Source organism: Novosphingobium sp. BL-A-41-Hi4A-0G, assembly GCF_055521735.1.
In genome coordinates, this window is sequence record NZ_CM145501.1 from 2,072,724 (window position 1) to 2,130,171 (window position 57,448).

General features: G+C 64.9%; 52 protein-coding genes (2 of these 52 only partly in view). 24 read left to right on the forward strand and 28 right to left on the reverse strand.

What is annotated here, in order from left to right; all coding sequences use genetic code 11:
* Positions 1–2,266, forward strand: the 3' portion of a protein-coding gene (locus ACZ1JX_RS10000) for a TonB-dependent receptor domain-containing protein (RefSeq protein WP_465126394.1). It extends 722 nt beyond the left edge of the window; the window shows 2,266 of its 2,988 coding nt (coding positions 723–2,988); its start codon lies beyond the left edge, outside the window; its stop codon occupies positions 2,264–2,266.
* A 227-nt stretch (positions 2,267–2,493) separates the two neighbouring features.
* Here the strand turns inward: ACZ1JX_RS10000 and argC are convergent, their stop codons facing one another.
* The 3 genes from argC to ACZ1JX_RS10015 are packed head-to-tail and all read right to left on the reverse strand — an operon-like array spanning position 2,494 to position 5,227.
* Entirely contained in the window at positions 2,494–3,423 is a 930-nt protein-coding gene (argC, locus tag ACZ1JX_RS10005) for an N-acetyl-gamma-glutamyl-phosphate reductase (RefSeq protein ID WP_465123405.1), read from the reverse strand.
* Entirely contained in the window at positions 3,420–3,848 is a 429-nt protein-coding gene (locus ACZ1JX_RS10010) for an SH3 domain-containing protein (RefSeq protein WP_465123406.1), read from the reverse strand. The genes argC and ACZ1JX_RS10010 overlap by 4 nt, the downstream gene beginning before the upstream one ends.
* Positions 3,845–5,227 (reverse strand): leucyl aminopeptidase family protein, encoded by a 1,383-nt coding sequence (locus ACZ1JX_RS10015; RefSeq protein ID WP_465123407.1) that lies wholly within the window; start codon positions 5,225–5,227, stop codon positions 3,845–3,847. The genes ACZ1JX_RS10010 and ACZ1JX_RS10015 overlap by 4 nt, the downstream gene beginning before the upstream one ends.
* Positions 5,228–5,355: 128 nt before the next feature.
* Between ACZ1JX_RS10015 and map the strand changes: the two genes are divergently transcribed.
* The 4 genes from map to ACZ1JX_RS10035 all read left to right on the forward strand — a co-directional run bounded on the left by map (position 5,356) and on the right by ACZ1JX_RS10035 (position 9,063).
* The gene (map, locus tag ACZ1JX_RS10020; RefSeq protein WP_465126395.1) at positions 5,356–6,186 is read left to right on the forward strand and encodes a type I methionyl aminopeptidase; all 831 of its coding nucleotides are present in this window, start codon (positions 5,356–5,358) and stop codon (positions 6,184–6,186) included.
* 266 nt (positions 6,187–6,452) lie between these two features.
* Positions 6,453–6,791 carry a P-II family nitrogen regulator gene (locus ACZ1JX_RS10025; RefSeq protein WP_465123408.1) on the forward strand — a complete coding sequence of 113 codons (339 nt, stop codon included), beginning with the start codon at positions 6,453–6,455 and terminating at the stop codon, positions 6,789–6,791.
* Between the two features lie 162 nt (positions 6,792–6,953).
* Entirely contained in the window at positions 6,954–8,363 is a 1,410-nt protein-coding gene (gene glnA / locus ACZ1JX_RS10030; protein WP_465123409.1) for a type I glutamate--ammonia ligase, read from the forward strand.
* A gap of 205 nt (positions 8,364–8,568) precedes the next feature.
* A complete protein-coding gene (locus ACZ1JX_RS10035) occupies positions 8,569–9,063 on the forward strand; it encodes a CHAP domain-containing protein (protein ID WP_465123410.1) in 495 nt (164 codons plus the stop codon).
* A 25-nt stretch (positions 9,064–9,088) separates the two neighbouring features.
* Here ACZ1JX_RS10035 and ACZ1JX_RS10040 read toward each other — a convergent pair whose 3' ends face one another.
* Entirely contained in the window at positions 9,089–11,350 is a 2,262-nt protein-coding gene (locus tag ACZ1JX_RS10040) for a putative bifunctional diguanylate cyclase/phosphodiesterase (RefSeq protein ID WP_465123411.1), read from the reverse strand.
* 154 nt (positions 11,351–11,504) lie between these two features.
* Between ACZ1JX_RS10040 and ACZ1JX_RS10045 the strand changes: the two genes are divergently transcribed.
* Positions 11,505–11,651, forward strand: coding sequence for a lmo0937 family membrane protein (locus tag ACZ1JX_RS10045; RefSeq protein WP_465123412.1), 147 nt, complete (start codon positions 11,505–11,507; stop codon positions 11,649–11,651).
* Positions 11,652–11,792: 141 nt separating this feature from the next.
* Positions 11,793–13,217, forward strand: coding sequence for an aldehyde dehydrogenase family protein (locus ACZ1JX_RS10050; protein ID WP_465123413.1), 1,425 nt, complete (start codon positions 11,793–11,795; stop codon positions 13,215–13,217).
* Between the two features lie 133 nt (positions 13,218–13,350).
* On the opposite strand, the gene ACZ1JX_RS10055 is transcribed toward ACZ1JX_RS10050, so the two are convergent.
* From ACZ1JX_RS10055 to ACZ1JX_RS10075, 5 genes are all read right to left on the reverse strand, one after another.
* Positions 13,351–17,544 carry a translocation/assembly module TamB domain-containing protein gene (locus ACZ1JX_RS10055; RefSeq protein ID WP_465123414.1) on the reverse strand — a complete coding sequence of 1,398 codons (4,194 nt, stop codon included), beginning with the start codon at positions 17,542–17,544 and terminating at the stop codon, positions 13,351–13,353.
* The gene (locus ACZ1JX_RS10060; RefSeq protein ID WP_465123415.1) at positions 17,544–19,787 is read right to left on the reverse strand and encodes an autotransporter assembly complex protein TamA; all 2,244 of its coding nucleotides are present in this window, start codon (positions 19,785–19,787) and stop codon (positions 17,544–17,546) included. Before ACZ1JX_RS10060 ends, ACZ1JX_RS10055 begins: the two co-directional genes overlap by 1 nt.
* Positions 19,747–20,613, reverse strand: a complete 867-nt coding sequence (locus ACZ1JX_RS10065) for an arginyltransferase (RefSeq protein ID WP_465123416.1) — start codon at positions 20,611–20,613, stop codon at positions 19,747–19,749. The genes ACZ1JX_RS10060 and ACZ1JX_RS10065 overlap by 41 nt, the downstream gene beginning before the upstream one ends.
* 226 nt (positions 20,614–20,839) lie before the next feature.
* Positions 20,840–22,090 (reverse strand): threonine ammonia-lyase, encoded by a 1,251-nt coding sequence (locus ACZ1JX_RS10070; protein ID WP_465123417.1) that lies wholly within the window; start codon positions 22,088–22,090, stop codon positions 20,840–20,842.
* A gap of 37 nt (positions 22,091–22,127) precedes the next feature.
* The gene (locus tag ACZ1JX_RS10075) at positions 22,128–22,514 is read right to left on the reverse strand and encodes a VanZ family protein (RefSeq protein ID WP_465123418.1); all 387 of its coding nucleotides are present in this window, start codon (positions 22,512–22,514) and stop codon (positions 22,128–22,130) included.
* Between the two features lie 123 nt (positions 22,515–22,637).
* Between ACZ1JX_RS10075 and ACZ1JX_RS10080 the strand changes: the two genes are divergently transcribed.
* A complete protein-coding gene (locus ACZ1JX_RS10080; protein WP_465123419.1) occupies positions 22,638–23,558 on the forward strand; it encodes an NAD(P)-dependent oxidoreductase in 921 nt (306 codons plus the stop codon).
* Positions 23,555–25,243 (forward strand): amidohydrolase, encoded by a 1,689-nt coding sequence (locus tag ACZ1JX_RS10085; RefSeq protein ID WP_465123420.1) that lies wholly within the window; start codon positions 23,555–23,557, stop codon positions 25,241–25,243. The genes ACZ1JX_RS10080 and ACZ1JX_RS10085 overlap by 4 nt, the downstream gene beginning before the upstream one ends.
* 150 nt (positions 25,244–25,393) lie before the next feature.
* Here the strand turns inward: ACZ1JX_RS10085 and tatC are convergent, their stop codons facing one another.
* The 9 genes from tatC to ACZ1JX_RS10130 form a co-directional block, all read right to left on the reverse strand.
* Positions 25,394–26,206 carry a twin-arginine translocase subunit TatC gene (gene tatC, locus ACZ1JX_RS10090; protein ID WP_465123421.1) on the reverse strand — a complete coding sequence of 271 codons (813 nt, stop codon included), beginning with the start codon at positions 26,204–26,206 and terminating at the stop codon, positions 25,394–25,396.
* Entirely contained in the window at positions 26,203–26,601 is a 399-nt protein-coding gene (gene tatB, locus ACZ1JX_RS10095) for a Sec-independent protein translocase protein TatB (RefSeq protein WP_465123422.1), read from the reverse strand. The genes tatC and tatB overlap by 4 nt, the downstream gene beginning before the upstream one ends.
* A gap of 30 nt (positions 26,602–26,631) precedes the next feature.
* Entirely contained in the window at positions 26,632–26,871 is a 240-nt protein-coding gene (locus ACZ1JX_RS10100; RefSeq protein ID WP_465123423.1) for a twin-arginine translocase TatA/TatE family subunit, read from the reverse strand.
* Positions 26,872–26,937: 66 nt separating this feature from the next.
* On the reverse strand, positions 26,938–27,549 hold the full coding sequence (scpB, locus tag ACZ1JX_RS10105) for an SMC-Scp complex subunit ScpB (protein ID WP_465123424.1): 612 nt from the start codon (positions 27,547–27,549) through the stop codon (positions 26,938–26,940).
* Positions 27,546–28,343 carry a segregation and condensation protein A gene (locus ACZ1JX_RS10110; RefSeq protein WP_465123425.1) on the reverse strand — a complete coding sequence of 266 codons (798 nt, stop codon included), beginning with the start codon at positions 28,341–28,343 and terminating at the stop codon, positions 27,546–27,548. Before ACZ1JX_RS10110 ends, scpB begins: the two co-directional genes overlap by 4 nt.
* Positions 28,343–29,359 (reverse strand): beta-N-acetylhexosaminidase, encoded by a 1,017-nt coding sequence (gene nagZ / locus ACZ1JX_RS10115; RefSeq protein WP_465123426.1) that lies wholly within the window; start codon positions 29,357–29,359, stop codon positions 28,343–28,345. Before nagZ ends, ACZ1JX_RS10110 begins: the two co-directional genes overlap by 1 nt.
* Before the next feature lie 229 nt (positions 29,360–29,588).
* Entirely contained in the window at positions 29,589–30,341 is a 753-nt protein-coding gene (locus tag ACZ1JX_RS10120) for an SPOR domain-containing protein (protein ID WP_465123427.1), read from the reverse strand.
* 22 nt (positions 30,342–30,363) lie between these two features.
* Positions 30,364–32,112, reverse strand: a complete 1,749-nt coding sequence (argS, locus tag ACZ1JX_RS10125) for an arginine--tRNA ligase (RefSeq protein WP_465123428.1) — start codon at positions 32,110–32,112, stop codon at positions 30,364–30,366.
* A gap of 131 nt (positions 32,113–32,243) precedes the next feature.
* Positions 32,244–32,906 (reverse strand): hypothetical protein, encoded by a 663-nt coding sequence (locus tag ACZ1JX_RS10130; RefSeq protein WP_465123429.1) that lies wholly within the window; start codon positions 32,904–32,906, stop codon positions 32,244–32,246.
* A gap of 124 nt (positions 32,907–33,030) precedes the next feature.
* Here ACZ1JX_RS10130 and ispH point away from each other — a divergent pair, with 124 nt between their 5' ends.
* The 3 genes from ispH to rnhA are packed head-to-tail and all read left to right on the forward strand — an operon-like array spanning position 33,031 to position 35,411.
* Positions 33,031–33,999: a 4-hydroxy-3-methylbut-2-enyl diphosphate reductase gene (ispH, locus tag ACZ1JX_RS10135; protein ID WP_465123430.1), complete on the forward strand. Its 969-nt coding sequence runs from the start codon at positions 33,031–33,033 to the stop codon at positions 33,997–33,999.
* Positions 34,000–34,011: 12 nt separating this feature from the next.
* The gene (gene thrB, locus ACZ1JX_RS10140; protein WP_465123431.1) at positions 34,012–34,983 is read left to right on the forward strand and encodes a homoserine kinase; all 972 of its coding nucleotides are present in this window, start codon (positions 34,012–34,014) and stop codon (positions 34,981–34,983) included.
* The gene (rnhA, locus tag ACZ1JX_RS10145; protein WP_465123432.1) at positions 34,980–35,411 is read left to right on the forward strand and encodes a ribonuclease HI; all 432 of its coding nucleotides are present in this window, start codon (positions 34,980–34,982) and stop codon (positions 35,409–35,411) included. The genes thrB and rnhA overlap by 4 nt, the downstream gene beginning before the upstream one ends.
* Before the next feature lie 201 nt (positions 35,412–35,612).
* Here rnhA and ACZ1JX_RS10150 read toward each other — a convergent pair whose 3' ends face one another.
* The 4 genes from ACZ1JX_RS10150 to ACZ1JX_RS10165 form a co-directional block, all read right to left on the reverse strand.
* The gene (locus tag ACZ1JX_RS10150; RefSeq protein WP_465123433.1) at positions 35,613–35,999 is read right to left on the reverse strand and encodes a hypothetical protein; all 387 of its coding nucleotides are present in this window, start codon (positions 35,997–35,999) and stop codon (positions 35,613–35,615) included.
* Between the two features lie 315 nt (positions 36,000–36,314).
* On the reverse strand, positions 36,315–36,497 hold the full coding sequence (locus ACZ1JX_RS10155; RefSeq protein WP_465123434.1) for a YegP family protein: 183 nt from the start codon (positions 36,495–36,497) through the stop codon (positions 36,315–36,317).
* Positions 36,498–36,534: 37 nt separating this feature from the next.
* Complete coding sequence (locus ACZ1JX_RS10160; protein ID WP_465123435.1) at positions 36,535–37,638, reverse strand: NAD(P)/FAD-dependent oxidoreductase; 1,104 nt, start codon at positions 37,636–37,638, stop codon at positions 36,535–36,537.
* A complete protein-coding gene (locus tag ACZ1JX_RS10165) occupies positions 37,635–38,624 on the reverse strand; it encodes an alpha/beta hydrolase (protein WP_465123436.1) in 990 nt (329 codons plus the stop codon). The genes ACZ1JX_RS10160 and ACZ1JX_RS10165 overlap by 4 nt, the downstream gene beginning before the upstream one ends.
* 82 nt (positions 38,625–38,706) lie before the next feature.
* Between ACZ1JX_RS10165 and ACZ1JX_RS10170 the strand changes: the two genes are divergently transcribed.
* From ACZ1JX_RS10170 to ACZ1JX_RS10200, 7 genes are all read left to right on the forward strand, one after another.
* Entirely contained in the window at positions 38,707–39,195 is a 489-nt protein-coding gene (locus tag ACZ1JX_RS10170) for an A24 family peptidase (protein WP_465123437.1), read from the forward strand.
* Positions 39,196–39,268: 73 nt separating this feature from the next.
* Positions 39,269–40,291, forward strand: coding sequence for a Flp pilus assembly protein CpaB (gene cpaB, locus ACZ1JX_RS10175; RefSeq protein WP_465123438.1), 1,023 nt, complete (start codon positions 39,269–39,271; stop codon positions 40,289–40,291).
* Entirely contained in the window at positions 40,291–41,943 is a 1,653-nt protein-coding gene (locus ACZ1JX_RS10180; protein WP_465123439.1) for a type II and III secretion system protein family protein, read from the forward strand. Before cpaB ends, ACZ1JX_RS10180 begins: the two co-directional genes overlap by 1 nt.
* A gap of 14 nt (positions 41,944–41,957) precedes the next feature.
* Positions 41,958–42,629 carry a CpaD family pilus assembly protein gene (locus ACZ1JX_RS10185; RefSeq protein ID WP_465123440.1) on the forward strand — a complete coding sequence of 224 codons (672 nt, stop codon included), beginning with the start codon at positions 41,958–41,960 and terminating at the stop codon, positions 42,627–42,629.
* 4 nt (positions 42,630–42,633) lie between these two features.
* Positions 42,634–43,899, forward strand: a complete 1,266-nt coding sequence (locus ACZ1JX_RS10190; protein WP_465123441.1) for an AAA family ATPase — start codon at positions 42,634–42,636, stop codon at positions 43,897–43,899.
* Between the two features lie 42 nt (positions 43,900–43,941).
* Positions 43,942–44,916, forward strand: coding sequence for a type II secretion system F family protein (locus ACZ1JX_RS10195; RefSeq protein ID WP_465123442.1), 975 nt, complete (start codon positions 43,942–43,944; stop codon positions 44,914–44,916).
* A gap of 16 nt (positions 44,917–44,932) precedes the next feature.
* Positions 44,933–45,937: a type II secretion system F family protein gene (locus tag ACZ1JX_RS10200; protein ID WP_465123443.1), complete on the forward strand. Its 1,005-nt coding sequence runs from the start codon at positions 44,933–44,935 to the stop codon at positions 45,935–45,937.
* A 73-nt stretch (positions 45,938–46,010) separates the two neighbouring features.
* On the opposite strand, the gene ACZ1JX_RS10205 is transcribed toward ACZ1JX_RS10200, so the two are convergent.
* The 6 genes from ACZ1JX_RS10205 to ACZ1JX_RS10230 form a co-directional block, all read right to left on the reverse strand.
* Positions 46,011–47,018 carry a fumarylacetoacetate hydrolase family protein gene (locus ACZ1JX_RS10205; RefSeq protein WP_465123444.1) on the reverse strand — a complete coding sequence of 336 codons (1,008 nt, stop codon included), beginning with the start codon at positions 47,016–47,018 and terminating at the stop codon, positions 46,011–46,013.
* Positions 47,015–47,473 carry a MarR family winged helix-turn-helix transcriptional regulator gene (locus ACZ1JX_RS10210; protein ID WP_465123445.1) on the reverse strand — a complete coding sequence of 153 codons (459 nt, stop codon included), beginning with the start codon at positions 47,471–47,473 and terminating at the stop codon, positions 47,015–47,017. Before ACZ1JX_RS10210 ends, ACZ1JX_RS10205 begins: the two co-directional genes overlap by 4 nt.
* Before the next feature lie 179 nt (positions 47,474–47,652).
* On the reverse strand, positions 47,653–48,291 hold the full coding sequence (locus ACZ1JX_RS10215; protein WP_465123446.1) for a TetR family transcriptional regulator: 639 nt from the start codon (positions 48,289–48,291) through the stop codon (positions 47,653–47,655).
* Complete coding sequence (locus ACZ1JX_RS10220; RefSeq protein ID WP_465123447.1) at positions 48,288–49,160, reverse strand: crotonase/enoyl-CoA hydratase family protein; 873 nt, start codon at positions 49,158–49,160, stop codon at positions 48,288–48,290. Before ACZ1JX_RS10220 ends, ACZ1JX_RS10215 begins: the two co-directional genes overlap by 4 nt.
* Positions 49,161–49,277: 117 nt before the next feature.
* Positions 49,278–50,063 (reverse strand): SDR family NAD(P)-dependent oxidoreductase, encoded by a 786-nt coding sequence (locus ACZ1JX_RS10225; RefSeq protein WP_465123448.1) that lies wholly within the window; start codon positions 50,061–50,063, stop codon positions 49,278–49,280.
* A gap of 30 nt (positions 50,064–50,093) precedes the next feature.
* Entirely contained in the window at positions 50,094–51,266 is a 1,173-nt protein-coding gene (locus ACZ1JX_RS10230; protein WP_465123449.1) for an acetyl-CoA C-acetyltransferase, read from the reverse strand.
* A gap of 106 nt (positions 51,267–51,372) precedes the next feature.
* Between ACZ1JX_RS10230 and thiL the strand changes: the two genes are divergently transcribed.
* The 5 genes from thiL to ACZ1JX_RS10255 all read left to right on the forward strand — a co-directional run.
* On the forward strand, positions 51,373–52,248 hold the full coding sequence (gene thiL / locus ACZ1JX_RS10235) for a thiamine-phosphate kinase (RefSeq protein WP_465123451.1): 876 nt from the start codon (positions 51,373–51,375) through the stop codon (positions 52,246–52,248).
* A 122-nt stretch (positions 52,249–52,370) separates the two neighbouring features.
* Positions 52,371–54,494 carry a sodium-translocating pyrophosphatase gene (locus tag ACZ1JX_RS10240; RefSeq protein WP_465123452.1) on the forward strand — a complete coding sequence of 708 codons (2,124 nt, stop codon included), beginning with the start codon at positions 52,371–52,373 and terminating at the stop codon, positions 54,492–54,494.
* 109 nt (positions 54,495–54,603) lie between these two features.
* Positions 54,604–55,776: a GNAT family N-acetyltransferase gene (locus ACZ1JX_RS10245; protein WP_465123454.1), complete on the forward strand. Its 1,173-nt coding sequence runs from the start codon at positions 54,604–54,606 to the stop codon at positions 55,774–55,776.
* Complete coding sequence (locus tag ACZ1JX_RS10250; protein WP_465123455.1) at positions 55,773–56,654, forward strand: transcriptional regulator; 882 nt, start codon at positions 55,773–55,775, stop codon at positions 56,652–56,654. Before ACZ1JX_RS10245 ends, ACZ1JX_RS10250 begins: the two co-directional genes overlap by 4 nt.
* Positions 56,655–56,699: 45 nt before the next feature.
* Positions 56,700–57,448: the 5' portion of an acyl-CoA thioesterase gene (locus ACZ1JX_RS10255; RefSeq protein ID WP_465123456.1), read on the forward strand. 151 nt of this gene lie beyond the right edge of the window; 749 of the gene's 900 nt are visible here — the first part of the coding sequence; the start codon lies at positions 56,700–56,702; the stop codon falls past the right edge of the window.

Below are 57,448 nucleotides of genomic sequence, written 5' to 3' on the forward strand. Positions count from 1 at the left end.
CACCGACAACCAGACCGGCGTGTGCTCGCCCGATGGCGATTGCGGCAGCGATGATCGCCTCAACTCGCCGACGGCCACCAGCTACACCGGCTTCACCGGCCCGCTGATCGTTCGTCCCTATGACGCCACGAACACCACAGCGCTCGGCCGCTTCCAGCTCCTGAACAACGTTGGCTGCGACAGCGCCTACACGCTCACGCCGGCGCAGCTTGCTGCCAGCGCTGCCGCGCCGTTGCAGACCTGCACCGTCGATCTTACGCGCAAGTACGGCGTGATCCAGCCTGACATCGAACGCTGGGGCGTCTCGGCTCGTGTCACGGCCATGCTGAACGACAGCATCGAGGCCTACGCCGAGTTCAACTTCCTGCAGAGCAAGTCCTCGTACACCGGCCTGCCGGAACAGATCGCGCGCAATTCCAACGCTGGCATCCTGTTCCCCGGCTTCTCGACCTCGAACAACTCGGCCACCCGTGCGCCCGGATCGTTCGCACTGACCCTGCCGGTCTATGTCTGCGCAAACGGCGTTGGCGATGCCAGCGGGCTCAACACCGGTTGCAACGCCACCAATGGCACGCTGAACCCGAACAACCCGTTTGCCGCTGCCGGCCAGCTGGCCCGCATCCAGGGTCGCCTGTTCGACCGCCCGACCTTCAACGAAACCCGCAATCGCGCATATCGTGGTGCAATCGGCATCAAGGGCGACCTGACCGACACCATCAACTTCGACTTCGGCGCGACGGCGATGCATGACGACCTGCGTCGCCGTCAGGAAGGCTATGTCTACATCGCCAACCTGCTGACCGCAGTCGCGCGCGGCACCTACAACTTCGTCGATCCGACCCAGAACACGCAGGCCCAGAACGACTTCCTGCGCCCGACGCAGATCCTGAACGCCACTTCCGACCAGGTCCAGTTCCAAGGCACGCTCGGCGCGGACCTGATGGAACTGCCGGGCGGCAAGCTCCAGGTCGCAGTGGGCGCAGGTGCCCGCTACGAAGCGGTCGACGCACCTTCTGGCAACCCGGACACGTTCGGCCCTACGCAGCGCTACTTCACTCTGAATGCTTTCGGCACCAAGGGTAGCCGCTGGGTCTATTCTGGCTTTGCCGAAGTCAACGCGCCGATCCTCGAACAGGTCGAAGTCAACCTCGCCGGTCGTTACGACAAGTATTCGAGCGGCCAGAACGCCTTCAGCCCCAAAGCCGGGATCAAGTTCAAGCCGATCGACCAGCTCCTGATCCGCGGCACCTGGTCCAAGGGCTTCCGCATTCCGTCATTCGGCGAGGCCAACGCCCTGCCGACCACCGGGTTCGTGACCAACACCTCGGCAGCGTTCAACGATGCCTACCTCAGCCAGTATGGCTGCACGGTCGCCACGTTCAGCGATTGCCCGACCTACATCCGCTCCGGTTCCTACGGCCAGACCACGCTGGCCTCGCCGAACCTGAAGCCGGAACGGTCGCGCAGCTTCACCGCAGGCTTCCTGTTCGAGCCGGTCCGCAACTTCAGCATCTCGGTCGACTACTACAACATCAAGAAGACCGGGGTGATTGCCCAGCCTTCGAACTCGCCCGCGCTGCTGGCCTACTATGCCGGACAGCCGATCCCGGCAGGCTACACGGTGATCCCGGATGCGGTCAGCCCCGACTTCCCGAACGCGACGCCGCGCATCGCCTTCGTCCAGTCGCAGCTGATCAATGCCAACACTCAGCGCGTGTCGGGTCTGGACTTCCAGATCGATGGCAGGGTCAACCTGACCGACAACATCCGCTTCACCAGCCATCTCGAAGCCAGCTACATCATCAAGCTGGAGTCGGACCTGACGGCAAGCGGCGGCGGGGTGGAGCGCTATGACGGCACGCTCGGCAACTTCAACCTGACCGCAGGTTCGGGCACGCCGAAGTGGCACGGCTACTGGCTGAACGGCCTGCAGTTCGACGACAACCTCGAGATCAATACCACCCTCAACTACTTCGGTGGCTACAATCTCTCGGCCGTCGACCAGGGCACCGGCTACAAGGACTGTGGTCTGAACCCCGGCTACAGCCCCTCGGGCTGCGACGTGCCGCGCTACATCACCTTCGACCTGCAGACGCGCTTCAAGGTCAACGACCGCTTCACGCTGTCGCTCACCGCGCTGAACCTGTTCGACAAGATGCCGCCGGTGGATGTCGTGACTTACGGTGCATACCTCTACAACCCGATCCAGGGCGGACAGGGCATCCTGGGCCGTTACTTCAAGGTTGGCTTCCAGGCCGACTTTTAAGTCCACGTCGCGTAGTCTCTACGAAAACTAGTCTCTACGTCACGTTTCCAGAAACTGAAGGGGCGGCATCTCGCGATGTCGCCCCTCTTTTTTGGTGCATGCGGCCCAAGCGCACGCAAAAATGCCTGCGCCTCCGCGAAGGCGGTGGCCACGGTGTTGTTACTGAACATCAGAGTAAGCCGACTGAGGTCCCCGCCTTCGCTGGGACGCAAATGCTTTGATGTCAGTTAGAGCCGCAGGCCCGCCGTCTCGTCCAGACCGGACATCAGGTTCAGCGACTGCACCGCAGCGCCGCTCGCCCCCTTGCCCAGATTGTCGAGCACGGCAACCAGTCGCGCCTGCTCACCATCGGCGCTGCCCATCACGTGCAGCGTCAACCCGTCCCACGGCTCCATCGATGCGCGCATCAGCATCTCGCCATCGGCAGGAAGATCCTGCGCCACGGTCACGACCGGCGATCCGGCATAGAACTGCGTCAGCGCCGCGCGCAGCAGATCGGCGGGCACGTTGCCCGGCATCACCCCCAGCGCCAGCGGGATCTCCACCACCATGCCGCGATGGGCATTGACCACCGCAGGGCTGAACAGCGGCGCGATGGCAACGCCGGTATAGCGCTGCATTTCCGGCACATGCTTGTGCCCGAAGGTCAGGCCATAACCGCGCCAGGCGATGTCCGTATCGTCCTCGAACCGCCCGATCAGCGCCTTGCCGCCGCCCGAGTAGCCGGACACGGCATTGCAGCTATAGGGCCACGCGGCAGGCAGCAGGCCGTTGTGCACCAGCGGCGCAAGCAAGCCGATGAAGCCGGTGGGATAGCAGCCGGGGTTGGAAACCCGCTTGGCCGCTGCCACCGTCTCGCGCCCGACGATTTCGGGGAAACCATAAGTCCAGCCATCGGCCACGCGGTGCGCGGTCGACGCGTCGATCACTTTGGTGCGATCGTTGCGGATCATCGCCACGGCATCACGCGCGGCTTCGTCCGGCAGGCACAGGATCACCACGTCGGCATCGTTGATCGCCTCGGCCCGCGCCGCGTCATCCTTGCGGCGCGCGTCATCAAGCGCGATCAGCGCAAATTCGCTGCGTCCGGCAAGCCGCTCGGCAATCTCCAGCCCGGTCGTCCCAGCGGCACCGTCGATGAAAACCGATGTGGTCACTTCACCGCTTCCAGCTTGCTCATCTCGACATAGCCGACGAGCAGATCAGACTTGGCCTGTCCCCAGGCCCAGCCACCCGCGATGTCGAGCACGTCGAACACTTCGCCTGCAGCCAAGGCGCGCAGTTCCACCGCATCGGCCTTGCCAGCCCCGCGCAGGACCGCGTCACCCTTGACTGCGTGCGGCATCGGCACGGCGTAGTGCGGCACGAAGTACTTCCCCGCGAGCCCGATGTGCGCAAGATCGCCACGCACCGGCAGGTGCGGCTTGTCCGAGCGGTCCGACGGGCGCGTCAACTGGAGCGGGCCGGTCGGCAGGTCGGTGGAAAGAGGCATGGCTTCGACAGTCAATTCAGGGTGTCCCCGCAGCAGGAAAGCCGGGCGATTAGCGGCGTCGGCGCTGTCAGGCAAGCGGTGGCGCGTCACGAATAGCGGCTCTTGAGCAGACCCCAGGCTGAGCGCAGCCCCAAGGCATCGCCGCCCTTGGGACGGCCCGGCTTGCCCACAGGGCGCCATGCGAAGGTATCGAAGTGTGCCCAATCAATGCCTTCGCCGACAAAGCGGTCAAGAAAGAGCGCGGCCACGCTGGCCCCGGCAAAGCCGTTCGCGGGCGAATTCTGCAAATCGGCCACGTCAGACTTCAGGTATTCACGGTATCCCTCGTGCAACGGAAGCTGCCAGCACGGATCGTCCCGCTCGATCCCCGCGGACAGCAGCCCCTGCGCGGTTTCCGCCCGGCGCGCGAACATCGCAGGCAGATCGGGCCCCAGCGCGACGCGCGCCGCACCAGTCAATGTGGCGAAATCGATCACCAGGTCAGGCTTGAACTCGCAAGCCCGGGTCAGCGCATCGCCCAGCACCAGCCTGCCTTCAGCATCGGTGTTGGTGATCTCCACCGAAAGCCCTGCGCGTGACCGCAGGATGTCGCCCGGTCGGAAGGCGTTACCCGAGATGGCATTTTCCACCGCAGGAACAAGCACGTGCAGCCGGATCTTCAGGCCCATGGCCATGATCAGCCCCGCAAGTCCCAGCGCGTGCGCTGCCCCGCCCATGTCCTTCTTCATCAAGGCCATGCCCGAGGACGGCTTGATGTCCAGCCCGCCCGAATCGAAGCACACCCCCTTGCCGACGATGGCTACGCGCGGTAGTTTGGGATCGCCCCACTCGATCTCGATCAGGCGCGGCGCATGGCTGCGCGCAGCAGCACGGCCGACGGCGTGGACCATCGGATAGTCGTGCTCCAGCGCATCGCCCGACACGACATGGACCTCGGCATGATGCCGCTTGGCCAGAGCCCGTGCCTCGGCCTCGAGTTGCAGCGGCCCCATGTCCTCGGCGGGCGTGTTTACCAGATCGCGCACCATCAGCACCGCCGTCGCCTCGGCCAGCGCAGGCTCGATCAGCGCGACGTCCTTTGTCAGCAGGATGCGCGGTTCGGCATCCTTGGCGTCCTTGCGATAGCGGTCGAAGCGGTATTGCCCTGTCACCCAGCCATGCAGCGCCTTGCCCGGCTCGCCGCCAGCACGCCGGTAGGTGCCGCCCGGCAGCACATCGGCCAGCTTGGCTATGCACCACGAAGACAGGTCGTTGACGTTGGCCACGCCCGCCACGGCGAACCAGCCGTCGCCATCAGGCACGATCGCATGCTCATAGCCCCCGCCTTCGAACTTCTGCGCGGCAAGCGCGGCACGCTGCCCTCCGTTGAGGCTCTTTAGAAAGTCGGGCAGCGTCGCCTTGTCGACCAGATGGAGGGCAATGGCCTGCTGGCCGCGATCGGGCTGGATCAGCGCGTTTCTGTCAGTCATCTTGCACAAGGACATGCCGCATGGCGCGGCGCGTCGCAAGGCGCCGATTTCCCAGGTGAAGCCTGCCCGGATGAAACAGCCAGCGCGGACATCTCGCAATTTGCAGGCAATGTCGCTACATGGCGCGCATGACCGAATATCTGACCGTTGAAGACCACGACGTCCAATTGCGTGACGGCACGATCAAGCTCCATGGGCCCGCAGGTTTCGAAGGCATGCGCAAGGCCGGACGCCTCGCTGCCGAGATCCTCGATGCGCTGGCCCCGCTGGTGGTGCCCGGCGTGCGGACCGATTACCTCGATGATGTCGTCCGCCAGATGACGCTCGATGGCGGCGCGGTCCCGGCAACGCTTGGCTATCGCGGCTATACCCATTCGTGCTGCATCTCGATCAACCACGTGGTCTGCCACGGCATTCCTTCGGAAAAGACCCTGAAGGACGGCGACATCGTCAACATCGACGTCACCCCGCTGCTCGATGGCTGGCACGGCGATACCAGCCGCATGTATCTCGTCGGCGACGTCCCGCTGAAGGCCAGGCGTCTGGTCGACGTGACCTACGAATGCCTGATGATCGGCATCGAACAGGCCAAGCCCGGTGCGCGTCTGGGAGACATCGGCGCTGCGATTCAGGCCCATGCCGAAAAGCAGCGCTACGGCGTCGTGCGCGAATTCTGCGGCCACGGTCTCGGCCGCCTGTTCCACGACGCTCCTGAAGTGGTCCACGCCGCCCGCGCCGGAACCGGCCCGGAACTCAAGCCCGGCATGTTCTTCACGATCGAACCGATGATCAATCTCGGCAAGCCCGGCGTGAAGATCCTCGAGGACGGCTGGACCGCAGTGACGCGCGACCGTTCGCTCTCGGCGCAGTTCGAACATTCCATCGGCATCACCGAGGACGGCTGCGAAATCTTCACCGCGAGCCCGAAAGGCCTCGACAAGCCGCCCTACGCGACCTGACTTGCCTGCCTAAAAAACAGGCAACCCTTGCGCAAAAATTGAGCATGATTTGAACAAGCCCGCGCAATCTTGCGCATGTCGTCCTTGCGCATTCGATTCAAATCTTGCCGAGCCCCTGATTTTACGGCTTTCGCGTTGCAACGTGATCGCCTAGTGCTTTGCCTCAGCGCGTGGCACGATTCTTGTAAAGTCGTAGTCACGCACGGGAAATCATTGCCGGAACGCCGCTTTGGTAGTCCGGCCCGCGTTGCAGGGGTCTGAACGACGTGAAAAAGGTCGAAGCGATCATCAAGCCCTTCAAGCTCGATGAAGTAAAGGAAGCGCTGCACGAGATCGGCGTATCGGGCATCACGGTGACCGAAGCCAAGGGTTTCGGGCGTCAGAAGGGCCATACCGAACTCTATCGCGGCGCTGAATATGTCGTGGATTTCCTGCCCAAGGTGAAGCTTGAAGTCGTTGTCGGCGATGCCCTCGTCGACCGGGTCGCCGAAGCGATCGCATCGGCTGCTCAGACCGGCCGCATCGGCGATGGGAAGATCTTCGTGATCCCCGTCGAAAGCGCACTGCGCATCCGCACCGGAGAGCGCAACGATGATGCTATCTGATCACTCGATCTGATCGGCATAAAGATACCAGTTTGAGGCTTGGCCGGACCTTGGCGTCCGGCAGGCAGCATAACGGGGGTGGCCTGTGGACGGGCAGCCTCCAGACAACCACCCCAGATACCCCCCGGCAGTCTCCACCGGGGGCATTAAGAAGGACCAGCGATGGCAACTGCAAAGGACATCCTTGCCCGTATCAAGGACGAGGAAATCGAATGGGTCGACCTGCGCTTCACTGACCCGAAGGGCAAGTGGCAGCACCTGACCATGGTCTCGACCGTTCTCGGCGAAGACGAACTGGAAGACGGCCTGATGTTCGACGGTTCGTCGATCGAAGGCTGGAAGGCCATCAACGAGTCGGACATGATCCTCAAGCCCGACCTTGACGCCGTTTACATTGATCCGTTCTCGGCCTCGCCGATGCTGGTCATCTGCTGCGACATCGTCGAGCCCTCGACCGGCGAACTCTACTCGCGCGACCCGCGCTCGACCGCAAAGCGCGCCGAAGCATTCGTCAAGGCCGGTGGCTTCGGTGACACCGTCTATGTCGGCCCGGAAGCCGAGTTCTTCCTGTTCGACGACGTCAAGTTCTATGACGGCTACGACGGCAACGGCTTCAAGATCGACGACATCGAACTGCCGACCAACTCGGCCAAGGACTACGAAGGCGGCAACCTTGCGCACCGTCCGCGCGCCAAGGGCGGCTACTTCCCGGTCGCTCCGGTCGACAGCTGCGTCGACATCCGCGGCGAAATGGTCCGCACGATGATCGAAATGGGCCTGCCCTGCGACAAGCATCACCACGAAGTGGCCTCGGCCCAGCACGAACTCGGCCTGACCTTCGGCACGCTGGTCCAGACCGCTGACCGCATGCAGGTTTACAAGTACGTCGTGCAGCAGGTTGCTCAGGCCTATGGCAAGACCGCCACGTTCATGCCGAAGCCGATCAAGACCGACAACGGTTCGGGCATGCACACCCACATCTCGATCTGGGATGGTGGCAAGCCGCTCTTCGCCGGCAACGGCTACGCTGGCCTGTCGGAAATGTGCCTGTACTTCATCGGTGGCGTGATCAAGCACGCAAAGGCGCTGAACGCCTTCACCAACCCAACCACCAACAGCTACAAGCGTCTGGTGCCGGGCTACGAAGCTCCCGTGCTGCTCGCCTATTCGGCCCGCAACCGTTCGGCCTCGTGCCGTATCCCCTATGGCGCTGGTGCCAAGGCGAAGCGCGTCGAGTTCCGCTTCCCCGACGCGATGGCCAACCCCTACCTGTGCTATGCAGCGCTGCTCATGGCTGGTCTCGACGGGATCAAGAACAAGATCCACCCGGGCGAAGCCATGGACAAGAACCTCTACGATCTGCCGCCGGCAGAACTCGCTCAGGTTCCGACCGTGTGCGGCAGCCTTCGCGAAGCGCTCGACAGCCTCGAAGCCGATCACGAATTCCTGCTCCAGGGTGGCGTGTTCACCAAGGACCAGATCGAAGCCTACATCGAACTGAAGTGGCCGGAAGTGATGCGCTGGGAAACCACGCCGTCGGCCGTCGAGTTCGACATGTACTACTCGCTCTGATCCATCCGATCAGCGATGACACGAAAGGGCGTCCGGGAAACCGGGCGCCCTTTTGGTTTGCGCCACCGCCTGCAGCGGGAAACGCACCGATTTGTGATTTTATCCACAGCGCGTCAGAAAAATTCGACGAAGCGAGGTGAACTGTGATTGCCGCAGGATGAACGGAGGCGCGCAGGACTCCTCGAATCCCCCGAAATCCTTAGTGATGCTGCACATGCTAAAGAACGCGGTCGCAGCCTTCCTCGCCCTCTTCGCCTTTGCCGCCCTGCCCTCGGCAGCGCATGCCCGGCTGCAGTGCGTGACCTATGCCCGCCAGATTTCCGACGTCCAGATCAGCGGCAATGCGCGTGACTGGTGGAGCAATGCCGAAGGCAGCTACGACCGCGGCCAGCAGCCAAAGGCCGGTGCAGTGCTCGCTTTTGCCGGCACCCGCGCAATGCCCTATGGCCACGTCGCAGTCGTCCGCAAGGTTGTCGATGCCCGCCACATCCTGATCGACCATGCCAACTGGTCGGGTCCGGGCATGGTCGAAAAGGGCGTCATGGCGATCGACGTTTCGGCCGCCGGTGACTGGAGCGAAGTCCGCGTGTGGTACGCGCCGACCCGTTCGGTCGGCCTGCGCGCCAGCCCTGCCAAGGGCTTCATCTATCCGCGCACCATGACGGCAGACGCTTCCTCGACCAAGCCTGCCAAGGGCTGATCCACAACCAGTGCCAGCCCCGGCCTCAGGCCAGGCGACGCTGCTTGCGCTCTGGCGGAACGATCAAGGCCTTCGCCTCCTCGCCAGGCATTGCCTCCCAGAACAGATGGCCCTGGATCATCTGGCACCCTGCCGCCTGAACCAGCGCCCGCTGCATCGGCGTCTCCACACCTTCGGCCACGACCTTCATCCGCAAGGTATGGCCCAGCGAGACGATCGCCCGCAGGATCGAATGCGCATCGAGATCCGCTTCGATATTCTGCACGAATGAACGGTCGATCTTGATCCGGTCGAACTGGAACGAGCGCAGATAGCTCAGCGACGAATAGCCGATCCCGAAGTCGTCGAGCGCGATGCGGAAGCCGCGATACTTCAGGCCCTTCAAGACATCGACGACGTGGTCCGAACGGTCGAGCATGACGCCTTCGGTCACTTCCAGGATGAAGCGGCTCGGGTCTGCTCTGGTTTCGCGCACCAATGCGTCGATGGTCTGCAGGAAATCGCTTGCCATGATCTGTAGCGGCGAGAGGTTGACCGAAATCTCGCAGTCGGACCAGTCGTGGCACTCGGTAAACACGCGGCGCAGCACCCAGTTACCAAGCGCCAGCATGAGCCCCGCCTGCTCGGCCACCGGCACGAACAGCCCTGGCCGGATCGAACCCCGCTCGGGATGGTGCCAGCGCAGCAGCGCTTCAAAGCCGAGCACGGCGCCGTCCGCCGCGTTGACAACCGGCTGATAGGCCAGCGTCAGCTCGTCGCGAACGATGGCGCGGCGCAGTTCCATCTCCATCTCCAGCCGCAGCTTGACCGAGGCGTCCATGTCGCGCGTGAAACGGCGATAGCGAGCGCGCCCGCGCTGCTTGGCGCGGTACAGCGCGATGTCGGCGCGGCGCAGCAGTTCGCCGGGATCCTCGCTCTGCTCCGGTCCCCAACTGATACCGCAAGAGAAGCTGACTTCGAGATTGTTGCCCGAGATCACGAACGGCTCGCGCGCGATGGCCATGAGCTGGCGCCCTAGCATATCTGCCGCCGCCCGCCCGCCGGTCGAGCGGCGCAGCAACACGAACTCGTCGCCGCCGAAGCGCGAAAGGAAATCGCCGGGCGGCAGCGACCGACGCATGCGCAGCGCCACTTGCCGGACCAGTTCATCTCCCACATGGTGGCCCAGCGTATCGTTGACCACCTTGAAGCGGTCGATGTCGACATAGGCCACGAAAACATCGCCAAGGTCAGGCTGCTGAACGCAATTCGCCAGTTCCTGCCGCAGACGCTGCATGAAGTGGGCACGGTTGGGCAGGCCCGACATTGCGTCGTGCAACGCGTTGTGCTGCGCCTGCGCTTCGCTCGCCACCAGTTCGCTGGTCGTGCGCCGCATGCGCCGCACGATGATCGCCCCGCCTGCCACCACGCCAACGAAGAACAGGATGTAGATTGCCAGCAATGGTGCAGTCTGGCGCAGGATCGCAGGCCCGGGCGGCTTGGAAATCCACGAGAACCATCCGATCCGCTGCCCCTGCGCATCGGTCACCGCGAGGGCATTGCGCGCCGGATTGCTGTCGGGCTCGGTCGAGAACTTCACCCCGTCCAGCAGCAGCGAGGATTGCAGATCGTTGATCACCCGCTCATCCACATAGCGCACCAGCACGATATAATCAGGCTCGCCGTGCATGAGCGAAGGCGTGACGTCAGGCACGACCGAGGCCACCGCGACCATCGCCGGGTGACCATCGAACGAGGTCATCGCCGAAAGCCCTCGCGACATCGGCAGGCCTTTGCTGTCGAATGGCCAGAGAACGCCGCCTTGCGGCCGCCATTCGGCCACATCCCGACCATCGTTGTCGCGTACCGACCGGCGGATCAGTCCTTTCACCGTCGCCCCGAGCTGCCCGTATCGGCAGTCCTGCGTCGTGCGCGGCCCCTGCCAGCACCGCACTGCAGTACCATCGAAACGCACGTGGTAGATCCGGTCGATGCGATGGCTGCCCCAGAAGTATCCCGCGAGGAAATTGCGGGCCCATTGCTCGGCATCGAGAGCATTGAGCTTCACCACAGCGTCATCCCAGACGACCTGCAATCTGTCGGCTTCGAGGATCTGGCGCTCGGTACGCTCGATGAAGCGCTCGACCAGCCGCTGCTCCTCGGTCCGGGCAAAGCGGTCCGCAATGCTGGTCGAATTGCTGAACGCTGCCACCAGCGCCGCCGTCAGCGCCACAAGCGCTAGGAAAGTGCCCACGACGATCCACACAGCTCCCGCCGCGCCGGAATCGTGCCGGATTCCGGCGCGCATGAAGGTGGGTCCCGTCCCCATGCTCCAAGACCTAGCAAGCGGTTCCGAATAAATGGTTATCGCTGAATAGGTTCTACGCCACAGGAACCGCGTGGCCCTCCATGGATTGATGGGCCAACGGGCGCGGGCGGGAGGAACGCATCGGAGACCCTCAATGCTTCTGACCATCGCGCTGATCCTGTTCGTCCTGTGGGCGCTCGGCGTCTTTGCCTTCAAGGTGACTGCCGGCCTTATCCACATCGTTCTCATCATCGCGATCCTGATAGGGCTGGTGCATCTGTTCCGCGGCCGACGGATCTGATCCACAGCGTCAGGTTGCGCTCCCGGTGACATGATCGGACACGGCCGGCAGGTTGCAGAATGCAACGCGGCTGCTTACCTTCCGTAGGGCAGGAGCCGGGCAGCTAAGTGTCCGGCCCACTCATTTTCGGGAGACACGGCAATGCGCGAGAGGCTTCAGCACTACATCGATGGCAAGTGGGTCGACAGCGAGGGCGGCAAGCGCCACGAAGTGATCAACCCGGCTACGGAAGAGCCCATCTGCGCAATCACGCTCGGCACGCAAGCCGATGTCGACAAGGCCGTGGCAGCTGCCCAGCGCGCCTTCAAGACCTTCAGCAAGACCACGCGCGAGGAGCGCCTTGCGCTGATGGATCGCATCGTCGCCGAGTTCAAGAAGCGCGCCCCTGATCTCGCCGTTGCGATGGCAGAGGAAATGGGTGCCCCGGTCAGCTTCGGCGGAACCGCCCAGGTCGGCGCCGGCATCGGCGGCTTCCTCGGCACCATGGCCGCGCTCAAGAACTTCAACTTCATGGAAGACAACGGCGCCTACAAGGTGGCTTACGAGCCGATCGGCGTGGTCGGCATGATCACCCCGTGGAACTGGCCACTCAACCAGATCGCCCTCAAGGTCGCCCCGGCGCTCGCCGCAGGCAACACCATGATCCTGAAGCCCTCGGAAGAGTGCCCGACCAACGCGGTGATCTTCGCCGAAATCCTCGATGCCGCAGGCGTTCCACCGGGCGTGTTCAACCTTGTCCAGGGCGATGGTCCCGGCGTCGGCACTGCGATCAGCTCGCACCCTGGCATCGACATGGTCAGCTTCACCGGCTCGACCCGTGCAGGCATCCTCGTCGCCAAGGCCGCAGCCGACACGGTAAAGCGCGTCCATCAGGAACTGGGTGGCAAGTCGCCGAACCTTGTCCTGCCCGATGCCGATTTCGCCAAGTACCTGCCCTCGACCGCCTCGGGCCCGCTGATCAACACTGGCCAGTCGTGCATCTCGCCCACCCGCATCCTCGTGCCGCGCGAGCGTGATGCAGAGGCCGCCGCATTCGTCTCGGCGATGTACTCGGCCACACCGGTCGGCGATCCGCTGCAGGAAGGCAACCACCTCGGCCCGGTCGTCAACAAGGCGCAGTTCGACAAGATCCGCGGTCTGATCCAGTCCGCCATCGACGAAGGCGCCAAGCTCGAGACCGGCGGCCCCGACCTGCCCGCCAACGTCAACCGCGGCTACTACATCAAGCCCACGGTGTTCTCGGGCGTCACGCCGGACATGCGCATCGCACAAGAGGAAATCTTCGGACCCGTAGCCACGATCATGTCATACGACAGCCTCGACCAGGCCATCGAGATCGCCAACGACACGGCCTACGGCCTCTCGGCCTGCATCACCGGCGATCCGGCCAAGGCGGCAGAAGTCGCCCCGGCCCTGCGCGCGGGCATGGTCGCGATCAACAACTGGGGCCCCACTCCCGGCGCACCGTTCGGTGGCTACAAGCAATCAGGCAATGGCCGTGAAGGCGGGCTCTATGGTCTTAAGGACTTCATGGAAATGAAGGCCATCAGCGGTCTCCCCGCCTGATCGACCTGACAACCGGAGTAGCAAGGGGTCGCTCGAAAGAGCGGCCCCTTTTTTCTGGCCTGTATGCTGTCGCAGACACGGCCACATGGCTCGGAAGAGAGATACTACGCTTCTGCGCCCAGCCTGAACGTCCTTAATAGTCCTTGCTGACCTTGAGGTTGAGGCTTTCATCGCCAATCGTCGACATCGTGCCGAGCAGCGCCAGCCAGCGCGTGATCCGGAACTCCACCGATGTCGCATTATAGCCAGCGCCATCGGTCACCAGTTCGACAAAGAACCGCCGCCCGATGTACTTGCCCACCGCGATGCTCGTGCCCGAACCCACCGTAGGATCGGCGCCGACGATGCGCAGCCGGTCAAGCCCGATCGCCGCACGCAGCTTGTTGATCGGATCGAGCCCGCCACCGCCGCGCAAGGATGCCAGCGCGGCGGCAAGCTGCACAGCTTCCGGCGCGGAAATCTGGGTGATCGAACTGCCGAACAGGATGCGGCTGAGCAGCTCTTCTTCGGGCAGCGCGGGTGTCGACGAGAACGCAATGTTCGGTTTCGTGCCGGTGCCTGTGATCGTGATCTTGGCGCTGATGTTGTTGGCATCGCCCTCAGCCACGATGTCCAGCTGCGGATCGACCGGCACTTCGCCGGCAAAACGGATGCGCCCGCGCGTCAGTTCAAACCGTTTGCCCGCAAACTCATAGCCGCCGCGCACAAGGTCTGCCGTACCGAAGATCTGCGGCGCTGCCGTCGATCCGCGCAGGCGAATGTCCGCGCCCCATTCGCTGTCGAGCCCCAGCCCGCGCACGTCGATCCGGTTCGCGCCCGCCGCGTCGATCAGGAAACGCCAAGGCACCGCTGCAACCTTGGGCGGCGCGGCATCGGCAGGGGCGTTCACTTCGCGCGTGGCGATGACCGGCAGGTCCTGCACCGCATTGGCCCGGCCCAGTGCCCAGCGCGCCCGCTCGATCCGCACACGACCGGCGATGGTCCCGCCGACCCCTGTGCTGAGGATACGCAAAGGCCCGGTCACCGTCGCAGCCATGTCGTCGCGGTTCACCAGTTGCGCGTTCTGCGCCGAAAGCCGCAGGTCGATGGAGGGGCCGTGCTCGGAAAGCTCGGCCAGCCCGATCGTTCCGCTGCCGCTTACCCGCCCGCCATTTGCCGTCGTGCCGCTGAAGCGCGCAAGCTGCAGCGTCGAATCGGTAAAAGTGCCCGCCAGCTGCACCTGCCCGATGTCGGTACCGGTCAGCGTGCTCTGAACCCGCAACCCCTTCGACGCGACTGCGCCCTGCAGCACCGGTGCGGAAATCGTGCCCGAAATGTCAGCGCGCACGCCGACCGGCCCGGTCAGGTCGAACACCTCCACGCCGGTCAATCGCCACAGCGCATCGGCAGGCCCGGAGTAGCGCAACTGCCCGGCAAGCCGTCCTCCCTCCAGCCGGTCCATGAACCCGCCACCTCGCGGCAAGCCGCTGACGAGGGCCTGGAAGCGCCCGCGAATGTCGTTGCCCTCGCGGATCACCGTGCGCATCTGCAGCGCTTCGGGATCGAGCCGCGCCACCAGCGCGACGTCCACCGGGCGCGAAGTCAGCACGAGGCCGGAGCGCGACAGTCCCTTCACCATCAGTGCGGCGTTGCCGGAAGGCGCACCCTTGCCGTCGTTGTTGTACTCGACGATCCCCGAGGCAATGCCGCCAAGGCCTAGATCGGCCACGACAATATCGACCACCGAGAGCGGCATCCGCGACAGCAGCAGCCGCAGCTGCGTCGGCCCGCCCAGGACGTGGCCCTCGGCTATCAGGATGCCGCGACCAAAGCCGATCTGCGTCGGAGACAGCCGCCACCCCTCATTCTCACGCGTCAGGACCGCACGGCGAGGCATCGAGACCTGCCGCCCCGCATAATCGCCCGAAACATACGCCACGATCTGGTCTGGCGAAAACGCTGCCGTTCCCTGCAGCGCAAAGCGCGTGCCCCTGCGGCCCGAGACGGCCGCCGTGACCGAGCCGCTACCGTCCTGCAGATAGGCGGCCGCCGAGAGCTTGCCGATGAACACCTTGCCCATGCCGATGCCCTCGGCCAGCAGCGTGCCCTCGATGGTCGAATGCCCGTCCTTGATCAGGCCGGTGGCATCCACCTTGGCGTTGCCGATGGAGAGCGGTCGCGCGCCCCCGAAACGGGCGTTGCGCGCGGTCACCTTGGCGTCGAAGCCCTGCCCGCCCTCACGCGGTGCAAGGCTGACCGTTCCGTCGAGCCCTCCGCCTGCCAGCGCGATCTGCCCGGCCACGCCATCCTTGCCCAGCGTCACCCCGCCGGTCACGTCGGTCTGCCACACGCGGAACTGCTGGATATCGACCCGCGTCGCCGCGCCGGGCGGCATGAACAGACCCAGCGTGCCGTTGAACGGCCCCAGCGTGGAATCGCCCTTCGTCTCGATGCGGAAGCCCTCCGCGATCGGCGACAGCACCACGCGCACGTCCTTCAGCCCTGCCGCCGGAAGCGGACTGGCGAAGACCAGCACGGCATTCGGCCCCTCGGCCGTCATCGCAGCTTCCACCGTGAACGGACCGTAATCGGTGTGCCGCCCGCTGCCCGTCAGCGATGCCGCCCCACCGGGCAGGACCTTGCCGTCGAGCGCCATCTGCAGCTTGGCCGAATTGATCGTCGCCTTGCGGAAGGTCACCGGCACCCGCTCGCCCAGCGCCAGCCCTCCGGCAAAACGCACGCCGCCCCCAGTCAGGGTCTGCAGCGTTGCGTTGTCGATCCGTGTCATCCGCCCGGCAAGGTTCGCCTGCAGCGTCCACGGCACGCCCTTGCCGATCTTGAACAGGATCTTGGCCGTGCCATCCACCGCGCCAAGGTTCTGCACGGCAAAGCCGTGCGCCACCACCGGCCCCGCCAGCGCATAGCCGCCGCGCGCCATGTCGCCCCGTAGTGCCAGCCGCGCACCGAGGCCCTTCATTGCCAGCGAGAGATTGTCAGACGTCAGCCTGCTGCCCTCGAACACCAGATCGCCACCAATCCGCGCGCCCGGAAAGCGCGGGTCGATCATCGCATTGCCCGTCACCACCCGCTGCGCGGTCACCGCCAGCGGCAGGACAAAGCGTTTGCCGTCCCACGTCGCCGTGCCGGTGGAGTGCAGCCCCTGCGCATCCAGCGTGCCCAGCTTCAGCCGTTGCACGCGCACTTCGTGTTCAATCGAAAGGTCGGAGAACGCGCCATCCAGCGTCGCATCAATCGCCACGCCCGACAGCTCCGGTGCCGAAATCAGCGCCTGAGGCTTGAGCACCAGAGCCCGGACCTTCAGCTCTTCCGCCTCGTTCTGCGCCAGATCGAGCTTGCCCTTGGCCGAAACCTTGAACGCATCGCCCGCCGTGCGCAGTGCGCCGTCGAAAGCATTGCCCGCAAACGTGCCGTCATAAAGCACCGAAAGCGCCGACCCCACCGCCTGCGCCGCCGTGCCCTTCACCAGCCCGCCCGGCCAGGCCTGTCCGGCCAGCCGATAGTTGCCCGACTGGTTGCCCAACTGAAACGCCGCCAGCCGCTTGCCGCCCATCGTCGCATAGGCAAGGCCATCCCAGCGCGACCATCCGCCCTTGCCGAACACGTCGGCGCGAATGTCGCCCTCGGCGCCTGCCATCTTGGCGATCATGCCATCCTTCGGGGAATTATAGGCCAGGCGCAGGTCGAACTTGTCGCGGTCAGGCTCGCTGTCGAGCCGGAACAGTACCCGGTCCCCGGCGATCCTGCCTGCCACGTCGACAATCGCGTGGCCCCCGCGAATGTCAGCCTTGGCCAGCACGTCCACCCGCCGTTTCTGCCCGGCCATCGCCTCGGACACGGTCAGGTTGTCGATCACCAGCTTGTCGATGCGAATGTCGAAGTCGGGCAGGATAGGCGCGTTCTTGTCTTCGCTCGGCCGCAGGCGTGGCGCACGGCGCAGCACGCCGCGATGCAGCGCTAGCAGCCGTACGTCCAGCCCGGTCTTGAGCCACGCCAGCGGCCGCCAATCCAGCTCCGCCTCGGGCACGGTCAGGAACACACCTTCCGGATCGCTCACCCGGATGTCACGCAGCTTGGCCGCGCCATAGATCGACCCGTCGATCCGCCCGATCTCGATCCTGAGGCCAGATCCCGGCGTGATCGCCGCAATCCGGTCCGCCACGAGCCTGTGCCCAAGCGAGGAATCGAGCACCACCAGCGCCGCCAGCAAAAGCGCCAGCCCCGCCACCGTCAGGATTGCCAACCGCTGCGCAAACCCGCGCACGAACCGCGCGCGGCGCGAGCGCACAGGCCTTGTCGGCTCGGCAGCGGGGGCGACTTCGTCCGCCATCAGAACGCTTGCCCCAGCGCCACATAGACCCCGATCCGGCTGTCCCCCTTCGAGGGATTGAGCGGCGTGCCAAGGTCGATGCGGATCGGCCCGAAGTTCGTCTGATAGCGCAGGCCGATGCCCGCCCCGAACTTGATGTCGCGCAGGCGCGGCGTCGTCGTCGTATCGACGGCACCGGCATCAACGAACGGCACAAGGCTCACTGCCCCGCCCATCAGCCCGGTCTTGACGCGCGCCTCGAGCGAGAACTCGCTCAGCGCCCGGCCGCCACTCGGCTCGCCCGCCGTGTCGCGAGGGCCGATCAGCTGGAAGCCATAGCCGCGCACCGATCCGCCGCCACCGGCATAGAACCGGCGCGATGGCGCGATATTGGTGATGTCGGTGCCGACAATCGTGCCGAACCGCACGCGCCCGGCCACGACCAGCTTCTCGCCCATCGGCTGGTAGTAGCTGGCATCGAACTGCGCCTTGCCATAGCTCGACCGCACGCCGTTGAGCACCGACACCTCGGGCGAAACGCGCAGGCCCACGCGGAAGCCGCGCGTCGGATCGAGCAGGTTGTCGCTGCCGTCATAGGCCGCACGCATCGGCAGGGCGCCGATGAAGTAGGTCTTGCGCCGCTCGTTGGCGAGGATAGCGGCCGCATCGCGTTCGCCCGTCGCCAGCACCTCGACGCCGGCCGAGAAAACCCATGGCTTCTGGAACAGCAGCGTCGTCTGCCGCTCAAGCCCCGCCGTGAACGAGATCGTCCGCGCCTCGAACGCACTGCTCTTCTGGTTTCGCCCATAGAGATCGGCATTGAGCACGAGGTCACGCGTCAGGAAGTTGTTGCGGCGGAAGGTCACCCCCGCCAGCTGCTCTTGCGTACCGGCCACCGCGCGCACGCGCACCATGCCTTCGGGCGGGAAGAAATTGCGGTGCTCCCAACTTGCTTCCACGCGGAAACCTTCGCCGCTCGAATAACCGACCAGCCCCGCAATCGTGCGCAAGGGCGCAGGCGTCAGCTTCACGTCGACATCGACCGTCCCCGGCTGCCCCGCCGCCGGACTCGTGACCTCACGCGCCTCGACCGTGACCGAGGACACCAGCCCTGTCGCCAGGATCGCCTGACGCAGATCATCCACTTCCGACCGCTTGAACCGCTCACCCGGATCGAACCGCGCAATCCGCTGCAGGTGCCGCGAACTCAGGAACGTCTCGCGCGAGGAATTGATCTTGCCGAAGGCATAGACCCCGCCCGGCGTCACCGGCACGGTAAGGTCGCCTTCGCGCCGCTCATGGTCGATCAGCAGATCGGGATCGCCCAGCTTGGCAAAGGCATAGCCAGTCTCGCCCAGCGCCGTCTGCAGCGAAAGCCGCTCGGCCACGATCCGGTCCGAATTGATCGCATCGCCGGTGTTGAGCTTGAATGCGCCGCGCAAGACCTCGTAATCCGCGCCCGTCGCCGCAAGATCGCCCAGCGCAATCTTGCCGACATGATACTGCGGCCCCGGCTGCACGTCATAGCGCACGACGACCTTCTCGACGTCAACCGGACCCGCCGCCTCGCCCTCGGCGCGCTCACCCAGCCCGTCAAGCGTCTGGTAAACCTGTGCGTCATAGTAACCATAAACCCGCAGCACCTGCTGCAAGGTCTCGCGGTCGGTCCGCGCGCGGCGGACGATCTGGGCAAGGTTGTCCTCGTCGTCATCGAACGACTTGAGGCTGGAAAGTCCGGCAAAGCGGCTGACGATCTGGTCTTCCTCGGCAATCGCCTCCTTGCCGCTCGGAAACGCCACTTCGACCTGCTTGCCCACCCGCGAAACGTCGGCATCGGCGAGCCGGACGCTGGCAGGAGCATCGGTATCCTGCTGCCCGGGGAGAGCCTCAACCGCAGCGTCAGTGCTTTGCTCTGCCACGTCGATATCGGGATCGGGCGAGAGCGGCTCGATCGCGGGAAGCTCGCTGCCATCAGGCCAGGCTATCGTCATGCCGGGAATGTCAGGCATGGCTGTGTCGGCTTCGATCTCCTCGATCACCGTCGAAGGCGGCGCGCCGGTCCGCGCGGCATCAGTATCCTGCGCCCAGGTGTCGGGGTCTTGCACCGCCGCATCCGGGATCAGCACCTCCAGCTCCTGATCGGCCTGCATCGACTGTGCAAAGGCATGGCCGCCCGGCAACGCCAGGGCCATCAGCGCGGCCAGAACGCGAACCAGCGGCCGCTCAGCTGTGGGCGTAGCGCTCCTGCGCGCCGTGAACGCCATCCTTGAGCCCGCCTTCAATGGCAGGACGTCCGTCGTCTCCGCCATGGGCACGCCGCGCGGAAACAGCCCGCTCGATGGCGACAGCCTGTGCAGCAGGTTCGAACCGTTCCCAGCCATCGCGGCCCAGTTTCTCCATCGGCCGGAAGCGCACCTTGTACTGCATGCGCTCCGATCCTTCGACCCAGTAGCCGAGATAGACGTAAGGCAGCCCGACGCGGGCCGCATGCTGGATATGGTCGAGGATGATGAAAGTGCCAAGCCCGGACCGCGTCTCGTGTTGTGGATCGTAGAAACTGTAGATCATCGAGAGACCATCGCCCTGCTCGTCGGTCAGACAGGCCCCAACCAGTCTGCCCTGCGAGCCGTCGGTGGTCGGCTCCCTGTATTCGATCACGTAACTCTTGACCGGGGTGTGTTCCACCATGTCCGCGAAATCCATCTCGTCCATGGCTGCCATCCCCCCGCCCGGGTGACGCACGGCAAGATAACGCTGCAACAGCTCGAACTGTTCCGGCGTGGACCACGGTTTGCAGACACTTGCCACGAGATCGCTGTTGCGCTTCCAGATGCGCTTCTGCGTCGATGAAGGCTGGAACTCCTGCGTGACGACCCGAACCGATATGCACGCCGAGCAATCGATGCAGCTCGGCCGGTAGGCAACGGTCTGGCTGCGACGGAATCCGATCCGGCTCAGCGCATCGTTCAGTTCGTCGGCATTGGCACCCTTCAGCTCGGTGAAAACCTTCCTCTCGTTCCGACCCGGCAGGTACGGGCACGGCGCGGGGCTGGTGACGAAGAAGCGCGGAAAGCGGACGGGCGCGGTCACGGCGTTGATGATGCTCCTCAGGCCGGACTATCCGGTCTGTCAGCAACAAACATGCATCACTGCGGCGAATCCTAAAAGCCTGTTAACTACGTTCCGGTGCACAAATTGGCACCAGATCGTGCCCGAAACGGCGATTTGCCCGCGCCATTCGTCCGCGTCCGGTTCCGGGACACAGTCTGCTCCGAACCTTAACACCCGTTCGGATCGAATCGGATCAGCCCAGAGTTCAGCCGAGTTCGACCTGTTCGAGGTCGTATCCCTTGGCCCGCAGCCCTGCGACGAGACGGTCGATCTGCTCGCGGTCACGCGCCTCGCACTCGATCTCCGCCGTAAGCCCCTTGGCCGGGAGCGAGGTAAAGATGCGCTGGTGCCAGACCTCGAGGATATTGACCTGGTGGCGATTGAACTCCTCGACCACCTTGAACAGCGCGCCGGGCCGATCCTGCAGCGTGATGCGCAAGCGCCCAAGGCGTCCCGAGCGGGCAAGATCGCGCAGCAGCACATTGGCAAGCAGACGCGTGTCGATGTTGCCGCCGCACAGCACGATGCCGACCTTGCGTCCGGCAAAGCGCTTCTTGTGCGTCATCACCGCGGCAAGCCCTGCCGCGCCTGCACCTTCGACTACGGTCTTCTCGATCTGCAGAAGCAGCGCCACTGCGCTTTCGAGCGCCGCCTCACTGACCAGCACGATGTCGTCGACGATCTGCGCCAGAACTTTCGAGGTGAATTCGCCCGGCTCCTTAACCGCAATGCCTTCGGCCAGCGTATCGCCACCGCAGGGCAGTTCGAGATGCTTGAGCTTTGCATACATCGAAGGGAACAGCTGCGCCTGCACGCCGATCAATCCGATACCCGGCTTGATCCCGCGCGCCGCTGTGCCCATCCCCGAAAGCAGCCCGCCGCCGCCGATAGGCACGACGAGCGTCTCGATCTCAGGCGCATCTTCGAGCATTTCCAGCGCAACCGTGCCCTGCCCTGCCGCCACGCGCGGATCGTCGAACGGGTGGACGAAGGTCAGCCCCAGTTCGCCCTCAAGCTTGCGCGCATGGGCATAGGCTTCGTCAAAGGTCTCGCCTTCGAGCACCACCTTGCCGCCGACCGACTCGGTCTGCATCACCTTCACCGTCGGCGTGGTCTTCGGCATGACGATGGTTACCGGCATGCCTAGTCGCGTGCCGTGATAGCTCAGCCCTTGCGCATGGTTGCCGGCCGATGCCGCGATCACGCCCCGCGCACGCTGTTCATCGGTCAGTTGCAGCAAGGCATTGAGCGCGCCGCGCTCCTTGTAGGCGGCGGTAAACTGCAGGTTCTCGAACTTCAGCCAGATATCCGCGCCGGTAATCCGGCTCAGCGTCTTGCTGTAAAGCGTGGGCGTGCGCACCACCTGGCCCGAAATTCGCTCTGCCGCCGCACGAACATCGGCGAGGGTCAGCAGGGACGTTCCCTGGGTTTCGGGCTTGAGCGCTACGTTTTCCATGGCCGCGCCCTAACGGAAAGCGGCCCCCAAGAAAACCTCAAGCTTTTACGGAATCGGCCTCACCCGCCACCAGCCAGCGGAAACCGAGCACGGGGACCATGGCTGCCATGATCGCCGCGCTGTCAGCCACCCAGTCGCGCCAGTCCGAATCGCGATGGAGAAACGGGATCAGCTGCACCACCTCGATGCCCGCGCCGATCAGCGACAGACACAGTGCAGCGCGCAGCAGCGCAGCGCGTGGCCAGCCAATCCCGGCGAGCACGGTCAGCGTAAAGAACGCCAGCATATGCGCGAACTTGTCGCCCAGATCGTCGATCGGCAGTGTCGGCGGCTTGGGCAGCACGGCCATGACCAGCGCAAAGGCCAGCGCTGGCCAGAAGGCTGTGCGCGCAACTTTTGAAACCAGATCGGAAAAGCGTTCCATGGTCGGCGCTTATGGTATCGCACAAGCAGGCTGGCAAGCACCGGAAGGGTTACGCCACAATAGCGCCCACACAGGCGCGCAGGACCACTGGCACTGAAGCGAAAACGGGATATGAATGCCTGCATGAGCGAACAGACATCAGCAGCAGCCGAACCGGCAAACGTTTCCTTCCTGGGTCTTGGCGTGATGGGGGGCGCGATGGCGCGCCACCTCGGCAAGGCCGGACACCACCTCACGATCTACAACCGCACGACGGCGCGCGCCGAGGCTTGGGTAACCGCCAACCCCGGCCTTGCCACCCGCATCGCCACAAGCCCTGCCGAAGCGGCAGAGGGCGCGGACGTGGTGATCACCTGCGTCGGCAATGACGATGACCTTGCCGATGTCGTGCTCAGCCCCAATGGCGCCTTCTCCACGCTCAGGCGCGGCGCACTCTATATCGATCACACCACCGTCTCGGCGCGCATCGCCCGCCAGATCGCGGTCGAGGGACGCGACAAGGAACTGCTCTGCGTCGACGCCCCGGTCACCGGCGGCCAGTCCGGCGCGGAAGCGGGCACGCTGGCGATCATGTGCGGCGGCAGCGCCAAGGCAGTCGATGCCGCACGCCCCATCCTCGCCGCCTATGCCAAGCGCGTGGTCCACGTCGGCAAGTCCGGCGCAGGGCAGACCGTCAAGATGGCCAACCAGATGTGCATCGCAGGCGCCCTGGCAGGCCTGTCCGAAGCCATCCGCTTCGCGCAGATCGCCCATCTCGATATGGACAAGGTGTTCGAAGCCATCTCGGGCGGCGCCGCCCAGTCATGGCAGATGGACAACCGCTTCCATACCATGGCCAAGGACGAATTCGACTTCGGCTTCGCGGTGGACTGGATGCGCAAGGACTTGGGCCTTGCCATGGACGAAGCGCGCAATCTCGGCGCCAGCGTCCCCGTCACCGCTCTCGTCGACCAGTTCTACGTCGACGTGCAGGCCATGGGCTATGGCCGCGAAGACACCTCGGCCCTGATCCGCCGCCTGCCGCGCCGGACAAAGAAGGCATGAAGCGCGCCGCTTTTGCCGCGCTGCTCCTCGCCACCACCTCTGCTGCCCATGCCGATACCCTGATCGACAACGTCCGTGGGCAGACCATCGGCGTGAACGGTCAGGTCGAAGCCTTCACCGGCCTGCTGTTCGACAATGCTGGCACGATCAAGCGGGTGATCCACGCAGGGGACAAGAAGCCAAAGCCGCGCAAGGAATACCAGTACCACCTCGACGGGCAGGGCCGCGTCATGCTGCCGGGCATGATCGACGCCCACGTCCATGTCATGGACATCGGCTTTGCAGCCCTCAGCCTCGACCTGTCGGACACCACCTCGCTTGCCGATGCACTCAATCGCATCGCAAAGTTCAGCGCGGAACACCCGGATCGGCCATGGATCATCGGGCGGGGCTGGAATCAGGAACTGTGGAAGCTCGGCCGCTTCCCCACCGCCGCCGAACTCGATGCCGTCACCGGCGCGCGCCCCGTCTGGCTCCAGCGCGTCGACGGCCACGCCGGATGGGCCAACAGCGCCGCGCTCAAGGCCGCAGGCGTCACCGCTGCTAGCAAGGACCCCGCAGGCGGCAGCATAGACCGCGCGCCCGACGGCTCCCCGCAAGGCGTCCTCGTCGACGCCGCGATGGAACTGATCGACTCGAAAGTCCCCGCCCCCCGCGCAGAAGACCGCGACCTCGCCCTCGCCAATGCCCAGCAGATCCTGTTCAAGCGCGGCGTCACCGCCGTGGCGGACATGGGCACCGGCATCGAGGACTGGCAAGCCTACCGCCGCGCGGGCGACGCAAACAGGCTCTACGTCCGCATCATGGCCTATGCCCGCGGCATAGATCAGATGACCCTGATCGGCGGCCCCGGCCCCTCGCCCTGGCTCTATCAGGACCGCCTGCGCCTCAACGGCGTGAAGCTCTACCTCGACGGCGCGCTCGGCTCGCGCGGCGCATGGCTCAAGGCGCCCTATGCCGATGCGCCTGCCACGCGCGGCCTGCCCCAACTGAACCAGACCCAGCTCGGCAACCTGATGAGCCGCGCGGCGATGGACAACTTCCAGGTCGCCATCCACGCCATCGGCGATCAGGCGAACGCCACCGTCATCGGCGCGATCACCGACCTGTCGGAAACCTACAAGGGCGACCGCCGCTGGCGCATCGAACATGCCCAGATCGTCGATCCCAAGGACATCGCCCGCTTCGCCAAGAGCGGCGCCATCGCCTCGATGCAACCCGTCCACCAGACCTCCGACCGCCTGATGGCCGAAGCCCGCCTCGGGCCGGATCGCCTTGCGGGCGCCTATGCGTGGAAGTCGCTCAAGACCGCAGGCGTGCGCCTCGCCTTCGGCTCCGACGCCCCGGTCGAACTCGCCGACCCATGGGCAGGCCTGTCTGCAGCGGTCAGCCGCCAGGGGCCGGACGACCAGCCCCCCGGCGGCTGGCAAACGCAGGAACGCGTCAGTCCCGCCGAAGCGCTTGCCGCCTATACCGCCGATGCCGCCTACGCAGGCTTTGCCGAAGGCCGCTTCGGCCGCCTCGCGCCGGGCCTGCGTGCCGATTTCGTACTGGTCGATACCGATCCGCTCACCGCAAATCCTGCACAGATCCGCGCGACCAAAGTGCTGGAAACGTGGATTGGCGGGGGCAAGGTCTGGTCAGCCGAAAATGGAGCGGAAACCGGAACGACCTCAACGCGTTAGGGTGCCGACGCGGAAGGCTTAGGGGGGCGTTCTTTCCGATGCTGCCCGATGGCTGCGTCGCGGAACCCGCCCTCTCACCCAAGGTTTCGCCGGTCCTTCGGGGCTCTGTTAGCCAAGTACCGAAACGGGGGCTGCGGCCCCCGTTTCACCTTACGGCAGCAGCGGCGGTCGCTCGCCCTCTACCAGCATTTCCGCCTCTTCCTCCGCCCGGCGCTTGGCGTCGGCGCGTTCGGTAAAGCGCATCAGGATCAGCGTACCCTCGAACAGGAACAGCAGCGGAATCGCCAGCATCAGCTGCGAGACCACGTCAGGCGGCGTCGCCACAGTCGCCACGGCAAAGATCACCACGATGGCATAGCGCCGCGCCTTGACCAGCTGGTCGCGGCTGACGATCCCCGCACGGTTCAGCAGCATCAGCAGCACCGGCAGCAGGAAGCTGATCCCGAACGCCAGGATGAACTGCATGACGAGGCTGAGGTAATCCCCCGTCCCCGGCAGAGCCTCCAGCTGCAACCCGCCCTTGTTGCCCTCGAACCCGAGGAACCATTTGAACGCGGTCGGCATCACGATGAAGTAGGCAAGGCTCGCCCCTGCCGTGAACAGCACCGGAGTGGCGAACAGGAACGGCAGGAAAGCCTTCTTCTCGCGCGCATAGAGTCCCGGCGCGATGAAGGCCCAGAGCTGGTTGGCGATCACCGGAAAGCTCACGAAAAACGCCGCGAACATCGAAACCTTCAGCTCCACGAAGAACGCTTCATAGAGTTTGGTGTAGATCAGCTTGCCCTGCCCCGGCGGAAAGGCGTGAACCAGCGGCCGCGCGAGCAGCGCAAAGATGTCATCGGCAAAGTAGAAGCTGATCGCGAACGCAACCACCAGCGCATAGACGCAGCGCAGCAGCCGCGTGCGCAGTTCCAGCAGGTGGTCGAGCAGCGGAGCCTGCGTCTCGTCGATGTCCGAGATCATGGCAGCGGCGCTTCCGGTTTCATAACTTTCTCTTCCGGCGGCATCGGACCGATCATGACCGGATCAGCCGGCGCATCCGAAGGAAGCGGGTTGGGGAACGGATCGTTCTGGTCTTCCGCTGCAGCCACGGTCTGCCCCTGCGCAGCCGCCGCTTCCTGCGCTGCAGTCTCGCGCATGATCCGCTCGTTCTGCTCCTTCCACTTGCGCTCCATCTCCTCCATCTCCGCCTCGCGGATCATGGTCTCGATGCCAGCCTTGAAGTGGTTGGAAACGCGCCGCATTTTCGCCACCCACCGCCCTGCGGTGCGCAGCGCCATGGGCAAGTCCTTCGGGCCGATCACTACGATCGCCACGATGACCAGCACCAGAAGTTCGGACGCGCCGATATCGAACACGGCTATGCCGCCTTGCTGTCGGGGAGAGGCTTACTGGGCCTGATCGGTCGAAGTCGGCTGCGGTGCAGGCTGCGCAGGCGGCGGGACCTGCTGCTGCTGGATCTGCGCAGGCGGCACGATCGGCTTGTTGTCCTCGTCGGTCATGCCCTGCTTGAAGCTTTTGATGCCCTTGCCGAAATCGCCCATCATCTCGGAAATGCGACCACGGCCAAACAGGATCAGCACGACCAGCGCGAGCACGATCAGGTGCGGAAGGGAAAGACCACCCATTATACCAACTCCTTTGCGAGCCCTAAGATAGGGATCGCGCGCCCCACTTGCCAGTTCTTCTAAACGTCAGTCGTCGTTGTCTTCGCCTGACGGATCATTCGCCCCCGTGTCCCCATCATCGCCCCCCGTCAAGACGGCAAACGCCTCTTCGACCGGATCGAGCAGGCCCGCAGCGCGTAATTCCTCGATTCCGGGCAGATCACGGCGCGAAGCCAAGCCAAAATGCGTGAGAAACTCAGGCGTTGTTGCATAGATCGTCGGGCGTCCCGGCACCTCGCGCCGCCCGGCAATGCGAATCCAGCCCGCCTCCATCAGCACGTCGAGCGTGCCCTTGGCCGTCTGCACCCCGCGAATCGCCTCGATCTCGGCCCGGCTGACCGGCTCGTGATAGGCAATGATCGCCAGCGCCTCGGTCGCCGCCCGCGAAAGGCGGCGCGGCTCTTCCTTCTCGCGCCGCAGCAGGTGCGCAAGATCCGCAGCAGTCTGGAAATGCCAGCGCCCGCCACGCTCCACCAGATTGATCCCGCGCTCGGCGTACAACCCGGCCAGCCTCTCCAGCACCGGACCAACACTTGCGCCCTCGAGATGCGCCGATATCTCAAGCTCGGTCATCGGCTGCTCGGACGCAAACAGCGTCGCCTCCACCGCCCGTTCCAGGTCGTCAGGCCGCTCGCTCATACCCGCGCGGCCCTGAGCATCAGCGGCCCGAAAGCCACGTCCTGCGCGATTTCCGCCTTGCCCTGCTTGGCCAGTTCCAGCGCCGCCAGAAAGCTCGACGCCAGTGCCGACTTGCGCAGGAGCGGATCGCCATCAAGCGGCAGAAACGCGCGCAGATCGGTCCAGTCCATCGCCACGCCCAGCATCTTGGAAACCCGCGCCAGCGCCGCATCCAGCGTCATCACCGCGCGTTCGCGCACCATGTGCACCACCGGCCGGTTGCGGTGCTTGATCGCGCCATAGGCCTGGATCAGCGAGAAAACGTCGCACTTCCACAGCGCCTTGCGATCCACCCGCAGGCCCTCGGGATTCCCCCGCACAAACACATCGCGTCCCACCCGGTCGCGCCCCATCAGCCGCCCGCCCGCCTCGCGCATCGCGCCCAGCCGCTGCAGCCGCAACTGCAGCTTCAGCGCAAGCTCTTCGGGGCTTGGCTGCACTTCTGGATCGCGCGGCAACAGCAGCAGCGACTTGAGGTAGGCAAGCCAAGCCGCCATCACCAGATAGTCCGCCGCCAGCTCCAGCTTCAGCGCCTTGGCCCGCTCGATATAGTCAAGATACTGCCCGACCAGTTCGAGGATCGAGATGGTCCGCAGGTCCACCTTCTGCCGCCGCGCCAGTTCCAGCAGCAGGTCGAGCGGCCCTTCCCAGCCATCCAGCTCAAGGTAGAGCGCAGCATCGCCGGTCTGCGCCGTGGCAATGCCTTCCCAGGCCTCGTCGCCGTCAAACAGGACAGGTTCGACGGTATCGGCCATCAGGCAAGTTCCAGCAACTGGTCACGCGTGGCCATCAGCGCGGCCTGCGCGGAAAGATCGGCAGGCCCGTCAAACGCCGCCGTCCCCGCCAGCGCCCGCTCCAGCCGTTCGGCGGTCTTCGCGCTCATGGCGGTCAGCCCTTCGGCAATGCCCACCATGTCGTCCATCTTGGCCCAGCAATTGAGCGCAATGTCGCACCCCGCCGCCTGTGCCCGCACCGCGCGCTCGGGCACCGTCCCGCCCAAGGCCTGCATGTCGAGATCGTCGGTCAGCAGCAGCCCGTCAAAGCCGATGGCCTTGCGGATCACCTCGCCGATCACGAAGGCCGATAACGTCGCCGGATTTTCGGCGTCCCACGCAGTGAACCGCAGATGCCCGGTCATCGCGATGGGCGCGTCCTTCAATGCGCGGAACGGCGCAAGGTCCAACTCCAGCTCCTCGGCGCTGGCGGTGACGACCGGCGTCTCCTTGTGGCTGTCCACCATCGACCGCCCGTGCCCCGGCATGTGCTTGACCACGCCCGCAACGCCTGCCCGCGCCAGCCCGTCCAGCGTCGCCCGCCCTAACGCTGCCACACGCATCGGCTCGGAGCCCAGGGCGCGGTCCCCGATCACGTCATGCGCACCCGGTTGCCGTACGTCGAGCAACGGCAGGCAATCGACGCTGATCCCGGCCTCGGCCAGATCGAGCCCCAGCGCATGGCCATTGGCCCGCGCCGCCTCGATCGCGCTGGCGGGGGCAACATCATAAAGTCGGTCGAACCGCTCGCCCGGGGGATAGGCCGCCCAGACAGGGGGCTTCATCCGCGCAACGCGCCCGCCTTCCTGATCGATGCAGATGAACGTCCGGTCCCGCCCGTGCAGCGCGCGCAGCTCATCGGTCAGCGCCCGCACCTGCGCGCGGCTCTCCACGTTGCGCCCAAACAGGATATATCCCGCCGGGTCCGCATCACGGAAGAACGCGCGCTCGTCATCGGTCAGGGTCAGGCCCGAAAGCCCGAAAATCGCAGGCAACATGGGTGATGGGTTCGCCAAATGGCACGGGTTTGGCAAGGGCGCTGGCGGTGAAGATCGGGGAAAACGGGCCCCTCCGTCATTCGCTGGCGCGAATGCCACCTCCCCGTTTGTCCTTCGGAAAAACAGGGAGGATCTGAATGTCGATCGATCCTCCCCATTTTTACGAAGTGCAAAAGGGGAGGTGGCAGCCCGAAGGGCTGACGGAGGGGTTCAACCTCCAAGGTTCAAATCAGCGCTTCACCTGGCACTTCAGCCCACCAGCCTGCAACTTCTGGCAAAGCGCACTGGCCGAGGACAGGTCACCCGCCACCGCCTGCAGGCGATAGACCGTGCCGATGTCAGCCTTGCCCTCGACCACGCGGTGCGACAGGCCCTTGAGTGCCTCGTGGTTGGCAACCAGCTTCTGCCAGCCAGCCTCTGCCGCAGCGTTGGACGAGAAAGCGCCAACCTGCACACCAACCCCGCCCGCAGCAGGCGCTGGCTTGGGCGTTGCCGCAGCAGCCGAAGCGCTCGCACTGGGCTTGGCCGCAGGCGAAGGCGCAACCGCAGGCGTCGGCGAGGCCGAATCTGCAAGGTTCGCCACCGGCTTTTCGCCATCACTGACCTTGAAGCTCGAATCGCCGGTGCCGGCAAACGTCTTGCCGCCGGGGTCCTTGGGCGTGACCTTGTAAGGCTCCTTGCTCGCCTCGATCAGGCTGCCATCGGCGTTGGCGGGGCCAGAGGTGCGGTTGCTGGCGTACCAGATGCCGCCGATCAGCGCGGCGAGCACGATCAGGCCCATCACCGCAAAGCCGATCAGCCGCCCGTTGCCGCTGTCCTCTTCCTCACCATCGATGTCGTCGGCGCTTTCGAGCCATGGCAGACGCTCTTCATCGCCCAGCGCAAGGCGTTCACCAGTTGTCGGCTCGCCAAGTTCGGCAGAGACGTCAAACGGTTTGCCCGGCTGCTGGCCCCAGCGGTCTTCGTCATTGTCCCCGTTCATTGCCTGCCCCGCTCGCGTAACGTCAAAGTTCCTGCGCTGCCTCAACGCCTAGCAGCGCGAGACCGTTGCGAATTACCTGCCCGATTTGTTGGGCGAGGAAAAGGCGGGCTGCGGTCATTGCGGAGTCTTGTGCCACAATGAAGCGCTTCTCGGGCCGGTCGTTCCCCAGATTGTAGTAGGAGTGGAACGCCGAGGCGAGGTCATGCAGGAAGAACGCGATGCGGTGCGGCTCGCGCGCCACGGCAGCGGCTTCCACGGTGCGCGGGAACTGCGCCGCCAGCTTCACCAGCGCCAGCTCTTCCTCGCCCAGCAGCGACAGGTTTTCCCCTGACGGAGCAAAGCCTTCGTCGGCACCCTTGCGAATGTTCCTGCAGATGCGCGCGTGGGCGTACTGCACGTAGAACACCGGGTTGTCCTTGCTGGCTTCCACCACCTTGGCAAAGTCGAAGTCCATCTGCGCATCGGGCTTGCGGGTCAGCATGGTGAAACGCACCACGTCCTTGCCGACTTCGTCCACCATGTCGGAAAGCGTCACGAAGTTGCCGGAACGCTTGGACATTTTGACGGGTTCGCCATCGCGCAGCAGCTGCACCATCTGCACCAGCTTGACCTCGAACGGCTTGGGCGCGCCGCCATCCGCGCTGGTCAGCGCAGCCACCGCCGCCTTGATCCGCTTGACGGTGCCGGCATGGTCCGCACCCCAGATATCGACCAGCGCATCGGCAGACTGCGCCTTCTGGAAGTGGTAGGCGAGGTCAGCGCCGAAATAGGTCCACGCCCCGTTGGACTTCTTGATCGGACGGTCCTGATCGTCGCCGAACTTGGTGGAACGGAACAGCGGCAGCTCCACCGGCTCCCAATCCTCGAGCGTCTTGCCCTTGGGCGCTTCGAGCTGGCCGTCATAGACAAGATCATGATCGCGCAACCACTTTTCGGCGGCATCGACCTTGCCTGAAGCCTGAAGCTCCGCTTCGGACGAGAAAAGATCGTGATGAATGCCGAGCGTGGCAAGATCGGCGCGGATCATGTCCATCATCGCTGCCACCGCGCGGGTGCGGAACAGGATCAGCCAGTCGGCCTCAGGCGCGCCGACGTACTTGTCACCGAACTCCGCCGCCAGCGCCTTGCCCACCGGCACGAGGTAATCGCCCGGATACAAACCTTCAGGAATTTCAATGCTTTCGCCCAGCGCCTCGCGATAGCGCATGTGCACCGAGCGGGCGAGCACATCGACCTGCGCACCGGCATCGTTGACGTAGTATTCCTTGATGACCTTGTGCCCGGTGTAGGCGAGCAGGTCCGCCAGCGCATCGCCGACAACCGCGCCACGGCAATGGCCCATGTGCATCGGCCCGGTCGGATTTGCCGAGACATATTCGACGTTTACGACCTTGCCGCCGCCCATCGCCGAACGCCCATAGTCAGCCCCCGTCGAAGCGATCAGCGCCAGCTCCCCGCGCCAGGCATCCTCGGTCAGCCGCAGGTTGATGAACCCCGGCCCGGCGATTTCCGCCGAGATTACACGAGGTTCCTTCTCAAGCTCGGCCACCAGCAACGCCGCCAGCGCACGCGGATTGGTGCCCGCAGGCTTGGCAAGGACCATCGCAGCGTTGGTCGAAAGATCGCCATGCGAAACATCGCGCGGCGGCTCGCAGGTCACCGCCGATCGGTTCAGACCGGCAGGCAGCGAGCCTGCGGTTTCGAGCGCGGTGAGCGCGGTGTCGATTACCGATGCGAAGTCGGCGTGGAGGTTGATCCGGGCGTCTGTCATGGGCGGGCGGTTAGCCCAATCCCGGGCAAAGCGAAAGGGCATGCGTTTGCCTGCCCTTTACCCCCGCGAGTTGCCGCCGTGCCCCGGAGAGTTGGGGGGGAGTTGCCCCTCTGCCCCCAAGAGTTGGAGAATTACTTGCGGACGTTGAATTGCAGCTGGTCGTTGGTCAGCTGGAAGCCCACGAGGAGTTCGAAGTTCGCCTTGGCAAGTGCTGCCTTCACGTCGGGCTGCGACAGCGGATCGGTGGCCGCGTCCTCATCACCCGCACGACGCTTGCGCGAGATGCGCTTGACGATGTCCTGCGGCAGCGAAGCTTCGGCCTTGTCGACGAAAGCGGCGGCCTGACCCTTGGCGGTCGCGCGATCCTGCCCGTCGGCGAAATCGATCACGACCTTGCCGATGCGCTTGGCCACGACGGCGTTACCGCCGCGCACCACGGTGGAGAAGTAGGGCAGCTCAACCCGGCGCGCGCCCCGCTTGTCCGCCCGGCGAGCCAGAACGTCGAACGTGGCGACAGAGTGCAGCTTGTCGCCATCGGCGCACTGAGCGCGCAAATTGGTGATCACCGCCTCGACGTCGATCGCGGCCGAATCGGTGCGGTCGGGCGAGGAGAACAGGGTCACGTCGCCGGTGTAGTCAGGAATGCCGACCCGCGGACACGGATCACGCAGCGCGGTGACGCCCACTGCATCGTCGACGACCAGTTCGCCCTTCTTGCCGCCGCAACCGACCAGCGCGAGAGCCGCGACGAGCGGCAGGCCCATGATTGCGATACGGCGGGCGTTTACATTCATGGACACTCAATCCTCGATACTTGCAGCGTGACGCCAGCCATAGTCTGACATTTTGGCCACCTCTACCCACCGCAACCGCTTTCGGCAATGGCGGCGGGCCGCGCTTGCTGCTAAGTGGCGCAGGATGAACGCCAGCTTGCCAGATGTCGCTGCCCAAACGGCTCCCTTACGCCTGCTTATAGCCGCGCCGCGCGGGTTCTGCGCCGGAGTGGACCGCGCGATCGAGATCGTCGATCGCGCGCTGCAGCGCTTTGGCGCACCGGTCTATGTCCGGCACGAGATCGTGCACAACCGCTTCGTCGTCGATGGCCTCAAGGCCAAGGGCGCGATCTTCGTGGAAGAGCTGGACCAGGTGCCCGATGGCGCACCGGTTGTCTTCTCCGCCCACGGCGTGCCCAAGGTGGTGCCGCAGGATGCCACCGCGCGCGGGCTCGACTGGCTGGATGCCACCTGCCCGCTGGTCTCCAAGGTCCACCGGCAGGCCGAACGGCAGGTCGAGGCCGGGCGGCACATCCTGTTCGTCGGCCACAAGGGACACCCCGAAGTGATCGGCACGATGGGCCAGGTGCCCGAAGGCACGATCACGCTGGTCGAGACGGTCGAGGACGTGGCGAAGCTGCCATTCGGCACGGACAAGCCGCTGGCATTCCTGACGCAGACCACGCTTTCGGTGGACGACACGGCCGAGATCGTCGCGGCCCTGCGCGCCAAGTTCCCGCAGATCACCGGTCCCAAGGCCGAGGACATCTGCTACGCAACCTCCAACCGGCAGGAAGCAGTCAAGGCGATTGCCGCCGAGTGCGACCTGCTGCTGGTGATCGGCGCGCCGAACAGCTCCAACTCGCTGCGACTGGTTGAAGTCGCCGAGCGCATGGGCACGCGCTCGCGCCTGATCCAGCGCGCGAACGAGATCGACCCCGAATGGCTCGACGGCGTGAACACGCTGGGCCTCACAGCCGGGGCCTCCGCGCCCGAAGTGCTGGTACGCGAGGTCGTGGCAAAGATCGGCGAGTTGCGGCCCGTTACGGAAGAAACGGTGACCACCGCCGAGGAAAAGATGGTCTTCAAGCTGCCGCGCCAGCTGCTCGACTAAGGCGCAAACAACATGGCGGTCTATACCCAGATCGGCGCAGAAGAGATGGCCGCGCTTGTCAATGAATTCGACGTGGGCGAGCTGGTCTCGGCCAAGGGCATCGCCGAGGGTGTGTCCAATTCCAACTGGCTGCTGGAGACGACCGGCAGGGACGGCAGCGGCGCACGCTTCATCTTGACGATGTACGAATTCCGCATCAAGCTGGACGACCTGCCCTACTTCCTCTCGCTGCTCGATCACCTCGCCGCCAAAGGCTGCCCGGTGCCACGCACGATCCATGACCGCGATGGTGCGCTGTTCCGCCGCCGTGGCGAAAAGGCGCTGGCGCTGATCGAGTTCCTCCCGGGCGTTTCGGTGAGCGAGCCGACCGTTGGACAGGCGCGCGCGGTGGGCGCGGCGCTGGCGCAGATGCACGCTGCCTCGGCGGATTTTGCAGGCTCGCGCGCAAACGGCATGGGTCTCGCCGAATGGCAGCGGCTGTTCGACGAGTGCGGGCCTAAGGGCCTCGCCTCAATCGATCCGGAGCTGGCGGGGCTTGTGGCAGAACACATGCCCAGGATCGCCGCTGGATGGCCACAGGACCTGCCCCGCGCGGTGATCCACGCCGATCTGTTCCCCGACAACGTGCTGATGCTGGGTGACAAGGTCAACGGGCTGATCGACTTCTACTTCGCCTGCAACGACCTGATGGCCTACGACGTGGCGGTGACCCACGCGGCGTGGTGCTTCGATGCCACAGGACGCAATTTCAACGCGGACCTTTCTCAGGCGCTGCTTGAAGGCTACGAATCCGTGCGGCCCCTGCTGCCGCAAGAGCGCGCCGCCCTGCCCCTGCTGGCGCAGGGCGCGGCGATGCGCTTCACCTCAAGCCGCGCCTATGACTGGCTGAACACGCCCGCCGACGCGCTGGTGGTGCGCAAGGACCCGATGGCCTTCGCCCGTCGCCTGCAGTTCTACGCCGCCAATCCTCAGGTCTTCGCGTGAAGCACGTCGAAATCTTCACCGACGGCGCGTGCAAGGGCAATCCCGGCAAGGGCGGCTGGGGCGCGCTGCTGCGCATGGGCGAGCACGAGAAGGAAATGGCCGGCTCCGAAAAGGAGACGACCAACAACCGCATGGAACTGATGGCCGCGATCAAGGCGTTGGAGGCGCTCAAGCAGCCCTGCCGCGTGACGCTCCACACCGACAGCAAGTACGTGCTCGACGGCATCACCAAGTGGATCTTCGGCTGGCAGAAAAAGGGCTGGAAGACCGCCGACAACAAGCCGGTCAAGAACGAAGACCTGTGGCGCGCGCTGGTCGACGCTGTCCGCCCGCACAAGATCGAATGGGTCTGGGTCAAGGGCCACGACGGCCATCCCGAGAACGAGCGCGTGGACAAGCTGGCGAGCGACGCGGCGGTGGCGGCCTGAGGGGGTTGGTGGGCGGTTTTCGCCCGTTTGCACCGTCGTCCCGGACCTGATCCGGGACCCCGCTGCCTGTTTTCCCTTCAGATGTGGCGCGGAACCCCAAGAAAAGCGGGGCCCCGGATCAAGTCCGGGGCGACGGCGGGTTTTGGGGTTTGGCATTTGGTGCGCGAGTGGCTGGTTTGAGGTGGAGAGCGGTCGTAATGGTCAATCGTAATAACCCGGCGCAAAACGCATGACGGCTTGAACGACGCCATGTGATCCTGAGCCCGTCCAAATGGCTATGCCAAGCGCTTTTGATGTTGCAGCGCTGCCCTCATCGTCCAGGCTATTGTCGAAACGCTTGAGCAGCTGTTTTGCTTGCTGAATCGTCAACGAGGTCAGGTCTGTTCCTGCTATGGATGGGTTTGCCGGGGCAGCAAGTTCAAGACCTTCAAGTCCATCTGCATCGTCGAAGTATGCGAAGACGCCGAGGGTTGGCCAAAAATACCCCTCTTGATCTGCTTGTGTGCGACAAAAGGGTGTCGGTTCACCGCCAAAAAAGCGCTTCACCTGATCTCGATGGAGACCGAACGGTAAGTTTGCGAGCGCCAACTTGGGGTCGAGAGGAAGATTCATATAGGCAGATGATGTCGTGCAAAAGCGATGACAGCAATGGGGTCTTATCGGAACGGCACCTTCTGGGCATTTCCCCCGGTTATCGGCCCTGATCCCGCCCTGCGTTTGCCAGGGCCGAGCTTTTCCTTACGTCGGCATCATTCGAAAGGCCTGAAGGACAATAGCCCTCTCCCCTTGAGGGGAGAGGGTTGGGAGAGGGGAGCGCACTCCGCCCGGGCCCCTCTCAACAGCGGCTAGGCAGACAAGCTGCCAAGCCTTCGTATCTCTCCCCTCAAGGGGAGAGAGCACGCATCAATCAACCGTCGTATCCACCACGTCCGCATCCGGGCCATTCTTCTTGATCGATTCAATCGCGTTCTTCGCGCTGGCCTTGCTCGAGTAGCCTTCGGTCCAGAAGATGGTTTCGCTGTTGTGGCAGAAGTAGGCGACGAACTCGCCGGCCTTGTTCTTGCGGATCTCGAAACGGTGCGCCATGGCGACTCTCCCAGTCGTTAAACCGGGTTAACCAGTATCACGGGAAACGCGCAGGGGAATAGGCGCTTGGGTCGATTTCGGCGGTGAGGCCATCGCGGGGCAGGCCGAGCAGAAGTTGCGCGCCCAGCCTCGCGGCGGCGGGGGCGGTCTGGATGCCGAATCCGCCCTGCCCGGCGAACCAGAACAGCCCCTCTACCGCAGCATCGAAGCCATAGACCGGCAAGCGGTCTGGCGAGAAGGAGCGCAGGCCTGCCCAGCGGCGTTCGAGCGCGGCGATCTTCCAGTCCACCACGTGTTCGAAGCGGTCGATGGCGATGGCGACATCAATTTCCTCGGGCGCGGCGTCGCCTGCGACATCGGGAATTTCGTCATGCGGGGAGAGCCAGAGGCGGCCGCCCTGCGGCTTGAAGTAGAAGTCCTCGTTGATGCCCAGCGTCAACGGCAGGTCGTCAGCTGGCGCAGGATCGGTGCGCAGCTGGACGATGGTGCGGCGTAAAGGTGCGATGCCGAGCGGGCGGGCGCCAGCGAGGGTGGCGAGGCCATCGGCCCAGGCTCCGGCGGCGTTGGCGACGATGGGCGCGCGGGCTTCTCCGCCGGCCCATGACAGCCGCCACATGCCGCCTTCGCGCTCCAGGTGCTCGACGCGGGCGCGGACGCGCAGAACGGTGCCGGTGCGCCTGGAGGCGGCGAGGTAGTGCTGGTGCAGGCCCGCCACGTCGATATCGGCGCAACCCGGCTCCCACGCGCCGACCACCCATTCGGGCTTGAGGCCCTGCACCCGCGCTTCCAGTGCGGTGCGGTCCTGCATGTGGATCGTCGCGCCCAGTGCGGTGAACTTCTCGACGAAGGCCTCGACCTTGTCGCGGTCCTTCGCCTGCCCGAGATTGAGCGCACCGCGAGGGGACAGGTAGCCGCCCTCGCGCAAGTAACGCCCAGATGCCATGGTCAGCGGGAAGACGCCGGGGCCGCCGTAGGTCTCTTCCCAGAACGCGGCGGAGCGGCCGGTGGTGTGGTAGCCGGGGGTGTCCTCGGCCTCGACCAGCAGCACGCGCGCGTGGGGGGCGCACTCGGCGGCAAGGCTTGCGCCTGCCATCCCTGCGCCGATGATTGCAACGTCGAAGTCCTGGGTGCCCTGATTCACGCCCTCGCCTCTGCCGGTGGCGGAGCCAGCCGGTCAAGGAAATCATCGATGGTGGCAAGCACCTTGTCGCGCACCGGATCGGCCTCGCGCAGCAGCTCGTGACGCGCCTCGCGGCCCCAGCTGACGAGTTGTGCGCGCGGCAGGCGGCGGGCGGTGCGCTCGATCGCCTTCCACGAGACGAGGCCGTCATGGCGCGCGGCGAGCAGAAGCACAGGCACATCGACCGACTCGAGCAGTCCCGGCGCTTCGAGCGCGATCATCGAGGCATAGCCGCGCTCCACCCAGCGCCACGATCCGGGGCCCATGCCGAGGTAGGGGCGCTTGGCCTTCCACTGCGTCTCGTCGTCATAGCGGTCATGATCGTGAGTGAGCAGGGTGTTGCGTGCGGCGGCGGTTGCGCCGGGCTTCTCGCTGATCTTCCAGGCAGGGCGCGCAGGATCGCCGACTCGGCACATCGCTTGCGCCACCTTGAGCAGCAACCGATTCGGACCCGGTGTGAGAAACCCGAGCATCGGAGCGCTCAGCACCACGGCGACAGGGTTAATGCGCTTTTCCGCAACAGCACGTAACACGAGGTGTCCGCCCATTGAGTGCCCGACGATAACGTGGGGTGCAGGCGTGCTTGCGACCCACTCGGCCCAGAACGCGGATAGGTCATCGAGCCACAGGGAGAAGTCCTCGACATGGCCGATATCGGGCTGGGCAGAGAGCCTGCCGGACCCTGCCTGCCCACGCCAGTCGAGCGCGGTTACGCGCCAACCTTCGCAGTGCCAGTAATCCAGCGATTCCAGATACTTCTCGTAGAAATCGCCCCGTCCCGGAAGGAACAGGATGGAGCCGCGCGGAGGCTCTGTGCCAGCGGGATCGGCGAGCCCTGCCCAGTCGATCCGGCGGATGGGGTGAGCGTCACTTGCGGCCCATGTGCTTTCGACTGCATCGTCCGGAATCGCCCTGCGATCGATCCGCCTGATCGTTCCGAAATCCATGCCTGCGACGCCTCCACCGACGCATTTGCGCGCCAAGGTTTGGTTACCGTTTGGTAAGTGATTGTCCCGTATGCCCCGAAACATGCAGGGGAACATCATCGTTTACGGACTGGTCGGGGCATTGGCAATCGCGCTGCTGGTTGCTGCCTTCACCGATATCCGCCGCCGCCAGATCGACAACTGGCTGAACGCCGCGATTGCGCTGGGGGCTCCGGCCTACTGGTGGGCAGCGGGGCTTTCGCTCTGGCCCGACGTGGCGATGCAGGTGGGCGTTGCCCTCCTCGCCTTTGTCGCTCTGGCAGGACTTTTCGCGCTCAAGCTGATGGGCGGGGGCGACGTGAAGCTGCTCGCCGCGCTGGCGCTGTGGGTGCCGCCGCTGGGCTTCGTCAAGCTGCTGGTGATCATGTCGCTGCTGGGTGGACTGCTGACCATCGTGGTCGCAGCCTGGCACTACACCGTGACGCGCAGGCGCGATGCGAAGATCCCCTACGGCGTGGCGATTGCCAGCTCGGCGCTCATCACTCTGGCCCCGACACTCGAGGCCGGATGGCGCTCCGTTACGGGTGCATGAACGCAATATCACAAATTTTAACCAATTTGCCCGACAGATGCGGGCCTGACTTCAGAGGGCGGGACAAGTAGCCATGGACAAGAGGAAGCTGATGCTGCTGGTGGGGGCGCTGATCGTGGCGATCGGCACGGCCTTTGCTGCACGGAGCCTTTTCGCCGGTGCATCGACGCCGCAGGCGGAAGCCGCGGCCAAGATGCCGGTGGGTCCCAAGGTGCTTGTCGCCCAGCGCGCGCTGCCCGTCGGCACGATCATCACGGCCGATTCGATCAACTTCCAGGCCTGGCCCAAGGACATGGTCCAGGACGTCTACTTCGTCGAAGGCGAAGCCGACATGCAGAAGCTGCTCGGCACTGTCGTCCGCAACCCGATCACCGCAGGCGAGCCGGTCACCAAGGGCAACCTCGTGGCTCCTGGCGACCGCGGCTTCCTCGCGGCGGCTCTCGGGCCTGGCATGCGCGCCGTCACCATTCCGGTCTCGGCCCGCACGGGCGTTGCCGGCTTCGTTTTCCCGGGCGACCACATCGACCTGGTGCTGACCCAGACCGTCAAGGGCGGCGGTGACAGCGGCATGTCGCTCAAGGCTTCGGAAACGATCCTCAAGAACCTGCGCGTGCTCGCAACCGACCAGTCAACCGAGCAGGAAATGGTCGAAGGCAAGACCCGCGTCCGTACCTTCAGCACCGTCACGCTCGAAGTGACGCCCAAGATCGCCGAGAAGATCGCCGTGGCACAGACCATCGGCACGATCAGCCTCTCGCTGCGCTCGCTGGCCGACAACTCGGCCGAGCTGGAGCAGGCCATCGCGTCGGGCGACATCAAGATCCCGGCTGGCGTGAGCAAGAGCCAGGAGGAAGCCCTGCTCAAGCAGGCGATGAACCGTCCGATCGAAAGCACCAAGGCAAGCTTCGTGACCGGTGGCGACGTCTCGCGCTTCCAGCGCTCGACCGCTCCAGTCGCCGCGCCTGCCGGTGGTGCCCCTGCCATGGCCGGACCCGGCCCGCAGATGGCATCGAACGGCGCACCGATCCGCCGGGGCCCCGTGGTCCGCGTGACCCGCGGCAAGGACACCGAAGACGTCGCGCTGGGAGCGAAGTGATGACCCAGGCTCCCTACACCAAGATCATGCACAAGATCCGGAATTCGAAGGGCAGATCCATGAACCGCCGTCTTTCCTCAACGCTCATCTCGGCTGCGATGATCGCCCTGCCGCTGGCTCTGATGCCTGCGACCGGCGCTCTTCACGCCCAGAGCATGACCAGTCCTTCCCGCACTGTCACGATCTCGATCGGGCGCGGCGAACTGGTTACCGTGCCGGGCCGCATGGCCGACGTGTTCGTCGCCGACGACAAGGTCGCCGATGTCCAGGTCAAGTCGACCAACCAGCTCTATGTGTTCGGCAAGGCAGGCGGCGAGACCACGGTCTATGCCAGCAACGCCAAGGGTGACGTGGTGTGGTCTGCCAATGTCCGGGTCGGCAACAACATCGACTCGATCGACCAGATGCTGCACCTCGCCATGCCCGAGGCACGCGTCAACGTCTCGACCATGAACAACACCGTCCTGCTGACCGGCAGCGTGGGTGCGCCCGAAGATGCCGCGGAGGCGGAGCGCCTCGTCAAGGCCTTCGTCGGCGACAAGACCAACGTGATCAGCCGCCTCAAGATGGCAACGCCGCTGCAGGTCAGCCTGCACGTGAAGTTCGCCGAAGTGAGCCGCACGCTGGTGCGCGACCTTGGCTTCAACTTGACGACCATCGACGGTTCGGGCGGCTTCAAGTTCGGCATCGGACAGGGCCGTGCCATCGGCACCACTTTCACCAACGACCCGCGTCTGCCTTTTGCGGTTGGCGGCGGCAACGTGAGCGTGAGCGGATACATTCCTGATCCCACGGGTGCGACCACCAATTTCGTCAAGGGCGCAGGCACCGCAGTCTCGTCGGTTACCTCAGGTTCGACGATCTCGGGCATGGGCAAGCTCCTTGGCCTCGACCTGCTCGGCGCGCTTGATGCCGGCGAAACGCTTGGCCTTGTAACCACGCTGTCGGAACCGAACCTGACCGCGCTCTCGGGCGAGACGGCCGATTTCCTGGCGGGCGGCGAGTATCCCATCCCGGTCTCGCAAGGGCTCGGCACCACCTCGATCGAATACAAGCGTTATGGCGTCAGCCTTGCCTACACACCGACCGTCCTCGCCAATGGCCGCATCTCGCTGCGCGTCCGTCCTGAAGTGTCCGAGCTTTCGAGCACGGGCGCCCTCAAGCTCGAGAACGTGGAAATCCCGGCACTGACCGTGCGCCGCGCCGAAACGACGATCGAGCTCGGCTCGGGCCAGTCGTTCATGATCGCGGGCCTGCTCAGTAACAGCGCGCAGAACACCCTGACCAAGCTGCCCGGCGCAGGCGACGTGCCGATCCTCGGCTCGCTGTTCCGCTCTACCCGCTATCGCAAGGGCGAGACCGAACTGGTGATTGTAGTGACGCCGTATCTCGTCAACCCGGTCAACGCCAACGACATCAAGCTGCCGACAGACGGCTTCCAGAGCCCCAACGACATCCAGCGCCTGCTCGGCAACATGGAGAACGACGGGGTGACCGGGGGCGACCGGCCCAAGCCGACCCAGAAGGAAGGCACCGTTCAGGCCGGCCCCAAGGTCGGTGAACTCGATCAGCCCAAGAGCGCTCCGCAGTCGGCTGACCGCCGCAGCGACAAGAAGGTCGCCGCGGTCGAGCCCGGCTTCAGCATCCAGTGAGAAAGGGTATAGCCATGCGCCTCTTCCAATCCCGCCGTGCGCCGATGGTGCTGGTTCTCTCGCTGGCAAGCGTGCTTTCGGCCTGCTCGGTCAATGCGCCCGAGAACCGCATGCTCAATTCGGTCCACCAGCCCATCGTCCAGCGCGACCGCTATGTGTTCGACATCGAGACCCTGCCCGGCGGCGGCATCTCGATCCCCGAACAGCGCCGTCTTGCCGGATGGTTCGAAACCCTGGGTCTCAAGTATGGCGACAGGATCGCGATCGACGATCCGCTGCAGTCGAAGGCAACCATTGCTTCGGTAGATGCGGTCGCTGGTCGCTGGGGCATGTTCGTCGACGGCCCTGCCCCGGTCACGCCGGGCTATGTCGCCGCAGGCGGCGCACGCATCGTCGTGACGCGCGCCACGGCTTCGGTGCCGGGCTGCCCCGACTGGACCGCCAAGTCCGACTTCTCGATGAGCAATCGCACGACATCGAACTTCGGCTGCGCGATCAACAGCAACCTTGCCGCGATGGTCGCGAACAAGGAGCACCTCGTCCAGGGCGCTGACAGCACCGGCGAAACGGTGGTGATGAGCGGAACCAAGGCCATCGACAGCTTCCGCGCCGCGCGTCCGACCGGCGAGGAAGGCCTCAAGAACAATGCCACGTCCAATGCTGCCGGTGGCGGCGGGGGGAACTGACGACATGAGCTGGAAGAATGCAAACCGCGACGCCTTTGCCGCATTCATGTGCGACGAGACCGCGCTCGACGTGCTTCGCCCGGTCGTCGTCGACATGGGCTGGGCGCCGGAAAAGTGCCACCGTGGCGGCCTGAGAAACGCGATCCAGTCGCTGTCCATCACGGCAAGCCCCAACATCCTGATGGTCGACCTGTCGGAGAGCGGCGATCCGCTGAACGACATCAACGCGCTCGCCGAAGTCTGCGAACCGGGCACCGTGGTGATCGCGGTTGGCCAGGTCAACGACGTGCGCCTCTATCGCGACCTGATCGCCTCGGGCATCCAGGACTACCTGCTCAAGCCGCTCAATCCGGGGCAGATCCGCGATGCGCTGGTCCAGGCGCAGACGATCTTCACCGCGCCCAAGAGCCATGATCCGGCGGCGGTGAAGCGCCATGTCTCGACCGCTGTCGTCGGTACGCGCGGCGGGGTCGGAGCCTCGACGCTGGCGACTTCGCTCGCCTGGCTGTTCAGCACCGATCACAAGCTGCCGACCGCGCTGCTCGATCTCGACGTGCACTTCGGCACCGGCGCCCTGACCCTCGATCTCGAGCCCGGTCGCGGCCTGACCGACGCGATCGACAACCCGAGCCGCATCGACGGGCTGTTCATCGAACGCGCGATGATCCGGGCGAACGACAATCTCGCGATCCTGTCGGCCGAAGCGCCGATCAGCTCGCCGCTGATGACCGATGGCAGCGCCTTCGTTCAGCTGGAGGAAGAATTCCGCCAGGCTTTCGAAATGACCGTCATCGACATGCCGCGCAACATGCTGATCAATTTCCCGCATCTGCTCGGCGACGTGAACGTGGTCATCCTCGCCACCGAGCTCACGCTGTGCGGCGCGCGCGACGCGATCCGTCTGCTGTCCTGGCTCAAGACGAACGCGGCTCATGCCCGTCCGATCATCGTGGCCAACAAGGTTCAGGCAGGCGCCAACGAGATCAGCAAGGCCGATTTCGAAGCCTCGATCGAGCGCAAGATCAACTACATGATGCCCTATGACATCAAGGGCGCGTCGAACGCGGCCAAGCTTGGCCAGACTTTCGTTGCTGCCAACCGCGCATCGAAGGCCGGTGGCGTCATCCGTGACATCGCCCACGCCATCATCGGTTCGGGCGAAGATGACGGTGCAGCCGATGTCGTGCCGGGCGCACGCAAGACCTCGCTGCTTGGCAAGTTCGATCTCAAGAAGATGCTCAACAAGCCCAAGGTCGGCGCGCCCGCCTGAACGGCAGCGCAGCGATCTTGAGGTGACAGGAACGGACCGGCAATGACGAGCATTACCCAGCTGATACTGATGTCCATCGGCATGATGGTGGCGATGGTGCTGGGTTATGCCGCGCTTTCGGGTCCCTCTGCGTCGAAGGAAGGCGGGCGCCGCCTGCAGTCGGTCCGCTTCCGCCATTCGGACAGCGCGATCGACAAGGTCGAGGCGCAGTATCGCAAGACGCTGGCCGCTCGCAAGCCGCGCACGATGAAGATCGCCGGGTCCGGCTCGCGAATGGAGGCGCTCGAACTGCGCCTGCACCGCACCGGCAAGGGCTGGACGCTGTCGCAATATCTCTACTTCAGCGGCGGACTTGCACTGTTCGTCCTGATTGTCGTGTATCTCAAGACCGGCGCCCCATTGATGGCGCTCGGCGCCGGTGTGCTGGTCGGGGGCGGCATTCCGCACTTTCTCGTCTCGCGCGCGATCAGCAAGCGCGTCGACAACTTTACCACGCGCCTGCCCGATGCGCTCGACCTGCTGGTCCGCGGCCTGCGTTCGGGCCTGCCGGTAACCGAAACCCTGGGTGTGGTTGCAAGCGAGCTGCCCGGCGCCGTGGGCGAGGAATTCAAGCTCGTGACCGACCGCATCAAGGTCGGCCGCACCATGGAAGATGCGCTGCAGGATACCGCCGATCGCCTCAACATGCCCGAATTCAACTTCTTCTGCATCACGCTCGCCATCCAGCGTGAGACCGGTGGCAACCTCGCAGAGACGCTGTCGAACCTCTCTGACGTGCTGCGCAAGCGCGCACAGATGAAGCTCAAGATCAAGGCGATGAGTTCGGAATCGAAGGCATCGGCCTATATCGTCGGCTCGCTGCCCTTTATCGTCTTCGCGCTGATCTACTGGATCAACCCGACCTACCTGATGAAGTTCTTCATCGACGATCGCCTGATCATCGCCGGGCTTGGCGGTTTGACCTGGCTCGGCATCGGGTCGTTCATCATGGCCAAGATGGTCAACTTCGAAATCTGAGCGGGGAGGACAGGCCATGATTCAAAACCCGCCCGGACCGACGCTACTCGGCTTCGATGTCTACCTGATCGGTTCGATCCTGCTCGGGATCGCGGCTGCCGCGGTCATGCTGGCGATCTACGCTGCGGTTACCGTGCGCGATCCGATGGCCAAGCGCGTCAAGGCGCTGAACGAGCGGCGCGAACAGCTAAAGGCCGGCATCGTCACGGCGAGCGCACGGAAGCGCCAGAGCATCGTCCGCCGCAACCAGACCACCGACCAGATCCGCGGCTTCCTTGAATCGCTGAAGGTTCTGCAGGACAGCCAGCTCGCGGTTATCCAGCAGAAGCTGGCGCAGGCAGGTATCCGCAAGAAGGAATGGGCGGTCGCGGTCATCCTTGGCCGTCTGGTCGGACCGATCGTGCTCGGCCTGCTGGGCGCAGTGCTGTTCTACTGGACCAACATGTTCGGCGACTGGAGCCCGATGAAGCGCATGGGCGCGTTCATGATCATGCTGATCGCGGGTTACAAAGGGCCCGATGTCTTCATCCAGAACCTGGTCTCCAAGCGCACCAACGCCATCCGCAAGGGTCTGCCCGATGCGCTCGACCTGCTGGTGATCTGCGCCGAGGCCGGTCTCACCGTCGACGCCGCGTTCAGCCGCGTGGCACGCGAACTGGGCCGTGCCTATCCGGAACTTGGCGACGAGTTCGCGCTCACCGCGATCGAACTGTCGTTCCTGACCGAACGTCGCCAGGCTTTCGAGAATCTGGCCTATCGCGTCGATCTCGAATCGGTGAAGGGCGTGGTGACGACCATGGTGCAGACCGAACGCTACGGTACTCCGCTGGCATCGGCACTGCGCGTGCTATCGGCCGAATTCCGCAACGAGCGCATGATGCGCGCCGAGGAAAAGGCCGCGCGCCTGCCCGCGATCATGACGATCCCGCTGATCCTGTTCATCCTGCCGGTGCTTTTCATCGTGATCCTCGGCCCCGCAGCCTGCTCGATCAGCGATACCCTGATCCACAAGAAGAGCTGATCGGGTCGCCAGCAAACGAAGAGGGCCCCGCCGGACATTCCGGCGGGGCCCTCTTCGTTTGATGATCAGGCGTTCAGACGCGCGTTACGGTCTGGTCGATCGCGCCGAAGATGCTCTTGCCCTTGGCGTCACGCATCTCGATCCGCACGGTATCGCCCCACTTGAGGAAAGGCGTTGCCGGTGCGCCTGCGGCAATGGTCTCGACCATGCGCTGCTCGGCGATGCAGGCATAGCCGCGGCCACCCTGCGCAACCGGCCTTCCCGGCGAACCGTCGGGATCACGGTTGGAAACCGTGCCCGAGCCGATGAGCGACCCTGCGACCAGCTTTCGCGTCTTGGCCAGATGCGAGATCAGCACGCCGAAATCGAAAGTGCACTCTTCGCCTGCCTCGACCCGGCCAAACGGCTGGCCATTGACGTCAATCGAGAGAGTGCGGGCAAGCTTGCCGCGAACCCATGCCTCACCCAGCGTGGCAGGCGTGACGAAGACCGGGGAGAAGTGGCTCGCCGGCTTGGACTGCACGAACCCGAAACCCTTGGCGAGTTCGCCCGGGATCAGGTTTCGCAACGACACGTCGTTGACGAGGCCGACGAGGCGAATGCAGCCCAGGGCTTCCTCGGCGCTGACGCCTTGCGGCACATCACCGGTCACGACGACGATCTCGGCCTCGAGATCGCAGCCCCAGGCTTCGTCGGCGAGAAGCAGCGGATCGCGGCCACCGCGCAAGTCGTCGCTCCCGCCCTGGTACATCAGCGGATCGGTCCAGAAGCTTTCCGGAAGTTCCGCGCCGCGCGCCTTGCGGACGAGCTCGACGTGATTGACGTAGGCGCTGCCATCAGCCCACTGGTAGGCGCGCGGCAGCGGGGCGCAGGCCTCGCGCTCGTGGAAGCGCTTGCGCGGGATGGCTTCGTGGGCAAGCTCTATCGCCAAAGCCTCGATCATCGGGAAATAGCGGTCCCAATCGTCGAGCAGGGCCTGCATCGTCGGCACGATATGATCGGCATCGGCGTACCAGGCAAGGTCCTCGGACACGACGATCAGCCGACCGTCGCGCCCCTGCGGCAATGATGCGAGCTTCACTTTTCGTCGCCTTCGATAGCGCGCGAAGCCTTGAGCAGCTTGTCGAGGATCGCGCGCAGCTTCTCCTGTTCGCGCGGCGTGATCGCAGCGAAGATACGGTCGTACATCTCGACCGCTTGGGGCCAGATCTTGCCGTGCAGATCACGGCCCGACGGCGTCAGTTCGAGGTGATGCGAACGACCGTCCTGCTCGTTCGGGCTGCGCTGCAACAAGCTGCGCTCCTCGAGAACCTTGCAGGCGCGATTGACGGCCACCTTGTCCATCAGCGTGGCCCGGACGAGATCGCGCTGGGTCAGCGGCCCCGCGTCGCCGAGCACGGCCATGATCCGCCATTCGGGGATCTTGAGGCCGAATTCGCTACGGTATTCGCCCGCAATCAGGCCGCTCACCGCGTTCGAGGTGATCGCCATCCGGTAGGGCAGGAAATCGGAGAGACGGGACTGTGTCTGGGGCATGATTTCGTATCACATGAAACCAGCCTGATGTGCAAGAGCGAAATAATATGACACCAAGCCGCGTATTTCCCGCTAAATGATTACCGGGAACCGCGCCAGACGAAATTTTCTTTATGGGCCACGCGCGCAGCTATCGCCCGCGTGGGGCGGTACTATGCGTCAGCTATGTGCCCGCGTGATCAGTGTGCGAGTATGCCCGCCATGATGAAATCGACGGTGTGCTCGCGATAACTGTCGCGCAGTTCCTCGGTCAGCGTATCCTGATCGAAACAGTGCTTCAGAACCAGTCTTGCCGAGAAGAAGCGGTCTGCCGCGCCGGTGACGGTGAAGTAGAACAGCTGTGGATCGATCGGCCGGAAAACCCCCGCCTTCACGCCATCGCCGATGAAGCGGTTGTAGGCGCGGTGCAGCGGCAGCAGGTACTGGTCGGCAATGCGTTTGGCCTCGGCCTCGTCGCTGTCACGCACAAGGCGCATGAGCAGGCGATTGAGGTAAGGATAGTCGTAGTAGGTATCGATGCTCTTGGAGATATGGCGGCGAAGCTTGGCTTCCGGGCTCATGTCGTCCTTGGCGAGTAGCGCGTCGACCGACTTGACGATGTTTTCCATGTCGCGATCCAGCAGCGCCTTGAGCAGGCCCGCCTTGTTGCCGAAATAATACTTCACCAAAGCGGAGTTGAGGCCCGAACGCAGGCTCAGCTCCGAGAGCGAGATATCGACCACATCGCCCTCGCGCATGATGCTCGATGCGGTCTGCAGCAGCAGCTCGCGTGCACCCGGCGTTTCCAGGCTGTCCCCCTTTTGCGCTTGCGTACTCATTCCCAACCCGGCTCGTTCCAAAACGGATAAAAGGCAGGCATATCCGAAGAAACGCGTCCAGGGTAGCGGGGAGCGCGCTTTTCAAGGAAACTCGCGATGCCTTCGGCTGCATCTGCCCCCCGCGAAAGGGTGTAGATCGCCCTGCTATCAATGCGATGCGCCTCCATTGGGTGCGACAAAGAAGGATTGTGCCAAAGCATTGCACGGGTCATCGCGACGGACACCGCGCTGGTGTTGTCGGCAATCTCGCGCGCCAGGGCAATCGCTGCAGGCATCAGGTCTTCCGGCTCGTGGAGTGAGCGCACCAGACCACCGCGCAAGGCTTCCTCGGCATCGAACACCCGGCCGGTCATGCACCATTCCAGCGCCTGCGGCGTGCCCACGATGCGCGGCAGGAACCAGCTGGAAGCCGCCTCGGGCACGATCCCGCGACGGGCGAAGACAAGGCCGAAGCGCGCCTTCTTCGAGGCGAGGCGGATGTCCATCGGCAACTGCATCGTCACGCCAACGCCGACCGCTGCACCGTTGATCGCGCCGATCACCGGCTTCTTCGACTGGAAGATGCGAAGGGTGAGCATGCCGCCGCCATCGCGCACGCGCGGATCGGACAGATCGTCGACCGCATCGCCGCTGGAGAACACATGCTTGCCGTCGTCGGGTGTGAGGTCGGCCCCGGCACAGAAAGCGCGGTCCCCCGCCCCGGTCACGATCACCGCGCGGACGCTGTCGTCAGCGTCGGTGCGATCGAACGCGTCGATCATCTCGTGCATCATCGTGCCGGTATAGGCATTCATCTTTTCCGGGCGGTGCAACGTGATCGTTGCGATGCCGTCCGCGATGTCGAGCTTGATCTGCGTGTAATCGGCCAAGAAACCTCTCCCCAAAGTCCGGTGCGCTCTCGCGAAGGCGGGAGCCTCGGTCGGTTTGCGCCAGCGTTCCGTAACGCCACCGAGGCCCCCGCTTTCGCGGGGACGCAACTTGGTGGCTTAACGCGGCGCCATGCGGATCGCACCGTCGAGGCGGACGTCCTCGCCGTTGAAGTAGCCGGTCTCGATCATGCACATGGCGAGGTTGGCATATTCCTCGGGCATGCCAAGGCGCTTGGGGAACGGCACCGAAGCGGCCAGCGCATCCTTCACGTTCTGCGGCGCGCCCTGCAGCAGCGGAGTGTTGAAGATGCCCGGGAGGATGGTGTTGACGCGGATGCCCTCGCCCATCAGGTCACGCGCGATCGGCAGGGTCATGCCGACGACGCCGCCCTTCGAAGCCGAATAGGCGGCCTGCCCGATCTGGCCGTCCTCGGCCGCGACCGACGCGGTGTTGATGATCGCGCCGCGCTCGCCGAACTCGTCGCAAGGATCAAGCGTCATCATGCCTGCGGCCGACTTGGCGATGCAGCGGAACGTGCCGACGAGGTTGATCTGGATGATCCAGTTGAAGGCATCGAGCGGGAAGTGCTTGATCTCGCCTGTTTCCTTCGAGCGGCTGGCGGTCTTGATCGCATTGCCGGTGCCGGCGCAGTTGACGAGGATGCGCTCCTGGCCATGCGCCGCGCGCGCCTTGGCAAAACCTGCATCGACGCTCTCGTCGCTGGTCACGTTGACTTCGCAGAACACGCCGCCGATCTCGGCAGCCATGGCCTCGCCCTTCTCCTTCTGCAGGTCGAAGATGGCGACCTTCACGCCCTTGGCGGCAAGTGCGCGCGCCGTGGCGGCACCAAGGCCGGATGCGCCACCAGTAACGACGGCGGCAACGGTGTTGTCGAGCTTCATGGGGTCAATCCTCTCTCAGAGACTGGGAAATCAAAGGGCCTCGATGATGGTGACGTTGGCCACGCCGCCGCCTTCGCACATCGTCTGCAGGCCGTACTTGCCGCCGCGCGCGCGCAGGGCATGGACCAGCGTCGCCATGAGCTTCGTGCCCGAAGCACCCAGCGGATGGCCGAGCGCGATGGCGCCGCCATTGACGTTGAGCTTCTCCGGATCGGCACCGGTGTGCTTGAGCCAGGCCATCGGCACCGAGGCAAACGCCTCGTTCACTTCGTAAAGGTCGATGTCCGAAATCTTCATGCCTGCCCGCTGCAGCGCGCGATCGGTGGCGAAGAGCGGCTCTTCGAGCATGATCACCGGATCGCCTGCGGTCACGGTCAGGTTGTGGATGCGCGCCAGCGGGGTCAGGCCATGGGCCTTGAGCGCGGCTTCCGAAACAACCAGCACCGCGCTCGATCCGTCGCAGATCTGGCTGGAGCTGGCAGCGGTGAGCGAGCCTTCGGGATTGAGCAGCTTGACCCCGGCAATGCTTTCCAGCGTCGCATCGAAGCGGATGCCTTCGTCCACGGTGTGCATGGCAGGGCCTTCGGGCGTCTCGATCTCCACGCCCACGATCTCGCCCGCAAAGGCTTGCGCCTGCGTTGCGGCAATCGCCTTCTGGTGGCTCGACAGGGCGAAGCGGTCGAGTTCGTCCTTGGTGAAGCCGTGCTTCTTGACGATCATTTCCGCGCCCATGAACTGCGAGAACATGATCCCCGGATACTTCTCCTCGAGCCCCGGCGACTTGTAGTGCCCCAGGCCCTCCTTCATGTGGAAGGTGGCGTTCGAGCCCATCGGCACACGGCTCATGCTTTCGACGCCCGCTGCGATGACCACGTCCTGCACGCCCGACATCACAGCCTGCGCGGCAAACTGGATCGCCTGCTGGGAAGAACCGCACTGGCGGTCGATGGTGACGGCAGGGGTCGACTGCGGCAGAAGCTTCGAGGCGAGCACGGCATTGCGCCCGACCTGCATCGCCTGCTGCCCGGCCTGCGTCACGCAGCCCATGATCACGTCATCGATGGCGGTCGGGTCGATGCCGGAACGCGCCACGATCGCATCGAGGCTCCGCGCGGCAAGGTCCACCGGGTGGACGCCCGCAAGCCTGCCACCCCGGCGACCACCTGCGGTGCGCACCGCTTCCACGATATAGGCTGTGGCCATTTCACTCGACTCCTCGGAACGCCTCTTTAATCGAACGATTAAGGAGCGTTGCACTGATGGTCAAGCGGGCTTGTGGAGTTCCCTGCACCGCCCCATAGATCGCCGCGTGAGCAAGGAACTTGCCCTGATTGAAGCGCTGCGGGCGCTCGCCACGCATCCTGCCGCGCGCGGGCTGGAAGACGACTGCGCCGTGCTGCCGTTCGGCACCGAGACGTTGGTCCTGACGCACGACATGATGGTCGAGGGCGTCCATTGGCTGCCGGGTCAGGACATGGCCGATGTGGCATGGAAACTGGTGGCGACCAACCTTTCGGACCTTGCCGCCAAAGGTGCGGAGCCTGTCGGGGTCATGCTGGGCTTCACATTGGGCGAGGACGATGCCCGCTTCGTTGCAGGGCTTGACGAAGCGCTTTCAGCTTTTGCCGTGCCTCTGCTTGGTGGCGATACCGTGCGGGGTACCGGGCCGCGCAGCCTCGGCCTTACGGCGCTCGGCAGGGCGACCACCGCGCACGTGCCCGGTCGGAACGGAGCGAGGGTCGGTGACACGCTATGGCTTACAGGGCCGGTCGGCGCGGCGATGCTCGGGTACGAAGCCCTGCGCGATGGCACGGGCGCCGACAGCACGGCCTTCCGCCGCCCTGTCCCGCGCCTTGCCGAGGGCGCAGCCCTTGCGCCCTTGGTCACCGCAATGATGGACGTATCGGACGGCCTGCTGATCGATGCCGAACGGATGGCCAAGACCAGCGGCGTGACCTTCGCCCTTGATGCAAGCGCGGTTCCCTTACCCCCGGTCATGCCCGAATCCCGCCGCGACGAAGCCATGCGCTGGGGTGACGACTACGAACTGCTGTTCACGCTTCCCGCCGACACCGAACCACCGGTGGCAGCCACGCGTATCGGGATAACCGTCGCGGCTACGCTATCGCCTGTTACCATTGACGGTGCCCCGCCGCAGGGGCGGCTGGGTTATCTGCACGATTAAAATTCGCGCACAGCGGACGCATCGAGGCTTGCGGGTCAGAAATAAAGCTATAGCTTCCCGCCCGACCCGCAACGACGGGGGCGGACCTTTCGCAGGTCCGGGAGATAAAGGGGGATGCTAACGTGAACCTTGTCGTATTATCGATATTATTCGGGTTGCTGGCCATCGTTTATGGCTTCGTGACCAGCCGTCAGGTGCTTGGAAGCCCGGCGGGCAATGCCAAGATGCAGGAAATCGCCGCCGCCATCCAGGAAGGCGCGCAGGCCTATCTCAAGCGCCAGTACACCACCATCGCCATCGTCGGCGTGGTCGTGGCCGTGATCATCGCGGCAACGCTCGGCAAGATCTCGGCCACCGGATTCGTGATCGGCGCGGTGCTTTCGGGCGTGGCGGGTTTCATCGGGATGAACATCTCGGTGCGCTCGAACGTGCGCACGGCGGCCGCTGCTCAGAACGGTCTGCAGGCCGGCCTGACCCTCGCCTTCCGTGCGGGCGCGATCACCGGCATGCTCGTGGCGGGCCTCGCGCTCCTCGCGATCGCGGTGTTCTACCACTACCTGACCGACATCGCGGGCTACACCGTGGGCGGCGATGACCGTACCGTGGTCGACGGGCTGGTCGCACTGGCCTTCGGCGCATCGCTCATCTCGATCTTCGCGCGTCTCGGCGGCGGCATCTTCACCAAGGCCGCAGACGTCGGCGCCGACCTCGTCGGCAAGGTCGAAGCTGGCATCCCCGAAGACGATCCGCGCAACCCTGCCGTGATCGCCGACAACGTGGGCGACAACGTCGGCGACTGCGCCGGCATGGCTGCCGACCTGTTCGAGACCTACGTTGTGACCGTGGGCGCAACGATGGTTCTCACCGCGCTGCTGCTCAAGGGCCTCGGCGCTGCTCTCGCCCCGATGATGGCGCTCCCGCTGCTGATCGGCGGCGTCTGCATCGTCACCTCGATCATCGGCACCTACTTCGTGAAGCTGGGTTCGTCGAACAACATCATGGGCGCGATGTACAAGGGCTTCCTTGTCACCGCCGTGCTTTCTGTCGGTGCGATCTGGTGGGCCATTTCCTATGCGCTCGGCGACATGGAAACGACCATGTCGTACACCATCCTCGACAACACGGTGACCTTCTCGGGCCGCGTGCTGTTCTACTGCTCGCTGCTCGGTCTGGTCATCACCGGCCTGATCATCTGGATCACCGAGTACTACACCGGCACCAACTACCGTCCGGTGCGCTCGATCGCCAAGTCATCGGAAACCGGCCACGGCACCAACGTCATCCAGGGTCTGGCGATCAGCCTTGAATCGACCGCGATGCCGACGATCGTGATCTGCGCCGGCATCATCATTGCCTACCAGCTCGCAGGGCTGATCGGCATTGCCTATGCGGCAACCGCGATGCTGGCGCTGGCCGGCATGGTCGTCGCGCTCGACGCCTACGGTCCTGTCACCGACAACGCCGGTGGCATTGCCGAAATGGCTGGCCTCGACGATTCGGTCCGTGAAAAGACCGACGCGCTCGATGCCGTGGGCAACACCACCAAGGCCGTGACCAAGGGCTATGCAATCGGATCGGCCGGCCTTGCCGCGCTCGTCCTGTTCGCCGCCTACACCACCGACCTTCGCGAGTTCTTCCCGAACCTCGCGGTCAGCTTCAGCCTCGAAAACCCCTATGTCATCGTCGGGCTGCTGCTCGGCGCGCTCCTGCCGTACCTGTTCGGTGCGATGGGCATGACCGCTGTGGGCCGCGCGGCGGGCGACGTGGTGATCGATGTGCGTGACCAGTTCCGCGAAAATCCGGGCATCATGGCGGGCACGTCCAAGCCCGACTACGCCCGCACCGTGGACCTCGTGACCAAGGCTGCGATCAAGGAAATGATCATTCCGTCGCTGCTGCCGGTGCTCGCACCGATCGCGGTCTACTTCGTAATCGCCGCAGTTGCGGGTCAGGCCAACGGCTTTGCCGCGCTTGGCGCCCTGCTGCTCGGCGTGATCGTCGGCGGCCTGTTCGTTGCCATCTCGATGACCTCGGGCGGCGGCGCATGGGACAACGCCAAGAAGTACATCGAAGACGGCCACCACGGCGGCAAGGGCAGCGAAGCCCACAAGGCTGCGGTGACCGGCGATACCGTGGGCGATCCCTACAAGGACACTGCGGGTCCGGCCGTCAACCCGATGATCAAGATCACCAACATCGTGGCCCTGCTGCTGCTTGCAGCTCTGGCAAGCCACGCCGTCGGCTGATCGTTACCTGAACTGACGCAATTCTGGCCCGCCCGGCTCCAGCCGGGCGGGCCTTTCTTTTGCTGCTTTGTTAACCGGGTTTTCGCGCATTGCCTCTAAGACCCGGGTCGTGAACGCCGCACCCTTCATTGCCGTTGCCCGCCCCCTACCGCTTGCGCCCGCAAGCGAACCTGTCGCGCGGGTTTCACCATGGGGCGATTGGACCGGCGACAAGCAGCGCGCCGCCTGGCAGGCGCTGGCCGACGGTGCATCGACGCCCAACCCCTTCTTTGAACCGTGGTACCTGCTGCCCGCTCTGGAAGCATTCGATCCCAAGGGCACCGGACGGCTGCTCACTGTCGAGCTTGGCGGCGAACTGGTCGGCCTGATGCCGATCACCACGCCGCGCCGCTATGCCCGCTGGCCGATCCCGCACCTGTCGACCTGGCTGCACCCCAACGCTTTCCTCGGCGTACCACTCGTTCGCGCAGGCTGCGAACTGCCGTTCTGGAAGGCAATCACCAACTGGGCCGACGCCAACGCTGCTGCATCGCAGGCGATGTTCCTCCACCTTGCCGCCATGCCGCTGGAACAGCCGTTGACGCAGGCCCTGTTCGATCTTGCCAGCAGCGATGACCGCCGCGCCGCGCTGGTCATGCGCGAGGAACGCGCCCTCCTGCACTCCCCGCTGTCACCAGAGCTCTATCTCGAACGCGCCCTGCCCGGAAAAAAGCGCAAGGAGCTACGCCGCCAGCATGCCCGCCTTGCCGAACAGGGCGCGCTGACGTTCGAGCGCCTGACAGGCGACGAGGGCAATGTCGCCCAGTGGATCGAGGACTTCCTCGCGCTCGAACGCCGCGGCTGGAAGGGAACGAGCGGCAGCGCCATGGCCAGCGCGCCAGCAACCGCCAACCTGTTCCGCAAGGCCCTCGCCGGAGCCGCCGCGCTCGGAAAACTCGAACGCCTTGCCCTTTCGCTCGACGGACGGCGGATAGCCATGCTGGCGAACTTCCTCACCCCGCCCGGCAGCTTCTCGTTCAAGACCGCCTTTGACGAGGCCTTCGCGCGCTATTCGCCGGGCGTCCTGCTCCAGCGCGAGAACCTCGCCCTGCTCTCGCGCCCCGAAATCTCTTGGTGCGACAGCTGCGCCGCGCCGGATCATCCCATGATCGACAGCCTGTGGGCCGAGCGCCGCCCCATAGGCCGCATATCGGTCGCCATCGGCGGCAAAGCCCGCCGCTCGCTCTTCGAAATCCTCCTCGCGCTCGAACTCGGGCGCAATCCTGCCGGACTCGACCGATGAACCAGCCCGCCCCCGCATTTGCAGGCACCGCGCCGCTCGACACCTTCGACGAAACATCGCGCGCGACCTTCGCCGCATCCTATCCGGAAGTGCCACACAAGCTCGTCCACCGCCTCGGCATGCATCCGCTGATGCAACTCGATGCCCTGGCCTGCCTTGGCGAAGCGCTGCCGCAACGCTCGGTCGAGTATAATCGCGCCGCCCTGCCCATCGGCCTCAATGGCGAGAAGGCCCCCGCCAACGGCATCGGCATCGGCGAGACGATCCGCAACATCGCGTCCACCGGCAGCTGGGCCGCGCTCAAGAACATCGAACAGTGCCCCGCCTATGCCGGACTTCTGATGGACCTCCTCGCTGAATTGCGCCCGGTGATCGAGGCGCGCACCGGGGCCATGCTGAAACCGCAGGGCTTCGTCTTCGTGACCAGCCCGGGCGGCGTAACGCCCTACCATTTCGACCCGGAGCACAACATCCTGCTGCAGGTCATGGGCTCGAAGGTCATGACCATGTTCCCCGCAGGCGATGCCCGCTTTGCGCCGGACGAGACCCACGAGGGCTACCACACCGGCGGCGGTCGCGAGTTGTTCTGGCGCGATGAGCTGCTGCCCGCAGGCAAGCAATGGTCGCTGTCGCCGGGCGAGGCGCTCTACGTGCCGGTCATGTCGCCGCATTTCGTGAACAACGGCCCGGCCCCCTCGGTCTCGCTGTCGATCACCTGGCGCTCCGAATGGAGCTTTGCCGAAGCCGACGCGCGGGCCTTCAACGGCTTGCTGCGCCGGATCGGGATCACACCCCGCGCGCCTGGCCGGTGGCCTGCGTCCAACCGCGCCAAGGCCCTGGCATGGCGCGTCTATGCCAAGGCGCGCGGGCTGCGCTGATCTCATACCGTTGACGTAAACGGGCAGTCGGTTCATCGGCGAGGCATGACCGAGAACGACAATCCGACTCCGCAGGAACTGGTCGCGCGCCTGCTCGACCTGCTCAACGTAAAGGACCACGGCGGCGACCGCTTCGAAGGCGCCCGCAAGATCGGCGGCGTGGGTCGCGTGTTCGGCGGGCAGGTGATCGGTCAGGCCCTTGCCAGCGCCGAGCGCACCGTACCCGACGATCGCCCGGTCCATTCGCTCCATGCCTACTTCCTTCGCGGTGGCAGCGAGGACCACGAGATCGACTTCAAGGTCGAGCGCGACCTCGATGGCGGCAGCTTCTCCAACCGGCGCATCGTGGCCAGCCAGCTCGGCAAGCCGATCCTCAACATGGTCGCCTCGTTCCACAAGCGCGAGGATGGACGCTATCATGCCGAGCCCATGCCCACCGTCAGACCGCCTGAGGAACTGGAAAGCGAGGCTTCCCTTCGCGCCCGCTTTGCCGAAAGGATGACCGAACAGCAGCGCAAGTTCATGCTGCAGCCCCGCCCGATCGAACTGCGCCCGCTCGAACCGCGCCACTGGATGGGGCCCGGTCCGCAGGAGCCACGTTCGCACACCTGGTTTCGCTCCGTCGCTGCCCTGCCCGACGATCCGCGCATCCACCGTGCCGTGCTCGCCTATGCCAGCGACATGAACCTGCTGGGCACCAGCACCTTGCCGCACGACATCAGCTGGACGAAGGGCAACCTGATGGGCGCGAGTCTCGACCACGCCATCTGGTTCCATGACGATTTCCGAGCCGA

Coding starts and splice junctions, on each gene's coding strand:
- ACZ1JX_RS10130 (WP_465123429.1), bottom strand. CDS start 32,906: ATGAATGTAAACGCCCGCCGTATCGCAATCATGGGCCTGCCGCTCGTC.
- map (WP_465126395.1), top strand. CDS start 5,356: ATGACCGAATATCTGACCGTTGAAGACCACGACGTCCAATTGCGTGAC.
- ACZ1JX_RS10055 (WP_465123414.1), bottom strand. CDS start 17,544: ATGGCGGACGAAGTCGCCCCCGCTGCCGAGCCGACAAGGCCTGTGCGC.
- thrB (WP_465123431.1), top strand. CDS start 34,012: ATGGCGGTCTATACCCAGATCGGCGCAGAAGAGATGGCCGCGCTTGTC.
- ACZ1JX_RS10170 (WP_465123437.1), top strand. CDS start 38,707: ATGCAGGGGAACATCATCGTTTACGGACTGGTCGGGGCATTGGCAATC.
- ACZ1JX_RS10190 (WP_465123441.1), top strand. CDS start 42,634: ATGAGCTGGAAGAATGCAAACCGCGACGCCTTTGCCGCATTCATGTGC.
- ACZ1JX_RS10200 (WP_465123443.1), top strand. CDS start 44,933: ATGATTCAAAACCCGCCCGGACCGACGCTACTCGGCTTCGATGTCTAC.
- ispH (WP_465123430.1), top strand. CDS start 33,031: ATGAACGCCAGCTTGCCAGATGTCGCTGCCCAAACGGCTCCCTTACGC.
- ACZ1JX_RS10075 (WP_465123418.1), bottom strand. CDS start 22,514: ATGGAACGCTTTTCCGATCTGGTTTCAAAAGTTGCGCGCACAGCCTTC.
- cpaB (WP_465123438.1), top strand. CDS start 39,269: ATGGACAAGAGGAAGCTGATGCTGCTGGTGGGGGCGCTGATCGTGGCG.
- ACZ1JX_RS10165 (WP_465123436.1), bottom strand. CDS start 38,624: ATGGATTTCGGAACGATCAGGCGGATCGATCGCAGGGCGATTCCGGAC.
- ACZ1JX_RS10110 (WP_465123425.1), bottom strand. CDS start 28,343: ATGGCCGATACCGTCGAACCTGTCCTGTTTGACGGCGACGAGGCCTGG.
- ACZ1JX_RS10250 (WP_465123455.1), top strand. CDS start 55,773: ATGAACCAGCCCGCCCCCGCATTTGCAGGCACCGCGCCGCTCGACACC.
- ACZ1JX_RS10100 (WP_465123423.1), bottom strand. CDS start 26,871: ATGGGTGGTCTTTCCCTTCCGCACCTGATCGTGCTCGCGCTGGTCGTG.
- ACZ1JX_RS10080 (WP_465123419.1), top strand. CDS start 22,638: ATGAGCGAACAGACATCAGCAGCAGCCGAACCGGCAAACGTTTCCTTC.
- argS (WP_465123428.1), bottom strand. CDS start 32,112: ATGACAGACGCCCGGATCAACCTCCACGCCGACTTCGCATCGGTAATC.
- ACZ1JX_RS10155 (WP_465123434.1), bottom strand. CDS start 36,497: ATGGCGCACCGTTTCGAGATCCGCAAGAACAAGGCCGGCGAGTTCGTC.
- ACZ1JX_RS10035 (WP_465123410.1), top strand. CDS start 8,569: ATGCTGCACATGCTAAAGAACGCGGTCGCAGCCTTCCTCGCCCTCTTC.
- ACZ1JX_RS10225 (WP_465123448.1), bottom strand. CDS start 50,063: ATGAAGCTCGACAACACCGTTGCCGCCGTCGTTACTGGTGGCGCATCC.
- ACZ1JX_RS10230 (WP_465123449.1), bottom strand. CDS start 51,266: ATGGCCACAGCCTATATCGTGGAAGCGGTGCGCACCGCAGGTGGTCGC.
- ACZ1JX_RS10045 (WP_465123412.1), top strand. CDS start 11,505: ATGCTTCTGACCATCGCGCTGATCCTGTTCGTCCTGTGGGCGCTCGGC.
- ACZ1JX_RS10015 (WP_465123407.1), bottom strand. CDS start 5,227: ATGACTGACAGAAACGCGCTGATCCAGCCCGATCGCGGCCAGCAGGCC.
- ACZ1JX_RS10210 (WP_465123445.1), bottom strand. CDS start 47,473: ATGCCCCAGACACAGTCCCGTCTCTCCGATTTCCTGCCCTACCGGATG.
- glnA (WP_465123409.1), top strand. CDS start 6,954: ATGGCAACTGCAAAGGACATCCTTGCCCGTATCAAGGACGAGGAAATC.
- ACZ1JX_RS10195 (WP_465123442.1), top strand. CDS start 43,942: ATGACGAGCATTACCCAGCTGATACTGATGTCCATCGGCATGATGGTG.
- tatC (WP_465123421.1), bottom strand. CDS start 26,206: ATGATCTCGGACATCGACGAGACGCAGGCTCCGCTGCTCGACCACCTG.
- ACZ1JX_RS10050 (WP_465123413.1), top strand. CDS start 11,793: ATGCGCGAGAGGCTTCAGCACTACATCGATGGCAAGTGGGTCGACAGC.
- ACZ1JX_RS10120 (WP_465123427.1), bottom strand. CDS start 30,341: ATGAACGGGGACAATGACGAAGACCGCTGGGGCCAGCAGCCGGGCAAA.
- ACZ1JX_RS10085 (WP_465123420.1), top strand. CDS start 23,555: ATGAAGCGCGCCGCTTTTGCCGCGCTGCTCCTCGCCACCACCTCTGCT.
- ACZ1JX_RS10185 (WP_465123440.1), top strand. CDS start 41,958: ATGCGCCTCTTCCAATCCCGCCGTGCGCCGATGGTGCTGGTTCTCTCG.
- ACZ1JX_RS10040 (WP_465123411.1), bottom strand. CDS start 11,350: ATGCGCGCCGGAATCCGGCACGATTCCGGCGCGGCGGGAGCTGTGTGG.
- ACZ1JX_RS10070 (WP_465123417.1), bottom strand. CDS start 22,090: ATGGAAAACGTAGCGCTCAAGCCCGAAACCCAGGGAACGTCCCTGCTG.
- nagZ (WP_465123426.1), bottom strand. CDS start 29,359: ATGTTGCCTGCGATTTTCGGGCTTTCGGGCCTGACCCTGACCGATGAC.
- scpB (WP_465123424.1), bottom strand. CDS start 27,549: ATGAGCGAGCGGCCTGACGACCTGGAACGGGCGGTGGAGGCGACGCTG.
- ACZ1JX_RS10180 (WP_465123439.1), top strand. CDS start 40,291: ATGACCCAGGCTCCCTACACCAAGATCATGCACAAGATCCGGAATTCG.
- ACZ1JX_RS10215 (WP_465123446.1), bottom strand. CDS start 48,291: ATGAGTACGCAAGCGCAAAAGGGGGACAGCCTGGAAACGCCGGGTGCA.
- ACZ1JX_RS10060 (WP_465123415.1), bottom strand. CDS start 19,787: ATGGCGTTCACGGCGCGCAGGAGCGCTACGCCCACAGCTGAGCGGCCG.